Annotated in this window: 30 protein-coding genes, 1 tRNA gene and 4 pseudogenes; 18 read left to right on the plus strand and 17 right to left on the minus strand. The window is 72.3% G+C overall.

What is annotated here, in order from left to right; all coding sequences use genetic code 11:
- Together AC2W7E_RS15390 and dapD are read right to left on the minus strand one after the other, a co-directional pair.
- A partial coding sequence (locus AC2W7E_RS15390; RefSeq protein WP_485989455.1) for a DEAD/DEAH box helicase occupies nucleotides 1-1,310 on the minus strand: 1,310 nt, incomplete at its 3' end.
- A 237-nt stretch (nucleotides 1,311-1,547) separates the two neighbouring features.
- Nucleotides 1,548-2,501: a 2,3,4,5-tetrahydropyridine-2,6-dicarboxylate N-succinyltransferase gene (dapD, locus tag AC2W7E_RS15395; RefSeq protein WP_485989456.1), complete on the minus strand. Its 954-nt coding sequence runs from the start codon at nucleotides 2,499-2,501 to the stop codon at nucleotides 1,548-1,550.
- Nucleotides 2,502-2,567: 66 nt separating this feature from the next.
- On the opposite strand from dapD, the gene dapE reads away from it, so the two are divergent.
- From dapE to AC2W7E_RS15410, 3 genes are all read left to right on the plus strand, one after another.
- The gene (dapE, locus tag AC2W7E_RS15400; RefSeq protein WP_025102957.1) at nucleotides 2,568-3,641 is read left to right on the plus strand and encodes a succinyl-diaminopimelate desuccinylase; all 1,074 of its coding nucleotides are present in this window, start codon (nucleotides 2,568-2,570) and stop codon (nucleotides 3,639-3,641) included.
- A complete protein-coding gene (locus tag AC2W7E_RS15405) occupies nucleotides 3,623-4,840 on the plus strand; it encodes a hypothetical protein (protein ID WP_485989457.1) in 1,218 nt (405 codons plus the stop codon). The genes dapE and AC2W7E_RS15405 overlap by 19 nt, the downstream gene beginning before the upstream one ends.
- A 92-nt stretch (nucleotides 4,841-4,932) precedes the next feature.
- A complete protein-coding gene (locus tag AC2W7E_RS15410) occupies nucleotides 4,933-5,106 on the plus strand; it encodes a DUF3117 domain-containing protein (protein WP_071328210.1) in 174 nt (57 codons plus the stop codon).
- Nucleotides 5,107-5,188: 82 nt separating this feature from the next.
- On the opposite strand, the pseudogene AC2W7E_RS15415 reads toward AC2W7E_RS15410, so the two are convergent.
- Nucleotides 5,189-5,826, minus strand: a pseudogene (locus AC2W7E_RS15415) (O-methyltransferase).
- A 90-nt stretch (nucleotides 5,827-5,916) separates the two neighbouring features.
- On the opposite strand from AC2W7E_RS15415, the gene AC2W7E_RS15420 reads away from it, so the two are divergent.
- Nucleotides 5,917-6,291 (plus strand): twin-arginine translocase TatA/TatE family subunit, encoded by a 375-nt coding sequence (locus AC2W7E_RS15420; RefSeq protein WP_025102960.1) that lies wholly within the window; start codon nucleotides 5,917-5,919, stop codon nucleotides 6,289-6,291.
- A gap of 9 nt (nucleotides 6,292-6,300) precedes the next feature.
- On the opposite strand, the gene AC2W7E_RS15425 is transcribed toward AC2W7E_RS15420, so the two are convergent.
- From AC2W7E_RS15425 to AC2W7E_RS15440, 4 genes are read right to left on the minus strand one after another with little or no spacing between them, the layout of a single operon-like run.
- Nucleotides 6,301-6,795 carry a YcxB family protein gene (locus AC2W7E_RS15425; protein ID WP_025102961.1) on the minus strand — a complete coding sequence of 165 codons (495 nt, stop codon included), beginning with the start codon at nucleotides 6,793-6,795 and terminating at the stop codon, nucleotides 6,301-6,303.
- A 22-nt stretch (nucleotides 6,796-6,817) separates the two neighbouring features.
- Complete coding sequence (locus tag AC2W7E_RS15430) at nucleotides 6,818-7,939, minus strand: Mrp/NBP35 family ATP-binding protein (RefSeq protein WP_485989458.1); 1,122 nt, start codon at nucleotides 7,937-7,939, stop codon at nucleotides 6,818-6,820.
- On the minus strand, nucleotides 7,936-8,457 hold the full coding sequence (locus tag AC2W7E_RS15435) for a DUF1003 domain-containing protein (RefSeq protein WP_025102963.1): 522 nt from the start codon (nucleotides 8,455-8,457) through the stop codon (nucleotides 7,936-7,938). The genes AC2W7E_RS15430 and AC2W7E_RS15435 overlap by 4 nt, the downstream gene beginning before the upstream one ends.
- Nucleotides 8,457-9,725 carry a magnesium transporter MgtE N-terminal domain-containing protein gene (locus tag AC2W7E_RS15440; protein ID WP_025102964.1) on the minus strand — a complete coding sequence of 423 codons (1,269 nt, stop codon included), beginning with the start codon at nucleotides 9,723-9,725 and terminating at the stop codon, nucleotides 8,457-8,459. The genes AC2W7E_RS15435 and AC2W7E_RS15440 overlap by 1 nt, the downstream gene beginning before the upstream one ends.
- Before the next feature lie 87 nt (nucleotides 9,726-9,812).
- Between AC2W7E_RS15440 and AC2W7E_RS15445 the strand changes: the two genes are divergently transcribed.
- Nucleotides 9,813-10,505, plus strand: coding sequence for a YflT domain-containing protein (locus AC2W7E_RS15445; RefSeq protein ID WP_485989459.1), 693 nt, complete (start codon nucleotides 9,813-9,815; stop codon nucleotides 10,503-10,505).
- A 23-nt stretch (nucleotides 10,506-10,528) separates the two neighbouring features.
- A pseudogene (locus AC2W7E_RS15450) lies at nucleotides 10,529-11,178 on the plus strand (alpha/beta hydrolase family protein).
- A 33-nt stretch (nucleotides 11,179-11,211) separates the two neighbouring features.
- Here AC2W7E_RS15450 and AC2W7E_RS15455 read toward each other — a convergent pair.
- Nucleotides 11,212-12,633 (minus strand): aminopeptidase P family protein, encoded by a 1,422-nt coding sequence (locus AC2W7E_RS15455; protein WP_485989460.1) that lies wholly within the window; start codon nucleotides 12,631-12,633, stop codon nucleotides 11,212-11,214.
- A 35-nt stretch (nucleotides 12,634-12,668) separates the two neighbouring features.
- On the minus strand, nucleotides 12,669-13,691 hold the full coding sequence (locus tag AC2W7E_RS15460; RefSeq protein WP_485989461.1) for an endonuclease/exonuclease/phosphatase family protein: 1,023 nt from the start codon (nucleotides 13,689-13,691) through the stop codon (nucleotides 12,669-12,671).
- A 114-nt stretch (nucleotides 13,692-13,805) separates the two neighbouring features.
- Here AC2W7E_RS15460 and AC2W7E_RS15465 point away from each other — a divergent pair, with 114 nt between their 5' ends.
- Nucleotides 13,806-14,669, plus strand: a complete 864-nt coding sequence (locus AC2W7E_RS15465) for a PHP domain-containing protein (protein ID WP_315109681.1) — start codon at nucleotides 13,806-13,808, stop codon at nucleotides 14,667-14,669.
- Between the two features lie 62 nt (nucleotides 14,670-14,731).
- Nucleotides 14,732-15,640 carry a DUF817 domain-containing protein gene (locus AC2W7E_RS15470; RefSeq protein WP_485989462.1) on the plus strand — a complete coding sequence of 303 codons (909 nt, stop codon included), beginning with the start codon at nucleotides 14,732-14,734 and terminating at the stop codon, nucleotides 15,638-15,640.
- A 6-nt stretch (nucleotides 15,641-15,646) separates the two neighbouring features.
- On the opposite strand, the pseudogene AC2W7E_RS15475 reads toward AC2W7E_RS15470, so the two are convergent.
- A pseudogene (locus tag AC2W7E_RS15475) lies at nucleotides 15,647-17,165 on the minus strand (DEAD/DEAH box helicase).
- A gap of 193 nt (nucleotides 17,166-17,358) precedes the next feature.
- On the opposite strand from AC2W7E_RS15475, the gene AC2W7E_RS15480 reads away from it, so the two are divergent.
- Entirely contained in the window at nucleotides 17,359-18,072 is a 714-nt protein-coding gene (locus AC2W7E_RS15480) for a ferritin-like fold-containing protein (RefSeq protein WP_060923156.1), read from the plus strand.
- Nucleotide 18,073: 1 nt separating this feature from the next.
- Here the strand turns inward: AC2W7E_RS15480 and AC2W7E_RS15485 are convergent, their stop codons facing one another.
- On the minus strand, nucleotides 18,074-18,361 hold the full coding sequence (locus AC2W7E_RS15485) for a hypothetical protein (protein ID WP_025102973.1): 288 nt from the start codon (nucleotides 18,359-18,361) through the stop codon (nucleotides 18,074-18,076).
- Nucleotides 18,362-18,368: 7 nt separating this feature from the next.
- Nucleotides 18,369-18,593 carry a DUF3107 domain-containing protein gene (locus tag AC2W7E_RS15490; protein WP_025102974.1) on the minus strand — a complete coding sequence of 75 codons (225 nt, stop codon included), beginning with the start codon at nucleotides 18,591-18,593 and terminating at the stop codon, nucleotides 18,369-18,371.
- Between the two features lie 151 nt (nucleotides 18,594-18,744).
- Here AC2W7E_RS15490 and AC2W7E_RS15495 point away from each other — a divergent pair, with 151 nt between their 5' ends.
- Nucleotides 18,745-21,954 (plus strand): ATP-dependent helicase, encoded by a 3,210-nt coding sequence (locus tag AC2W7E_RS15495; protein WP_485989463.1) that lies wholly within the window; start codon nucleotides 18,745-18,747, stop codon nucleotides 21,952-21,954.
- Nucleotides 21,951-25,433 (plus strand): ATP-dependent helicase, encoded by a 3,483-nt coding sequence (locus tag AC2W7E_RS15500; protein ID WP_485989464.1) that lies wholly within the window; start codon nucleotides 21,951-21,953, stop codon nucleotides 25,431-25,433. The genes AC2W7E_RS15495 and AC2W7E_RS15500 overlap by 4 nt, the downstream gene beginning before the upstream one ends.
- Here AC2W7E_RS15500 and AC2W7E_RS15505 read toward each other — a convergent pair.
- The gene (locus tag AC2W7E_RS15505; RefSeq protein ID WP_025102977.1) at nucleotides 25,379-26,725 is read right to left on the minus strand and encodes a protein kinase family protein; all 1,347 of its coding nucleotides are present in this window, start codon (nucleotides 26,723-26,725) and stop codon (nucleotides 25,379-25,381) included. The two genes, AC2W7E_RS15500 and AC2W7E_RS15505, sit on opposite strands and share 55 nt — an antisense overlap.
- Before the next feature lie 64 nt (nucleotides 26,726-26,789).
- On the opposite strand from AC2W7E_RS15505, the gene nudC reads away from it, so the two are divergent.
- Both nudC and AC2W7E_RS15515 read left to right on the plus strand, forming a co-directional pair.
- Nucleotides 26,790-27,671, plus strand: coding sequence for an NAD(+) diphosphatase (gene nudC / locus AC2W7E_RS15510; RefSeq protein WP_485989465.1), 882 nt, complete (start codon nucleotides 26,790-26,792; stop codon nucleotides 27,669-27,671).
- Entirely contained in the window at nucleotides 27,668-29,389 is a 1,722-nt protein-coding gene (locus AC2W7E_RS15515; RefSeq protein ID WP_303708265.1) for an ATP-dependent helicase, read from the plus strand. Before nudC ends, AC2W7E_RS15515 begins: the two co-directional genes overlap by 4 nt.
- An 821-nt stretch (nucleotides 29,390-30,210) precedes the next feature.
- Here the strand turns inward: AC2W7E_RS15515 and AC2W7E_RS15520 are convergent.
- The gene (locus AC2W7E_RS15520) at nucleotides 30,211-31,608 is read right to left on the minus strand and encodes a zinc-dependent metalloprotease (RefSeq protein ID WP_085607054.1); all 1,398 of its coding nucleotides are present in this window, start codon (nucleotides 31,606-31,608) and stop codon (nucleotides 30,211-30,213) included.
- A gap of 118 nt (nucleotides 31,609-31,726) precedes the next feature.
- Here AC2W7E_RS15520 and AC2W7E_RS15525 point away from each other — a divergent pair, with 118 nt between their 5' ends.
- The 3 genes from AC2W7E_RS15525 (at nucleotide 31,727) to AC2W7E_RS15535 (ending at nucleotide 36,980) form a co-directional block, all read left to right on the plus strand.
- Nucleotides 31,727-32,818, plus strand: a complete 1,092-nt coding sequence (locus AC2W7E_RS15525) for a YlbL family protein (RefSeq protein ID WP_085607056.1) — start codon at nucleotides 31,727-31,729, stop codon at nucleotides 32,816-32,818.
- Nucleotides 32,819-32,892: 74 nt separating this feature from the next.
- A complete protein-coding gene (locus AC2W7E_RS15530) occupies nucleotides 32,893-35,799 on the plus strand; it encodes a UPF0182 family membrane protein (protein ID WP_025102983.1) in 2,907 nt (968 codons plus the stop codon).
- A gap of 338 nt (nucleotides 35,800-36,137) precedes the next feature.
- Nucleotides 36,138-36,980 (plus strand): universal stress protein, encoded by an 843-nt coding sequence (locus AC2W7E_RS15535; RefSeq protein ID WP_485989467.1) that lies wholly within the window; start codon nucleotides 36,138-36,140, stop codon nucleotides 36,978-36,980.
- Nucleotides 36,981-36,988: 8 nt separating this feature from the next.
- Here the strand turns inward: AC2W7E_RS15535 and AC2W7E_RS15540 are convergent, their stop codons facing one another.
- Nucleotides 36,989-37,864 carry an aminoglycoside phosphotransferase family protein gene (locus AC2W7E_RS15540; RefSeq protein ID WP_485989468.1) on the minus strand — a complete coding sequence of 292 codons (876 nt, stop codon included), beginning with the start codon at nucleotides 37,862-37,864 and terminating at the stop codon, nucleotides 36,989-36,991.
- 87 nt (nucleotides 37,865-37,951) lie between these two features.
- Nucleotides 37,952-38,025, minus strand: a tRNA-Met gene (locus AC2W7E_RS15545).
- A gap of 78 nt (nucleotides 38,026-38,103) precedes the next feature.
- Here AC2W7E_RS15545 and AC2W7E_RS15550 point away from each other — a divergent pair.
- Nucleotides 38,104-38,913, plus strand: coding sequence for a carbon-nitrogen hydrolase family protein (locus AC2W7E_RS15550; RefSeq protein ID WP_485989469.1), 810 nt, complete (start codon nucleotides 38,104-38,106; stop codon nucleotides 38,911-38,913).
- Between the two features lie 10 nt (nucleotides 38,914-38,923).
- Here AC2W7E_RS15550 and AC2W7E_RS15555 read toward each other — a convergent pair whose 3' ends face one another.
- Nucleotides 38,924-40,126 carry an aminotransferase class I/II-fold pyridoxal phosphate-dependent enzyme gene (locus AC2W7E_RS15555; RefSeq protein ID WP_485989470.1) on the minus strand — a complete coding sequence of 401 codons (1,203 nt, stop codon included), beginning with the start codon at nucleotides 40,124-40,126 and terminating at the stop codon, nucleotides 38,924-38,926.
- Nucleotides 40,127-40,221: 95 nt separating this feature from the next.
- Here AC2W7E_RS15555 and AC2W7E_RS15560 point away from each other — a divergent pair.
- Nucleotides 40,222-40,484, plus strand: a pseudogene (locus AC2W7E_RS15560) (serine protease); the annotation flags it as partial.

Here is a 40,484-nt window from a genome sequence, read left to right on the forward strand (position 1 = left end):
CCCGGCGCGCCCTGGCCGGCAGAGCGCGGACGGCGACGACGGCGGGAGGGCGGGGTGGTCGCGGTGCTCTTCTCGCCGCCCGCGGGCCGCTGCTTCGCAGAGCGCTGCTGCTGCGGCTGCGGGGGAGCGGGGCGCACGTGCGGAGCCCGCTCGGGGACGAGCTCGGTGACGGCGTCGGCGGTGAGGTTCTCCAGGGGTGCGGTGATGGCGGCCTTGCGCAGGAGATCCTTCACATCACGGCGCTGCTCGGGCAGGACCACGGTGACGACCGTGCCGGCGGCGCCGGCGCGAGCCGTGCGGCCCGAGCGGTGCAGGTAGGCCTTGTGCTCGACGGGCGGATCGACGTGGACGACGAGGTCGACGTTGTCCACGTGCACACCGCGGGCCGCGACATCGGTCGCGACGAGGACGCGCACGCCCCCGTCGGCCGGGTCGGTGGAGAAGGCGCCGAGGTTGCGCTCGCGTGCGTTCTGGGACAGGTTGCCGTGCAGGTCGACGGCGGGGATCCCGGCGGCGGTGAGCTGCTTGGCGAGCTTCTTCGCCTGGTGCTTGGTGCGCGTGAAGAGGATGCGACGGCCGGTGCCCGAGGCGAGATCGCGCACCAGCACGGTCTTGTTCTCGGGGGAGTCGACGACGAGCACCCGGTGGGTCATCTCGCCGACGGGCACGCTCGCCTCGTCGACCTCGTGGCTGACGGCGTTCGTGAGGAACCGGCGGGCGAGGGTGTCGATGCCGCGGTCCAGCGTGGCGCTGAAGAGCAGGCGCTGACCGTCGGCGGGCGTCGCCGACAGGATGCGGGTGACGCCGGGGAGGAAGCCCAGATCGGCCATGTGGTCCGCCTCGTCGAGCACGGTGACCTCGATCGCGCTGAGACGCACGACCTGCTGCTTCATGAGGTCTTCCAGGCGGCCGGGGCAGGCGACGACGATGTCGACGCCGCCCTGCAGCGCCTGCTCCTGGGGACGCTGGCTGACGCCGCCGAACACGGTGGTGACCCGAAGGCCGACGGCCTCCGCGAGCGGGGCGACGGTCGCGGCGATCTGGGTGGCGAGCTCGCGGGTGGGGGCGAGCACGAGGCCGCGGGGCAGGCCGGAACGGCGCTTGTGGCCGGAGGCCGCCAGGCGGGCGACGAGCGGGAGCGCGAAGGCGATGGTCTTGCCGCTGCCCGTGCGTCCGCGACCGAGGAGATCACGGCCGGCGAGCGAGTCGGGCAGGGTGTCGCGCTGGATCGCGAACGCCTCGGTCTTTCCGGAGGCGGCGAGAACGGTGGCGAGCTCGGCGGGAACGCCGAGATCGAGGAAGGAAGGCATGCAGAGAACTCCGTCAGCGCACGAGAACGGCGCGGGATAGTGGGGTGAGGTGGGCGAAGACGCAGCGAGTGCGCGTCCGTTCGCCGTGCGAATGGCCAGTTCGGGCTGGAGAGGGGAGCGCGCGCGCTCGCTTCGGTCCTCGGAGACCCCTAGACGACGACGATGCTGACCGGCCGGCGGCGCGGGCAACGGAGCCAGTCTACCAGCGGAGACCGGTCGAAGACTGCAGGCGGGCTGTCAGGCGTGGAGCGCCTCGTTGAGCGTGACGCCGACGCCGGCGCGGCGGACCGCCTCGACGGCACCCGTGAGGGAGTTGCGACGGAAGAGGAGGCCGTCCTGGCCCGAGAGGTCGGCGCCCTTGACGGTCTTCCGTCCGCCGTCGGCCGTCGCGGGACCGTCGGCGAGCACGATCTTCGTCCCGGCGGTGACATAGAGCCCAGCCTCCACGACGCAGTCGTCGCCGAGGGAGATGCCGATGCCGGCGTTTGCGCCGAGAAGCGTGCGGGCGCCGATCGACACGCGATGCGACCCGCCGCCGGAGAGGGTGCCCATGATCGAGGCGCCGCCGCCGATGTCGCTGCCGTCGCCGACCACCACGCCCTGCGAGATGCGCCCCTCGACCATCGAGGCGCCGAGGGTGCCGGCGTTGAAGTTGACGAAGCCCTCGTGCATGACCGTGGTGCCGGGGGCGAGGTGGGCGCCGAGCCGCACGCGCGAGGCGTCGGCGATGCGCACCCCGGCGGGCTGCACGTAGTCGGTGAGACGAGGGAACTTGTCCAGGCCCTGGATCTGGATCCCGGCGCGCTGGAGCTGCGGACGCAGGCGCGCGGCATCGGCGGGGAGCAGCGGGCCGGCATTGGTCCAGGCGACGTTCGGCAGGTGACCGAAGATGCCGTCGAGGTTGAGGGCGTTCGGCCGCACGAGCAGGTGCGACAGCGCGTGCAGACGCAGATAGGCGTCCGCGGTGGAGACCGGGGCGGCGTCCAGATCGATCGTGAGCTCGACCACCGCGAGGGTGACGTCGCGGCGCTCGTCCGGACCGGTCTGTGCGTCGAGCGCGGTGCGCGCGGCGGCGACCTCGGTCTCGGACGGCGCGGACGAGCGGACCTCCGGGTACCACGCGTCGAGGACCGTGCCGTCGCTCGCGGTGGTCGTCAGGCCGAGTCCCCAGACAGATCGTGCGTCGCTCATGCCTCCACGGTATCGCGCCGGCGACGGTGTCCCGTCCCGCATGACGGGCATCAGTAGGCTGGGGGCATGGTGCTCGATCTGACCGCGTCCTCCGCCGACATCACCCGCGCGATCTGCGACGTCCCGAGTGTCTCCGGCGACGAGAAGACACTGGCCGACCTGATCGAGGAGGCCGTGTCCGGTCTGCCGCACCTGGAGGTCATCCGGCACGGCAACACGGTCGTCGCCCGCACGGATCTCGGTCGGGCGCAGCGCGTCGCGATCGCCGGGCACATCGACACCGTGCCCCTCAACGACAATCTGCCCACGCGCGACATCGAGATCGACGGCGTGCCGTATCTGTGGGGTCGCGGCACCGTCGACATGAAAGCCGGGGTCGCGGTGCAGCTCAAGCTCGCCGCCGAGCTCACCGACCCCGCGATCGACGTGACCTGGATGTGGTATGACAACGAGGAGGTCGCGGCCTCCCTGAACGGCCTCGGGCTTCTCGCCGCAGCGCGTCCTGACCTGTTCCAGGCTGATTTCGCCATCCTCGGGGAGCCGTCGAACGGCCAGGTCGAAGGCGGGTGCAACGGCACGCTGCGGGCGATCGTGCGGACCACGGGCGTCCGCGCGCACAGCGCCAGGGCCTGGATCGGCGAGAACGCGATCCATCGCGCGGCGCCCATCCTCACCCGGCTGTCCGAGTACCGGGCCCGGGAGGTGCTGGTGGAGGGCCTGCTCTATCGGGAGGGGCTCAGCGCGGTCCGCATCGCGGGTGGGGTCGCCGGCAACGTCATCCCGGACGCCTGCGAGGTCGAGGTCAACTACCGCTTCGCGCCGAACAAGTCCGCGGCCGACGCCGAGGCCCACGTCCGGGCGGTCCTCGCCGGCTTCGACGTCGAGATCACGGATGCCGCCGAGGGCGCCCGCCCCGGTCTGGACGCCGACATCGCGCGCCGGTTCGTCGCGGCGGTCGGCGCGGAGCCGCAGCCGAAGTACGGATGGACCGACGTCGCGCGCTTCTCGGCCCTCGGCATCCCGGCCGTGAACTACGGGCCCGGTGACCCGCATCTCGCCCATCACGACGAGGAGCGTGTGCCGCTCGCCCAGATCGACGCCGTCGAGCGGGGTCTGCGCGCATGGCTCACGTCGCACTGACGCTCGCACGGCGCTGGGCGCGGATGCCGCTGGCTCTGCGCATCGGCATCATCTACGTCCTCGCACGGGTCGTGACGACCGGATTCCTCATCGCCGCGGCCTCTCTGTCCACGGTGTTCTCGCGCTTCGGCGGCGACGCCGGGCTCGTGGACTTCGTCCTCGGATGGGACGCCCAGTGGTACTGGCAGGTGGCGGTGCACGGCTATCCCGCCGACCTCCCGCTGACCGACGAGGGGGAGGTGGCCGAGAACGCGTGGGCCTTCATGCCCGTGTTCGCGTACGCCGCGAAGGCGTTGGGCTTCCTGTTCGGCTCCTGGGGCGCCGGAGCGCTCGTGCTCGCGCTCGTCGCCGGCTATCTGGCCTGTCTCGCCCTGCATCGTCTGCTCCGCGACCGCATCGGGAACGCGGCGGCGCTATGGGCCGTCGTCTTCTTCGCCGCCGGCCCCCTGGGCGCCCTGTTCCAGGTCGGCTACGCGGAGACGCTCTTCCTGCTGCTGCTCTTCCTCGCGCTGGACGCGACGATCCGCCGGAACTACGCCTGGCTGTACGTGCTGATCCCGGTGCTGGGATTCACCCGCCCCGGCGTGCTCGCCTTCGCCCTGTACCTCGGTCTGCACGGGATCCTCCGCTGGACGCACCGTCGCACGGATCCGCTCGGGGGCAGGGAGGTCGTGCACATCGTCGCCCTCGGCGCACTGGCGACGGCGACCGGGTTCGCGTGGCAGGTGATCGCCGGTGTCGTGACCGGGGACCCCGGCGCCTACCTCGCCACCGAGCTCGCCTGGCGCCGGCACTGGATCACCGGGGGCGTCGAGGGCTTCGTGCCCTTCGAGGGCTGGGTGCAGGCATCGCAGTTCTGGTTCGAGCTGTGGGGCCTGCCGGCCGGCTGGGGGCCGGTCGCGCTCATCGTGCTCGTGGTCGCGGCGGCCGCCGCGCTGCTGCTGTCCCCGCAGGTGCGGGCGCTCGGCCCCGACCTCCGTCTCTGGAGCGCGAGCTACCTGCTCTACCTGCTCGCGGTGTTCTTCCCGCAGTCGAGCACGTTCCGCCTGCTGCTGCCGCTCAGCCCGGTGTGGGGAGCGGTGGCGGTACCGCGCTCACGGGCGTGGCGGCTGGGGGTGCTGGCGCTCTGCCTGGTCGGCCAGTGGGTGTGGGATTATCACGTGTATGCCCTCGGCAGCACGTTCTGGCAGGTGCCCTGACGACGCCGGGGAGCGGATTGTGTCCCGTGACGTCCACGGCGCGGTCGCACCCGATAAACTCGTCCCATACCACCGGAGGAAAGGGAGCCACGATGGCAGCGATGAAGCCGAGGACCGGAGACGGACCCATGGAGGCCGTGAAAGAGGGACGACTCATCATCGTGCGTGTTCCGCTCGAAGGAGGAGGCCGCCTGGTCGTCTCCGTGAACGACGCCGAGGCCAAGGAGCTTCACGACGTGCTCGGTGCCGTCGTGGCCCCGGCCTGATCGTACCTGGTCCGCTGCAGCGCGACGCGAAGAGGGCGAGGGATCCGCGGATCCCTCGCCCTCTTCGCGTCGGCGGACCCGGTCAGGCCCGGTCGTCGAGGCGGATCAGCTGCAGCAGGCCCTCGCCCGCGGCGAGACCGTGGCCAGCACGGCCGATGATTCCTGCGTCTCCTGGACGAGCGATCGGTAGGCGGAGGTGACGTCGTCGCGCTGGACAGGGTCGGCGACCCGGCCCCCGGCGAGGATGCGCGGCACGAGCACCAGGCCGCCGGTGCGGGCGAGGCGGAGACCGTGCGAGACGTACTCGATGACGTTCTCGGGGTCGGCGTCGACGAGGACGATGTCGTACGACGCCTCGTTCATGCGGGGGAGCACGTCGATCGCGCGGCCGGCGATGAACCGCGCGCGGGTGGCGGGCACCTTCGCGTCCGCGAACGCCTGACGGGCGGCGGCGAGGTGCTCGGGCTCGTTGTCGATCGAGGTCAGCACCGCGTTCGGGGCCCCGCGCAGCAGCCAGAGTCCGGAGACGCCGGCGCCGGTGCCGATCTCGACGATGGAGCGCGCCGTTCCGGCGGCGGCGAGCACGGCGATCTGCGAGCCGACGACCGCGCTGATCGGGGCCGCTCCCAGCTCCACGGCGTGGGCGCGAGCGCGGGCGATGGTCTCCGGCTCGACGATGGACTCGCGAAGGAAGCGCGCGTTGGCGTCGTGCTCGCTCATGACCTGCCTCTCCCTGCGTGCATGGCTGATGTATCCAGGGTATTCGCTCACCGCGCGCAGAGCCCGCAGGCGCGGCGGTAGCCTGGTCACATGACGTTCGGCCTCACCTTCGAGAAGCTGCTGCTCATCGGCCTGATCGCGGTGCTGATCATCGGCCCCGAGCGTCTGCCGCGTGCCGCGGAGGCCTTCGCGAGCATCGTGCGCAGGGCCGGCGAGTACATCCGCGACACGAAGTCCCGTGTGCGCGAGGAGATGGGACCGGAACTCGACGACGTGGACTGGCGCAAGCTCGACCCGCGCCAGTACGACCCCCGGCGCATCATCCGCGACGCCCTCCTCGAGGAGCCGGAGCCCGCGACCCCCGCGCAGGCGACGGCGACGATCGCCGAGCCGGTGGCCCCGCGCACCGCGCCGCCGACCTTCAGCGCGGAGGACCGCCCGCCGTTCGACAGCGAGGCGACCTGAGCCGTCCGGTCAGGAGATCCGCGTCCGCAGGGTCGCCAGCTCCTCGTCGCTGAAGAGCGAGCGCGGGATGGCGGTGGCGACGGAGGCGTCGCGCACCTTGAAGATCACGGCGTCCCGTCCGACGCGGAGACTCTGGAACGTGGCGTAGGGGATCTCCGAACGACGACGATCGCTTCCCAGCTGCAGCCGATCCTCTTCGAGTGCGACCCATACGACGCTCTCCACCGGCATCGCGGCCCGCACGGCGCGCCGGGCGCTCGAGGTGGTCAGGAGCACCGCGTAGGCGCCCAGTCCCACCGTGACCACGGGCATCCAGGCGACGATCGCGCTGACCTCGGCTCCTGTGGAGAGGAGATCGTTGAGGGTGAAGACGGAGAGGACGAGTCCCGCCGCCAGCGCGACCCACATCACGATCGCGACGGGACGGGTGAGCGCGTAGACGGCCGCGTCGCGCGCCATCCTCCGCAGCAGTCCCTCATCCACGGTCACGGAGCGGTGCGGCATCCGTCCATCCTCCCACGCGTGCTCATCCGATCGACATGGGCAGCGAGCGGCCGGACAGGCCCCGGCCCCGTCGGGCGAGGGCGGCGGCCATCGTGCGGATCGCCTGCGCGGCGGCGTCGTCCGGCGCCGAGGTGACGACCGGGACGCCCTCGTCGCCGCCCTGGCGGAGCGCCGGGCTGAGCGGGATGGAGGCGAGCAGGGGGACCGGCGCGTCGGGCGCGGACAGGGCCTCCGCGACCGCCGCTCCGCCGCCCGCACCGAACAGGTCGACGACTGTGCCGTCGGGGAGGGTGTACGCGGACATGTTCTCGATCACGCCGATCACGCGCTGACCGGTCTGACGGGCGACGAGTCCGCTGCGGATGGCCACGTCGGAGGCCGCCGCCTGCGGCGTGGTGACCACGAGCACCTCGGCGTGGGGGAGGAGCTGTCCGATCGAGATGGCGATGTCCCCGGTGCCGGGTGGCATGTCGATGAGCAGGACGTCGAGATCGCCGAAGAAGACGTCGGTGAGGAACTGCGAGACCGTGCGGTGCAGCATCGGTCCGCGCCAGGCCACGACGGACTCCCCGTCGCGCAGGAACATCCCGATCGAGATGGTCTTCACCCCGTGGGCCACCGGCGGCAGCATGAGGTCGTCGATGCGCGTCGGCTGCGTGCCGGCCGGGATGCCGAGCAGACCGGGGATCGAGAAGCCGTGCACGTCCGCATCCACCAGGCCGACGGCGAGGCCCTGGTCGGCGAGGGCGACGGCGAGGTTCGCGGTGACGGTCGACTTGCCGACGCCGCCCTTGCCGCTGGAGACGAGGATCACGCGGGTGAGGGAGTCCGGCCCGAACGGCATGTGCCGCGCCGGACGACCCGCGCGGAGCCGTTCGGTGAGCGCCGTGCGCTCGGCCGGGGTCATCACGCCCACCTCGACCTCGACGCCCGTGACCCCGGGGACCGTGGCGGCGGCGTCGCGCACGTCGCGCTCGATGCGGTCGGCGGCGGGGCACCCCACGATCGTCAGCACGATGCCCACATGCGCCACGCCGTCTTCGACCGTGATGTCGCGCACCATGTCGAGGTCGCCGATCGGCCGCCGCAGCTCGGGGTCGGTCACCGCCGCCACTGCGGCTCTGACGCTCTCGGCCGCGGTCATGAGGCGGTGCCGCCTGCGGGCTTCTCCTCGGCGTCGCCCAGCTCGGCCAGCAGGGCACGGAGCTCCTGCCGCAGCACGTCGCGGGTGACCACCTGCGCGTTGCGCTCCTCCAGCGACATCCGCAGCGCGACGATCTCGCGGGCGAGGTACTCGGTGTCGGCGAGGTTGCGCTCGGCGCGCTGCCGGTCCTGCTCGATCTGCACGCGGTCGCGGTCGTCCTGGCGGTTCTGCGCGAGGAGGATCAGCGGTGCGGCGTACGAGGCCTGCAGCGACAGCATGAGGGTAAGCGCGGTGAAGCCCAGCGCGGCGTCGTCGAAGCGCACCTCGCGGGGCATCAGCGTGTTCCAGCCGATCCAGAGGATGCAGAAGAGGCTGAGGATGACGAGGAACGCCGGCGTGCCCATGGCACGGGCGACCCATTCCGTGAAGCGTCCGAAGCGGTCGCGCGAGGTCGACCGGGGGCGGGTGCTCGTCCGTCCCGGCGCGTCGAGGCGGGCGGCCCGCTCCTTGCGTGCCATCAGCGCGCCTCCGTCACGGGCGGGGCGACGTCGTCGCTGTCGTGGGTGCGCCAGTCGTCCGGCAGGAGGTAGTCGAGGACGTCGTCGATGCTGATCGCGCCGACGAGGCGGTGGGCCGCGTCGATCACGGGCAGGGAGACGAGGTCGTAGCTGGCGAGCATGCGGGCGACCTCGGCGGCGGAGGCGGTGACGGGCACCGGCTCGAGGCTGTCGTCGAGGATGGCGCCGAGCCGCTCGTGCGGCGGATAGCGCAGCATCCGCTGGAAGTGCACGAGGCCGAGCAGCCGCCCGGTCGGCGTCTCGAACGGCGGGAGCGTCACGAACACCGCTGCCGCCAGGGCCGGGTGCAGCTCGTGGCGGCGGATGAGCGCCAGGGCCTCGGCGACCGTGGCGTCGGCGGACAGGATGATCGGCTCCGGGGTCATCAGACCGCCGGCCGTGTCGGGACCGTAGCGCAGCAGCATCCGCACGTCTTCCGCCTTCTCCGGCTCCATCCGCTGGAGCAGCTCCTCCAGCTGGGTGGGCGGAAGCTGGGCGAGGAGGTCGGCGGCGTCGTCCGGCTCCATCTGGTCGAGGATGTCGGCCGCGCGCTCCTCGCCGAGGCGGTCGAGGATGTGCACCTGCTCGTCCTCCGGCATCTCCTCGAGGGCGTCGGCGAGGCGATCGTCGGAGAGCTCCTCCGCGACCTCGATCATCCGCTGCTGCGGGAGGTCGAGGAGCGTGTTGGCGAGATCGGCGGCGTGCAGCTCGGAGTACGAGGCGACGAGCTGCTCGGCGGACTGCGACTCGCCCGGTGCGTGCTCCTCGGTGACCTCGCTCCAGGCCGCGAACGTCGTCGGGCCCTTGGCGAACGGCGACGCGCCGGTCTTCGGGCGGCGCAGGAAGAGCTGACTGATCGCCCACTCGCCGAGACGGTTCGGCTCGATCGCCACGTCCTCGATCACCGCGGTGCCGCTGCCGTCGGTCAGGCTCACCCGCCGGCCCAGCATCTCGGCGAGGACGCGCACCTCGCCGGCGCGGGGAGAGAAGCGCCGCACGTTGATGAGGCCGGTGGTGATGACCTGCCCGGACCGGATCGACGTGACCCGGCCGATCGAGAGGAACACATGGCGCCGGCCGGGGATCTCCACGACCAGTCCGATCACGCGCGGGGCCGCGGTACTTCGATACACGACGACGACGTCCCGGACCTTGCCGAGCCGGTCGCCGACGGGATCGAAGACGGCGCACCCTGCCAGGCGCGCGGCGAAAACCCGTTGTGTGCTCACCCGACCAGCGTAGCCCGCGGCGTGCCGGGGCGGCTGTCGGGGCGGTCGCTCGGCCGGCCGCGAGGCACGACGTGGAAGAATAGCCGGATGAGCATGCTGAATCGCCCCGCGAGCGGCACGGACACCGGTGAGATCGTCGCCTCCATGCGCGACTACGAGAGCGCGCAGAAGGCGGTGTCGAAGCTGATCGCCGGAGAGGTCCCTGCGCGCGACATCGCGATCGTCGGGCAGAGCGTGCGGACGGTCGAGCGGGTGACCGGACGGCTCGGCTACGCCGCGGCCGCGCGCTCGGGCGCGATCAACGGGGTGCTCATCGGCCTCTTCCTGTCGGCGATCCTCGTCCTGGGCAACCCCGAGGTGCCGATCCAGCTGTTCGTCGGCTTCGTCCTCATCGGCGTCGCGGTGGGCATGCTGCTGAGCCTCATCACCTACGCCATCGTGCGTCGCCGCCGTGACTTCGCGAGTGTGACGCAGTTCGCCGCGGATCACTACGAGGTGACCGTGCAGCCCGGGTCGCTGGCGAAGGCGCGGCAGGTCCTCGGCGCGCAGCGGGTCGCCCCCGTGCGTCCTCCGGTGAACCTGGACGAGCCGCCGAAGTACGGCGAGCGGATCCCGCAGGGCGCTCCTGCTCCGGCCCCTGAGCCTGCTCCTGAGCCCGGCCCGGCCCCGGAGCCGGCTCCTGAGCCCGGCCCGGCTCCTGAGCCTGCTCCCGCTCCTGAGCCCGGTCTTCCGCCGCGGCCCGCCGACCCGGAGACCGGCACCCCCGGATCCGTGCGGTGACCCCGGAGCCCTCCGCCGTCCGGATCGAGGTCGCCCTGCCCGTCGGCGCGACCCCGGTGTCCGCCGACTGGACGCCGGGCACCCGCGATGACGTCGTGCTGATCGCCCACGGGGCCGGAGCGGGGAAGGACCACCCGTTCCTCGTCGGCTTCGACCGGGCCCTCGCCGCACTCGGCTACTCGACGCTGCGTTTCTCCTTCCCGTACGCCGAGCAGGGGCGCCGCATGCCCGGTCCCGCCGCCCACGCGGTCGCGACGTGGGAGGCCGCGGTCGCCGAAGCCCGTGCACGGGCGCGCATGCGGCCGTGTGGGCGACCGGGAAGTCCTACGGCGGGCGCATGGCGTCCCTGGCCGTCGCAGAGGGGCTCGTCGTGGACGGCCTCGTCTACCTCGGCTACCCGCTCCACCCGCCGGGGCGTCCGGACAAGCCGCGGATCGCCCATCTCCCCTCGATCACCGTCCCGCAGCTCTTCGTGGAGGGCACCGCGGACCCGTTCATCCAGCCGATCGCCCAGCTCGAGGAGGCCGTCGCGTCCTGTCACGACGCGCGGGTGCACTGGGTCGAGGGTGGCGGCCACTCCTTCGAGGTGAAGGGCCGGCGGCGGCCGCCGACGGACGTCGCCGCGGACCTGGCGCCCGTGGTCGACGCCTTCGTCAGCACGCTGCGGGGGTGAGGAGCGGGGCCGCGGCCCCACTCCCTCCCGTCGTCAGCCCTGCAGTCGCGCCATCCAGGCCTCGACCTCGTCGGCCGTGCGCGGGATGTCCGCGGAGAGGTTGACCGGGCCGTCCTCGGTCAACAGGATGTCGTCCTCGATCCGGACGCCGATGCCGCGCAGCTCGGCGGGTACCGTGAGGTCGTCGATCTGGAAGTACAGCCCCGGCTCGATGGTGAAGACCATGCCCGGCGTGAGGATGCCGTCGTAGTACATCTCGCGGCGCGCCTGCGCACAGTCGTGCACGTCGATGCCGAGGTGGTGCGACGTGCCGTGCACCATGTAGCGCCGGTGCTGGCCGCCCTTGTCCGCGTCCAGGGCCTCCTCGGCGGTGACCGGGAGCAGGCCCCACTCCGCGGTGCGCTCGGCGATCACGGCCATCGCCGCGGCGTGCACGTCACGGAAGCGGACACCGACCTTCGCCGCCGCGAAAGCCGCGTCGGCGGCCTCGCGCACGGTCTCGTAGACGCGGCGCTGCACGTCCGTGAACGTCCCCGACACCGGCAGCGTGCGGGTGATGTCGGCGGTGTAGAGGCTGTCCGCCTCCACGCCCGCGTCGACGAGGATGAGGTCTCCCGGCACGACCGTGCCGTCGTTGCGCGTCCAGTGCAGGTAGCACGCGTGCGGCCCGGACGCGGCGATCGTGTCGTAGCCCTCGCCGTTCCCGTCCTCGCGGGCGCGGCGGTGGAAGACGCCCTCGACGACGCGCTCGCCCCGGGCGTGCGCGACCGCGGCCGGGAGCTCACGGATGATGTCGTCGAAGCCCTGCGCCGTGATCGCCACGGCCCGGCGCATCTCGGCGATCTCGAAGTCGTCCTTGATGAGGCGCAGCTCGGAGACGAAACGCGTGAGGGCCTCGTCCTCGTCGAGGACGAGCTCGCCGTCGACCGGGGCGAACTCGTGCAGGTGCGCCGTGGCCACCTGCAGGTCGGCGGCGACGCCGGCCAGCGACGGGCGCGGGCCGATCCAGAACTCGCCGACGGTGGCGTCGGCGTAGAACTCGGTCGTGGTGCGGTCGGCGCGCTCGCGGAAGTACAGGGTGATGTCGTGTCCGTCGGACGTCGGCTCGAAGACGAGCACCGAGTCCGGCTCCGCGTCGGAGGCCCAGCCGGTGAGGTGCGCGAAGGCGGAGTGCGCGCGGAAGACGTAGTCGGTGTCGTTGCTGCGCTGCTTGAGCGAGCCGGCGGGGATCACGAGGCGCTTGCCGGGGAACGCGGCCGAGACGGCGGCGCGGCGGCGCTCGGCGTACGGAGCCTGGGCGCGCGGCGCGGGCAGCGTCTCCGGACGCTCGGCCCAGCCGGTGGAGATGGTGTCGAGGAAGCCCTGTGGGAAGGGCTGCTTGCGGTTGGTCGAGCTGTTCTCGACGGGGGCTTCGACGGTCTCGTCAGCGATCGTGTCGTTTTCTCCGGTGCTCATCCGTCCAGTCTCTCACCTGGAGGCCCCCGGCGTGATCAGCCGGCCGGCTCGAGCTGCACGATGAGGGCGCGATGGTCGCTGCCCCCGGCGTCGTCGAGCACGGCGGAGCCCGTGGGGAGCCAGTTGGCCGACGCCATCACGTGGTCGATGGGGGCGCCGGCGAGGGCGGGGAACGAGCTCGGCCAGGTGCCGGACATCCCGTTGCCGGTCCGGGAGGCGACATCGCGGCAGTACCCGATGTCGCCGCCGTCGATGCCGAGGGAGGCCATGTGATCCACGGTCGCGTTGAAGTCGCCGGCGAGGATGAAGTCACCTGCGGGGCACTGGTCGGCGATCCACTGCAGGTCGCTCTGCCACTGCTGCATCTCCTCCATGCGCGGCGCGACGGCATGCACGGCGACGATCGTGGGGCCATCGCCGTCGATGGGCATGAGCACGGCGCTGGGCACGGATCCGGTGTTGTTGCTCCCGTCCTTCGACGACTCGATGACGGAGTACTCGCCGAGCTCCGGAGCCACGAGCACGGTGGTCTGCCACGACTGCGGACCGTCCTCCACATCCGGGCGGAACTGCACGTGGTGCACCCACATGGGATGCCCCTGCTCGCGCAGCATGAGCGCGATCCGCTCGCCGACCTCCTCGGTGGTCTCGGGCAGCGCCACCACGTCGGCCTCCTGCTCCAGGATCTCCCGGGCGATCTGCTCGGCGGAGACGGCCTCACCCGCCGTGTTCCAGGTGAGCACCCGCAGGCTCGTGTCGGTCCGCTCGGGGAGGGCGGCCACGCCGAACCCCCGCGTCGCCCCGATCACGCCGGTCGCGGCGGCACCGAGCAGCGCGACGATCAGGATGGACGCCGCGAAGCCCCGCAAAGGCCGGGCGAGCAGGAGCAGCAGCGCCAGCACCGCGATGACCAGGAAGCCGCCGAGCACGAGGCCGCGGGCGGCGACGAGCTGAGCGAACGGGTAGGTCTGCTCGAGGCGGAAGAACTGCGGCCACACGACGACCGCCGTCGCGATCGCGAACAGGACGGTCAGCAGGATCCCCAGGAGTCGAAACATCCCGTCCAGCCTAGAAGCGCCGCCTGTGAAGTCCCTGCCTCAGGACCGGCTCGTCGCCGCGATCGGTGTCCGGGATTCCGCGCCACGCGCGTCGGCGCTCGGTACGCTCGGAGGATGCCCGTTCCGCCCGCCGGTCCCGCCGACCTGCACCTGCATTCCAACCACTCCGACGGCACCGAGGCGCCCGCCGAGGTCATGAGACAGGCGCATCGGCACGGGGTGCGGACCGCGGCGCTCACGGATCACGACCGCACCACCGGCTGGGCGGAGGCCGGCGACGCCGCCGTCGCCCTGGGCATGACCTTCCTCCCGGGCATGGAGCTCTCCGCCAAGCACGAATGGCGCAGCGTGCACGTGCTCGGCTACCTCTTCGATCCGGAGGATGCGGCGCTGCGGGCCGAGACCGACCGGATCCGGAACGACCGGATCGGGCGCGCGGAGCGCATCGTCCGCAACATCGGCCGCGACTACGACCTGCACTGGGACGACGTCCTCGCCCAGACCACGCTCGACGCGACGGTCGGCCGTCCCCACATCGCCGATGCCCTGGTGGCCCGCGGCATCGTGCGCGATCGGGGGGAGGCCTTCGACGGCATCCTGCACCCGAGGGAGGGCTACTACGAGCCCCACTACGCGCCGGACCCGCTGACCGCCGTGAGACTGCTCACCGAGGCGGGAGGCGTGGCGATCATCGCGCATCCCGTGACGGCGGGCCGTGATCGGATGATGCCGATGCCGTACATCGAGCGGCTGCTCGACGCGGGGCTGGCCGGGTTCGAGGTGGACCATCGAGAGAACACGGCCGCCGGCAAGCGGCTCCTTCGCGAGCTGGCGGAACGACACGACCTCATCGTCACCGGCTCCAGCGACTACCACGGCACGGGCAAGCCCAACGTGCCGGGGGAGAACACCACCGCGGAGGACATGGTGGCCCGCATCATCGACCGCGCCACGGGCACCCCGCCGCGGCGTCCCTGAGCCCGGCGGACTGTCGGCGGTCTCCCGGCGTTCTGTCGACCCCGACCGCTACGGTCCGAGGCATGCAACGTGCCACCTCCCTGGAGCGCCGCGTCGATGCGGCCGCCCGTCGTCTCCTCCGCGCGGTGCCGACGACGGGCTTCCGCGCCGGACTCGCCGAGTTCGTCGTGTTCGTGCTCAAGCAGGCGTGGGCGTGCGTGTTCGGCGCGGCGCTCCTGGTGGTGATCATCGCGGCCCGCCTCTGGTATCCCGACGACGCGGCGCTCGCCCGCAACGATGCCCTGACGATCGCGGCCGTCCTGATCCAGGTGGCGATGCTCGTGTTCCGGCTGGAGAGCGGACGGGAGCTCTGGGTGATCGTGCTCTTCCACATCACGGGAACGGCGATGGAGCTGTTCAAGACCGACGTCGGCTCCTGGGCGTACGCCGCGGACGGCATCCTGCGCATCGGCGGCGTCCCGCTGTTCAGCGGCTTCATTTATGCCGCGGTCGGCTCGTACATGGTGCGGGTGTACCGGCTGTTCGACCTCGGGTTCACCCGCTATCCGCGGCGGTGGATGACGGCCGTGCTGGCCGCGGCGATCTACGTCAACTTCTTCACCCACCACTGGTGGTGGGACGCGCGGTGGGTGCTCCTCGCCGCCGTGGTCGTGCTCTGGCTGCCCACGATCCTGCACGCGCGCGTGTGGCGTCGCACCATCCGCCTGCCGCTCCTGGTCGTGTTCGCCGGCGTCGCGGTGTTCATCTACCTCGCCGAGAACATCGGCACGTGGGCGGGCGCCTGGGCCTACCCGGACCAGGCGGAGGGATGGCAGCCGGTGTCGCCGAGCAAGCTCAGTTCCTGGTTCCTGCTGATGATCATCTCGGTCGTGCTCGTCGCCTGGGTCTACCCGCCGCAGGTGCCGGCCGCGCTCCTTCAGAACGAGGGGCGCCGCACGGAAGACCGTGCGGCGCCCCTCGGACGACGATGATGCGGATCAGGCGCCCGTGACGGGTGCCGCTCCGGTGCCGGAGCCGCCGCGACGACGGCGCCGGCGCGCGCGGAGCGGGCTTGCCGTCGTGGTGCTCCTTGCCGGCGCCGTCGTGCGTGCCGGCGCCCTCGGCGCCCCGGTCGGCGGCCTGCGCGGTCGAGCCCTCGGCGGACCCGCCCTCGGTCGCCCCTTCGACGAAGGTCGAGCCGACGGGCGTGGAACCCGTGCGGCGGCGGCGACGGCGGCGCGTGCCGCCCTCCCCGGTCCCTTCGGCGGCGGCGTCGGCAGCGCGCTCCGGGCGACGGGAGCGCTCGGTCTTGACCGCCTCCTTCTTCGGCGCGCTCACGAGCCGGCCCTTCGTCCCCTCGGGGATGTCGAGGTCGGTGTACAGGTGCTGGCTCGAGGAGTACGTCTCGATGGGCTCGGGCTGGCCGAACTCGAGGGCGCGGTTGATGAGGGCCCACTTGTGCAGGTCCTCCCAGTCGACGAACGTGACGGCGATGCCGGTCTTCCCCGCGCGGCCGGTGCGTCCCGCGCGGTGCAGGTAGGTCTTCTCCTCGTCGGGGATCGTGTGGTTGATGACGTGCGTGACGTCATCCACGTCGATACCGCGCGCGGCCACATCCGTCGCCACGAGCACGTCCTTCTTGCCGGCCTTGAACGCGGCCATGGAGCGCTCGCGCTGGTCCTGGCCCATGTCACCGTGCACGCCGCCCACGTTGAAGCCGCGGTCGGTGAGCTCGTCGACGAGGCGCTGGGCCGCGCGCTTGGTCCGCGTGAAGATCACGGTCTTGCCGCGCCCCTCGGCCTGCAGGATGCGCGCGATGACCTCGTCCTTATCGAGCGAGTGCGCGCGGTAGACGAGGTGCTTGATGTTCGCCTGCGTCAGACCCTCGTCCGGGTCGTTCGCGCGGATGTGGATGGGGTTGGTCATGAACCGCCGCGCGAGCGCGACGATCGGGCCGGGCATGGTCGCGGAGAACAGCTGGGTGTGCCGCACCGCCGGCACCTTCTGGAAGATCTTCTCGATGTCGGCGAGGAAGCCGAGGTCGAGCATCTTGTCGGCCTCGTCGAGCACGACCTCGGTCGCGTTCGAGAGATCGAGCAGGCGCTGGCCGGCGAGGTCGATGAGACGCCCCGGCGTGCCGACGACGATCTGCGCGCCGGCCTTGAGCTGGTCGATCTGCCCCTCGTAGGCCTTGCCGCCGTAGATGGCGACGACGCTCGTGGAGCGGTTGCTCGTGAGGAGGTCGATGTCCTCGTAGACCTGCACCGCGAGCTCGCGGGTGGGGACGACGATGAGGGCCTTGACGCCCGGCTCCGGGTCCTTCCCGAGTCGCTGCACGACCGGGATGCCGAAGCCGAAGGTCTTGCCGGTACCGGTCTTGGCCTGCCCGATGATGTCCTGGCCGGGGAGGCCGAGGGGGATGGTCTGCTCCTGGATGGGGAAGGCATCGACGATGCCCTTCGCTGCCAGTGCGTCGACGATGTCCTGGTCGATGCCGAGTTCGGCGAAACTTGTCACTGTGTTCAGATGCCTGTCCGGCGACCTCGCGATCGCCTCGTAAACGGAGCCACGCCGTCTCGTGTGCCACAGGCGCGGGGCCCCGCTCCGACGGCGGGGACACGCCCAGCCTACCGGAGGGGCGGCTCCGGACAGGGAGGACGCCGTCGCCCGAGTATTGTGAACGACGTGGCCGACTCGGGAGGAACACCTCGTGGTTAAGTGGTTCTGGCAGCGCGATGCCGCGCCGCGACGCACCCTGGCGCTGCGCAGCCGCGGCGAGCAGAGCGATGCGACGCGTGTCGACTTCGCGGAGCTGGCGCCCGAGCTCGACCGGTTCCTCGGCCAGGCGGCCTACCTCCAGCTCGGGTACTTCGAGACGCTGACGCGGCTCATCCGCGCGACTCCCGAGCTGGCCGAGAAGGAGTCGCTGTCCCGGGCCGCCGGTGCCGCGCTCACCAAGCACCGCGGCATCGTCGACATCATCGCGGCACGCGGCCAGGACCCGACGCAGCTCATGCTCCCGTTCCGCGAGCACCTGGATGCGTTCCGGCGCAAGACCATCGGGGCGCGCCCGCGCGAGACCCTGCTCGCGGTCTACATCACGGCGGGCATGCTCGACGACTTCTACCTCGCGCTCGCCTCGAGCTACGGCGAGACGGGGCGGCGGGTCGCCGAGATCCTGCGCGAGGACGATGCGCGCCACGAGATCGTCGCGATCATCCAGGAGACGATCGAGAGCGACGAGGAGTGGCGCTCGCTGCTGTCCATGTGGGCACGGCGCCTCGTGGGGGACACGATCCTCGTCTGCCGTGCGGCCCTGCGGCCGGAGCTCCTCGCCGTGGAGGAGGCCCGTATCGAGCCGGTGTACACCGAGCTCATGGGAGCGCACGCCCGCCGCATGGATGCGATGGGACTCGCGTCGTAGCTCAGATCCCGAGCGCGGCTCGCCTCTGCTCATCGCCGCGTCGACGCCCTGCGGTGAGAGCCGCGGTCGCCAGCGCCGCGACGACCACCGCGCCGAGGATGCTCGCGAGCCACAGCCAGACACTGTCCTCGCCCACGCCGGCCCATTGCAGGCTCGTGTAGACGATCGCCGAGACGGCCGTCGCGATCGCCGGGGCGAGGGCGACGCCCCGCAGCTCGCGACCGCCGATCAGGAAGTGCGCGGCGATCCCCAGCACGCAGGCGCCGACGAGGGCGAGGAGGATGTACATGCGCGGGTCAGGCGACGAAGCCCACGCGACGCGACTCCTCGGTGCCCAGCTCGATGTAGGCGAGGTTCGCGGTCGGCACGATGTAGGAGTTGCCCTTCACATCGGCGAAGCTCAGGTGCGAGGCGCTCTGCTCGAGTGCCGCGGAGACCTGGGTGCGGACCTCGTCCGCCGTGGCAGCGGTGTCGAAGCTCAGCTCGCGGCCGGTGTTGATGATGCCGATGCGGATTTCCACGGGTGCTCCTTGCAGGTCGTCGGACTCGCCCAACTCTATCGCGCAGCCGGCGGCGGAGACCGGTGACGGGGGCCGTTTCGCCCTGAGCGCACAACCCGCGAGCAGCCCCGCCCTCGACGCCGATGTCCGCGCCTCCCGATAGCGTGGAGGGATGATGTCGGATGCCGCGCAGCGAGCTGTGATCACGGCGCCGCCGACCGCGTCCGGCGTCGTGATCGGCGCCCCCGGCACGGGCAAGACGCGCACGCTCGTCGACCGGGTCGTGCAGCTCCTCGAGGTCGAGGGGCTGCGTCCGGAGGAGGTGCTGGCGCTCACCCCGAGCCGGCAGGCGGCCACCGCGCTGCGCGACCGGATCGGCGTGCGCATCGGCCAGGCGACGCCAGGGCCACTGGCACGCTCGCTCGGGTCGTTCGCGTTCCAGCTGGTCCGCGGGGCGATGGTCCGCGAAGGGGCCGAGCCGCCGGCGCTGCTCACCGGCGCCGACCAGGATCGCATCATCGCCGAACTGCTGGCCGGAGATGCCGAGGACACCCGCATCTCCTGGCCTCCGGCGCTCAGCGAGCCCGTCCGCGCCTCGAAGGGCTTCCGCTCCGAGCTGCGCGCCTTCCTCGCGGAGTGCACGGAGCTGGGGGCGAGCCCGGCGGAGCTGCGCGCCACGGGCGACGCGGTGTGGACGGCGGCCGCCGACTTCGTGGAGGAGTACCGCGCGGTGCTCGACGCCCTGCGGGCCGCGCACCGTGACACCGCCGACCTCCTCAGCGAGGCGGCGGGGATCCTCCGCACCGCCGACGGCGCCACCCTCGGGCCGCTCGCACCCCTGCGGTTGGTGCTCATCGACGACGCCCAGGAGCTCACGCGCGGCGGGATCGGCGTGGTGCGCGCGCTCCGGGAGCGGGGCGTCGCGGTGCAGGCGTTCGGCGATCCCGACATCTCCTCCGGTGCCTTCCGCGGTGCCAGTCCCGAGCTGTTCGCACAGCTCACCGGCGCGCTCGGCACCGTGCACGTGCTCGACGGCGCGCACCGGCAGCGCCCCCTGCTGACCGCGCTGACGCGCACGGTGACGCAGGCGATCGGGGCGTCAGGACGGGTCGAGCACCGGCGGGCGCCGGCGCCCGCGGCGGAGGACGACGAAGCCGAGGTGTCGACCTTCCTCGCCCCGTCGCCCTACGAGGAGTTCGACCGCATCGCCGGGGTCATGCGCGACTGGCATCTCCGCGCCGGGATCCCGTGGGAGCGGATGGCGGTCATCGCCCATGACACCCGTCAGGTCACAGCCCTCGAGACCGAGCTCGCCGCGCGCGAGATCCCGACGAGGGCCGCGGGTGTGCAGCGCCCGCTCGGCAGCGAGGGGATCGTGCGCGACATCGTCGGCATCGTCCGGCTCGCGCTGACCCCGGACGACGAGCGCACGGTCCAGGCCTGGGAGGAGGCGCTGCGCACACCGTTCGGCGGCATGGATGCGATCGCGCTGCGGCGGCTGCGCGCGCGGCTCCGCCACCTCGAGCTCGGGCAGGGCGGGTCGACCCCGGCGCGCGAGCTGCTGCGCGCGGCGATGTCGGCGCCGGCCACCCTCACGCTCATCGATGCGCCGGAGTCGCGGACCGCGGAGCGCTTCGCCGAGACGGTCGCCGGCGTCGCCCGTGCAGCGGCGGAGGGCGAGACGATCCACGACCTCCTGTGGCGCATCTGGGAGCAGGCCAGGGCCGTCGACGGGCGGCGGCTGCACGTCGCGTGGCGGGAGATCTCGCTGCTGCCCACCGGCGCCGAGACGGCGCGGTCGCTCGACGCCCTCGTGGCCCTCTTCGACGCGGCCAAGCGCTTCGTCGAGCGCACCCCGAACGAGCGTCCCGAGGTCTTCGTGCGCGACATCCTCGACAGCGAGGTGCCGGAGGACACGCTGTCGTCGCCCGAGCGGCCGGGCACGGTGACGCTGCTCACGCCGGCCACAGCGCTCGGCACGGAGTTCGACGCCGTGGTCGTCGCCGGGGTGCAGGACGGCGTGTGGCCCAACGTGCGGCTGCGGGGCGGGCTGCTCCAGACCTGGCGGCTCGCCGAGGCGCTGATCGCGGCGCGCTCTGGCCTGCCGGCGGAGGTGCCCGGCGTGCTCGACCGGCGTCGCGCCGCTCTGCACGACGAGCTGCGCCTGTTCGTGCGGGCGCTCTCCCGGGCGCGCCATCGACTGCTCATCACCGCCGTGGACGACGACGACCTGTCGCCCAGCGCGTTCTTCGGATTCCTGCCGCCGCCGGAGCCGCCGGAGCGCCATGCCTCGGCGGAACACCCCCTCACGCTGCGCGGGCTCGTCGCGCGGCACCGTCGCGTGCTCACCACGGCTCCCGCCGAGCCGGCGCGGCGCGAGGCCGCCGCCCAGCTCGCCGTCCTGGCCAGGGAGGGGGTGCCCGGTGCGCATCCGCACGACTGGTACGGAGTGACGGCGCCGTCGACCGCGGCACCGCTCCGCGATCTCGCCGCGAACGGCGCACGGGTGTCGCCCTCGGCCGTGGAGTCGTATGAGGAGTGCGGGCTCAACTGGGTCGTCTCGGCCCTCGGGGGCGATACGGTCATGCCGCCGACGGCCGGTATCGGCACGATCGTCCACGAGGCGATGGAGCGCGTACCGGACGGCGATATCGCGCGCATGCGGGAGATCGTCGAGGAGCACTGGCCGGAACTCGACTTCGAGACGGCGTGGATCGGACGCAAGGAGCGCCGCCGCGCCGACCTGTTCGTCGACCGGCTGCACAGCTACCTCGGCGAGGTGAGGAGAGACGGCGGGCGCGTCCTCGGCAGCGAGGTGGAGTTCCGGTTCGCCGTCGACGTGTCCGGTGCGACCGCCGAGCCCACGGTGCACCCGGTGGGAGAGGACCGTGGGCACCGTGCCATCGTGCACGGCTACATCGACCGGGTCGAGGCGTACCCGCCCGGTGCCGGCGAACACGGCCCGGCGCGCGGCCGCGGCTGGCAGACGATGGCCGGCGGGCCGGAGGGGACCACGGTGGTCGTCGACCTCAAGACCGGGAAGACCGATCCGGAGTCGGACGGCGGCGTCGTCGAGCACGCCCAGCTCGCGGCGTATCAGATCGCGGTGCAGGAGGGTCTCGTGCCCGGTGCCGCGCCGGGCTCGCTCGGGGGCGCGCGGCTCGTCATCGTCTCGAAGACGCTGGCCAAGAGCGACTACCGCGTCGCGCATCAGCATGCTCTGGACGCCGAGGCCCGATCGCAGTTCCTGCGCCGGGTCGCGGAGGTCGCCCGCGGCATGTCGGCGGCGAGCTTCACGGCTCAGGTCGAGGCGCACTGCGCCGACACCCAGCGCCGGGTGCATCCGTGCCGCATCCACACCGTGCCGGCGGTGAGCGCATGACCGCAGGACCCGCGGACGCCGTGCTCTCGGCGACCGATATCGCCGCCGCGCTCGGACTCCCGACCCCGACGCCCGCCCAGCAGCAGGTGATCGAGGCCCCGCTCGAGCCCGCCCTCGTCGTCGCCGGAGCCGGCAGCGGCAAGACGGAGACCATGTCGGCCCGGGTCGTCTGGCTCGTCGCGAACGGGCTCGTCCGCCGGGACGAGGTCCTCGGACTCACGTTCACGCGCAAGGCGGCGGGGGAGCTGGCGGAGCGCATCGGCGCCCGCCTCGCCGTCGTCGACGAGTACGGGCGGCGGGGTCTGCTCCCGCACCTCCCGGAGATCGTCGCCGGAGGAGCGCTGCGCCGGGTGGCGGACGCCGCGCCGGGGCGCCAGCGGGAGCTCGTGCGCGCGCAGGTCCTCGACGACCTCGCCCGGCAGCACGGCACGGGCGGAGAGCCGGCGGTCCGCACCGCCGACGACCTCCTCATCCGCCCGCGCGTGTCGACCTACAACGCCTTCGCGGACGGCATCGTCCGCGAGCACGCCGCCCGCATCGGCCGGGATCCGGATGTGGCGATGCTGAGCCAAGCGGCCTCCTGGATGCTGGCGCGGGAGGTCGTGCTCCGCAGCGACCTGCCGGAACTGGAGGAGGTCGACTACGCCCTGGGGACGGTCATCGACGCCGTGCAGCGGCTCGCCGGCGAGGCCCTCGACCACCGCGTCGACCTCGCGGAGGCGGAGCGCCTCGCCGCGGCGCAGGCCGCGGCGTTCGAGCCCTACCGCTCCCACGCCGACGTCGAGAAGGCGGCGGTCAACCTGCGTACCCTCCCGACCCTGACCCGCCTCGTGCGGGACTACATCGCCGAGAAGGATCGCCGCGGCGTGCTCGACTTCGCCGACCAGGTCTCCGGCGCGTACGACATCGTCGAGTCCGCGCCGGACGTCCGCGCCGAGCTGCGCGAGCAGCACCGTGTGGTGCTGCTCGACGAGTATCAGGACACCTCCGTGATCCAGACGCGCTTCCTCGCGGAGCTGTTCCGCGACACGGCCGTCATGGCCGTCGGCGATCCGCATCAGTCGATCTACGGCTGGCGCGGGGCCAGCGCCGACAACCTCTACGCGTTCCCCCGGTCGTTCTCGAGTGCAGGCGGCGTGCGCACCTACAGCCTCATGACGAGCTGGCGCAACGATCGGAGGATCCTCGACGTCGCCAACCGGGTGCTCGAACCTCTGCAGCGCCCCGGACTCGATGTGCCGCCGCTGGAGCCGCGGCCGGGCGCGGGGGAGGGCACGGTCGCCGTGCGCTACCCCTTCACCGTCGACGACGAGGCCGCCGAGGTCGCGGCCTGGTTCGCCGAACGCCGCGCCGCCCACGACGCGACCTCGGCCTCCCCGCACACCGGCGCCATCCTGTTCCGGTCCAAGCGCCACATGCAGACCTTCGCCGGCGCGCTCGCCGCGCGGGGCATCCCGCACCGCATCCTCGGTCTGGGCGGCCTGCTCGCCACGCCCGAGGTCGTCGACGTCGTATCGACCCTGCGGGTGGTGCACGATCCGACGGCGGGCTCGGCGCTGATCCGGCTCCTCACCGGCCCGCGCTTCGGCGTCGGGGTGGCGGACATGGCGGCGCTCTACGAGCTGGGGCGCGCACTCGCGGAGCGCGACACCGCCCTCATGCCCCTGCCCGAGGAGGTCAGGGTGCGGCTCCGCTCCTCCCGCGGTGCCGACGAGGCCGTCTCCATCGTGGACGCGGTCGACATCGTGCGCGCGGTCCGGGACGACTACCGCCTGCTGGAGGGGATCACGCCGGAGGGCCGCGCCCGGATCCGCGCGGCGGGGGAGATGCTGGAGCGTCTGCGTCGCGCGTCGTCCCAGCCCATCCCGGAGCTCATCCGGCTCATCGAGCTGGAGCTGCGGCTGGACATCGAGCTCGCCGCCAACGAGACCCGAGGCCCCGCGCGCGTGGCAGCGACCCAGCTGCGGGCGTTCGCCGACGAGGTGCGCGCGTTCCTCGCCGCCGACGAGCGCGGCACGATCGGCAGTCTGCTGGCCTGGCTCGACAAGGCCGAGAGCACCGACGAGCTGATGCCGCGTCCGGAGCCGCCGGAGCCCGGCGTCGTGCAACTGCTCACGATCCACGGGTCGAAGGGCTTGGAGTGGGACGCGGTCGCCGTCGTGCGCCTCGTCGTCGACGAGCTGCCGGGACGCGTGTCCGACACCTCCGGCTGGTTCGGCTTCGGCGTCGTTCCCTTCGCGCTGCGCGGAGACCGCGATGCGCTCCCGCGCTTCGTCTGGGATCCGGAGGAGGCGATGGAGGGGGAGACCGACCCCGGCATGCGGCAGAAGCGCGCCCAGGCGTCGCTGTCGGGCGGTGTGACGAAGGCGAATCCGCACGGTGGCGCGCTCAAGCGCTTCAAGGACGCCTACCGGGAGTATCAGCGCCAGGAGGAGCGTCGCCTCGCCTACGTGGCGATCACCCGCGCCAAGAGCGATCTTCTGCTCAGCGGAGCCCACTGGGCGGGCCAGAAGGCGCCGCGCACACCGAGCCCGTACCTCCTCGAGGCCATCGACGTCCTCGGCCTCGACGAGGTCCCGCCGGTCGATCCCGACGAGAACCCGTACGACGGTCCCGGGGCCACGCTCCACTGGCCGCTCGATCCCCTCGGCGGGAGGCGTGCCGTGGTGACCGCCGCGGCCGCGCTCGTCGAGGAGGCCCTGCACGACGACGCCGCCGTTCCGACGGAGGAGCTGCGCCGGCTCCTCGATGAGCGGGCGGCCCGCCAGCGCGGAACGGACGCCGAGGCTCCCACCCGCGTTCCCGCCTCCCGGTTCAAGGACTACGTCACGGATTACACCGGCACCCTGTCCTCGCTCGTGCGTCCGATGCCGGAGCGTCCGTACCGCCAGACCCGTCTGGGGACCCTGTTCCACGCGTGGGTGGAGCAGCGCTCCGAGCTCGTCGGCGTCGGGACCCGGGTCGATGAGGCGCTCTGGGAGATCGACGAGGACGAGCCGGAGGGCGATAGCGTACCGGGCGCTCCGGGGTCAGGGGCAGCGGCGGATGCCGCCGACCTCGCGGCGCTGCAGGAGACCTTCGAGCGGAGCGAGTGGGGGCCGCTGCAGCCTCTCGCCGTGGAGATCGAGATCGACTTCGCGCTGGGCGCCGGCCTTCCGGGGACGGGTGCCGGCGCCGCGGACGCGCACATCGTGATCTGCAAGCTCGATGCGGTGTACCGACGCGCCGACCGCGGCGGACGGATCGAGATCGTGGACTGGAAGACCGGGCGCGCGCCGCGGACGCCGCAGGAGCGCGAGGAGCGCATGCTGCAGCTCGCCCTCTATCGGCTCGCGTACCACCGACGGTTCGGTGTCCCGCTGGAGGAGATCGACGTGGCGCTGTACTACGTGGCCGACGACCTCGTCATCCGCGGGGATCGCGTCTACTCGGAGGAGGAGCTCTTCCAGCGCTGGAGCGCTGCCCGCGCCGCGCGCTGAGCCTCCTCGGAGTCGTCGTCGGCTGCGGGGGAGGACGAGGGGGCGGAGTGCTCAGCTCGTCCGCTCCCGCGCGTCTCGGCGAACGCCTGGGCGACGCCGGAGAGGTCTTCGGTCTCGATGCTCGCCACCGCGGCGCGGCGTTCCGCGTCCGGCTGCGACGGTGCATCCGCGGGCTTCTCCGCGTCCGTCGACGCCGCCGCCGGGGCGTCGCGGTCGGCGTCGTCCGCCTCCGCCGCCCAGAGTTCTTCGGGGTTGTAGGCGTCGGTCTGCATCGAGGTGTCCACCTCGGGGGCGGCCGCCACCGGCACGCGGTCGAGCGCGTCCATGGCGGAGTCCACGTCCGAGCGTCGGTCGCCGGGCACGCCGAGGTCGTCATGGCGGAGGCCGTCGGCGAGAGCCTCGAGCAGCGCCGCAGCGTCCTCCACGATGTCCTCGCGCCGCAGCGCGTCGCCGTGGACGAGCCAGCGCGCGAACTCCAGCTCGGCGAGCAGACGCGCGCGGACCTCGAGCCCGGCATCGGGAGTGCGGTCCATGGCACGGGCGTAGGCGCCGTGCACGTCGGCCGCCGCGTCGGGAGCCGCGGACAGCCAGGAGAGATCGAGTGCCGGATCGCCGACCGCGAGACCGTGCCAGCCGATCACGCCGGTGACCTCGGGGCCGCGCTCGGGGTGGTCGTCGAAGAGGAAGGACGTCGCCTGCACGCCGCCGAGCACGACGGTCGACTCGAAGCGCCAGAGGTCGTCGTCGGCGACGGCGTCCCGCCACCGCACGGTGAGGCGGGCAGGGACGTGTCCGGTGGCGGCCGCGGTGTCGACGAGGCGCTCCAGCTCGGCGCGGCTCTCCTCGGCGCTGCGCATCACGAGCCCGGCGCCGCGGACGACCGACGTCGGCAGCCCGTGCACGGCGGCGATCGCGGCTCCCATGGATTCCGCCGCGCCGCGTCCGGCGGGCACCATCGACGCCTCGATCTGGAAGCCGGGGAGCAGCTCGGTCACGAGCGCACGCCCTTCGCCCACCCTGGTCTCGCCGATGTAGCCGGGGGCGCGGAACGGCAGCATGGCACGCGCACCGTCGGTGAGGGCGCGCAGCGCCAGGGCCTCCGCCGCCAGCTCCCGCGCCGCGTCATCGTCGTCAGCCACGCGGATCGCGAGTTCCCGGCCGTCGGCGAGCGAGGCGACGGCGGAGTCGAAGCGCCCGTCGCCGTCCGCGGTGAGCGCCCGGGTGCCCGTGACCTCCGCGCCGGGAAGTGCGGCCGTCACCGCCGCGGCTAGAGTGAATGGAGAGCGTCCCATGCCCCCAGGGTAGGTCGGCTCAGGGGCGGTCCCGCCTCCGCCACGCCCGTGAAAGGGGGAGTCGATGAGCATTCCGCGCCCGTTCTTCGACCGCGCCGCCGAACTCCGCGAGGAGGAGGGCGTGCTCGAGCGTCTGCGCGACGACGCGGGCTCGCGCGTCGTCGTCGTCCGGGAGGGACGTGTGCGCGTGGCGGCCTCCGCGCTGCTGCGCGTCTCGCCGGACGAGGTCGCGGACGGGACATGGGCGCTGCTCGGCCGGGATGCCGACGGCGCGGCGCTCCTGCTCGCCGCGCTGCCGCCGGAGACCGATGCCCTCGACACCGCGCCCGACGAGATCTGGCTCGGGCTCCGCGACCTCGGCGGGCGCCTGGACGCGGGGGAGTCCGAGGTCCTGGTCGCCGCCGTCGCCCTGGCCGGCTGGCTCCGCGACGCCCCGTTCTGCCCCACCTGCGGCGGAGGGACGGAGCTGCGCAACGCGGGCTGGTCTCGACGGTGCCTGGTGTGCGGGCGCGAGCACTTCCCGCGGACCGATCCCGCCGTGATCGTCGCCGTCGAGAGCGGGGACGGCGAGCGGCTGCTGCTCGGCGCCAACGCCAACTGGGGCGGACGCATGTACTCCTGCTTCGCGGGTTTCACCGAGGCGGGCGAGTCCCTCGAAGCCACCGTGCACCGGGAGATCGAGGAGGAGTCCGGCGTGCGGCTGTCGGCCCTCCGCTACGTCTCGTCGCAGCCGTGGCCGTTCCCGCGGTCGCTCATGGTCGGCTTCCGGGCGGTCGTCGAGGACAACGCGGCGGCGCGCCCGGACGGCGAGGAGATCATCGACGTCCGGTGGTTCACGCGGACGGAGATCGGCTCCGCGCTCGCGGGGAACGGTCCGGTCGGACTCCCGGGGCCGGCCTCGATCGCGCGGGCCCTCATCGTCAACTGGTTCGAGGAGCGCCCGTGAGCGCACTCGATGCCCTCGACGAGCGGCAGCGAGCGGCGGCCTCGGTCCTGCGGGGCCCGGTGGCGGTGCTCGCGGGGGCCGGGACGGGCAAGACCAGGGTCATCACGCATCGCATCGCGCACGGGGTGGACACGGGTGCCTACTCGCCGTCGCGCGTGATGGCGGTCACGTTCACCGCGAAGGCCGCCGGTGAGCTCCGCGGCCGCCTCCGTGCGCTCGGGGTCGAGGGCGTCGCCGCCCGCACCTTCCACGCGGCGGCCCTCGCACAGCTCAACTTCTTCTGGCCCACCCTGGCCGGTGCGCCCGCGCCGTCGATCATCGACAACAAGGTGCGCCTGCTGGGCCAGGCCGCCGATGCCATCCGCCTGCGTCCGAGCACGGCGACCCTGCGCGACATCGCCGCGGAGATCGAGTGGCGGAAGGTCTCGATGGTCTCGATCGACCGGTACGCCGAGCTCGGTCGGCCGATCAGCGGGATCGACCCCACGCAGCTCGTGGAGCTGATGCGCGGCTATGAGGCGCTCAAGGACGAGCGTCATCAACTCGACTTCGAGGACGTGCTGCTCGCCTGCGCGGGGATGCTGGAGACCGAGCCCCGGGTCGCGGCCGCCGTCCACGAGCAGTACCGGCACTTCACCGTCGACGAGTTCCAGGACGTGTCGCCGCTCCAGAACCGGCTCCTGGAGCTCTGGCTGGGCGATCGGCACGACATCTGCGTGGTCGGCGACGCCAGCCAGACGATCTACTCGTTCGCCGGGGCGGAGCAGCGCTTCCTGCTCGAGTTCGAGCGGCGGCACCCCGACGCGACCGTCATCCGTCTCGAGACGAACTACCGGTCCCAGGCCCCCATCCTGACGGCGGCGAACGCCTTGATGCACGGCAGGCCCGGCGCGCTGGAGCTGGTCCCGGCCCGGGAGCAGTTCACGGCGGAGCCGCCGACGGTCACCGCGTACGACACGGAGGCCGAGGAGGCCGCGGGCATCGCCGCCGGCGTCGCGGCACGGATCGCCGGGGGCGCGTCCCCGGCGGAGATCGCCGTGCTGTATCGCGCCCATGCGCAGTCCGCGGTGCTCCAGCAGGCGCTCGCCGCCGAGGGCATCGCCACCTCGGTGCTCGGCGGCACGCGGTTCTTCGCCATGCCGGAGGTGCGCCAGGCGATCCTCGCGCTCCGTGCGGCGGCGGTGGCGCCGACCGAGCACGGATTCCTGCCCGGGGTGCGACGGGTGCTGCGCGAGCTGGGACTCACCGAGGAGCCTCCGGCGGCCGGGGGAGCCCAGCGCGACGGGTGGGAGGCGCGGCGTGCCATCCTCCGTCTCGCGGAGGAGGCGGGGCCGGAGACGACTCTGCGGTCCTTCAGCGACGAGCTCATGGCCCGCGCGAAGGATCAGCACGAGCCGACGATGCGGACGGTGACGCTGTCGACGCTGCATGCCGCGAAGGGCCTGGAGTGGCCGCACGTGTACCTGGCCGGATGGGCGGAGGGGTCTCTGCCCATCTCCTACGCCACGACGTTCGAGGCCGTCGATGAGGAACGGCGTCTGGCCTACGTCGGGGTCACGCGGGCTGCGCGCACGCTGGAGCTGTCGTGGGCACGGACGGCGGGGCGCGGCGAGCGGGCGCCGTCGCGGTTCCTGGCGGAGATGGGCACGACGGCGCGCGGCACAGGCATTCTGCGCGAAACCGCACCGAACGCCACGCGATCCCGCCGTCCGCGCTGACCCTGGCGATGCGCGCCGGATCGGCCGCGCGCAGGAGATGCGCGGCGACGGCCCCGGCGGCGGCCACCCTGGCGAGCGTGAGGCGTCCGGGGTCGCGGCCGACGAGCTGACCGTGCAGGAGCGGCCAGGCCGGATCGCGAGCGGTGTCCTCGGCGTCCCGGCAGCTCAGACACGGCGTGACCCCGGGGATCACGAGCGGCCCCACGGTGATGCGCGCGGGCTCGACCGCGACGGGCAGGTGCGGGTGGTCGGCGCGCAGCATCGGGGCGAACTGCACGGCGGCCGCCGCGCCGGGGACGAGGACGACGGCGACCGCCGTCGACCCCCGCTCCTCGGCCGTCGCGAGCGGCACGCCCTCGTCCTCGAGCGTCTCGCACAGCCGCCCCTCCGCGCGCGTGTCGGTGAGGCCGAGCGCGGAGACGCGGGCGGCGCGCGGCGGAGCGGGCTCATCCTGCAGCGCGGGTTCGACGACGGCCAGCAGCCGTCGCGCCTCGGACCACGGTGCACCCGCGCGGTGCGCGATGACGTCGAACGCGCTGCGCCGGAATCCTCGGCGCATGCGGCTGAGGACCCGTTCGACCCACGGTGCGGAGGCCGGGACCCGGATGCCGGGGTCGTCGCCGATCTGGAGGGTCGTCCCATCGCGCCAGAGCAGCGGGAACGCGGGATCGAGACGGGTCAGGGTCGTCGGGGTGAGCGGCACCCCTCGATTCTGCGGAGCCGCGCGACGCCGCAGGCCGGTTCGAGGGATCGGTGGAGAGATCGGCGGGCTCTGCCCGGTCGGGGAGGGAGAGTGCTCAGTCGTCCTCGATGACCCGGGCTCAGACCGGGCGTTCGCCCTCCGGAGCGTCGTCGTCGTCCTCGCCTCTGCCCTCGGCCGGCGTCTCCCCGGAGAAGTCGTCGCCGTCCAGCAGGCGCGCGAGCGCCTCGTCGAACTCGTCCGCCTCGGGCTGCTCCCCGCGCTCGGCGGCCTGCAGACGTGCGATCAGCGCCGTCGGGTCGTCGATGTCCTCAGCGGTGGGCATGAGGTCGGGGTAGTCCCACAGGGAATCCCGCGCGGCGACGCCGACGGCATCCGTGACCGCGCGCCACATGGCGGACGCCTCGCGGATGCGCCGCGGGCGGAGCTTGAGCCCGACGAGCGCGCCGAGGGCGTCCTCCGCCGGGCCGCCGACCGCGCGACGGCGGCGGGCCGCCTCGGCGATCCTGCCGCCGTCGGGCAGCCGGGTGGTGGCCTCCGCCGTGACCACGTCGACCCAGCCGTCGATGGTCGCGATGAGGTTCTCCAGGCGGGCGAGGGCCTCGCGCTGCGCCTCGGTCTGCGTGGGCAGGAGGGCGCCGCCCTCGATCGCCGCGCGCAGCTCCTCGGGGTTCGAGGGATCGAGGCGGCTCGCCACGTCCTCCAGGGCGTCGACGTCCACCGTCACGCCGCGGGCGAAATCGGTGATCTGCGCCATCACGTGCAGATGCAGCCACTTGGCGTGACGGTACAGGCGGGCGTAGGCGAGCTCGCGGGTGGCGATGTAGAGCGCGATCTGGTCCTCGGGGATCTCGAGCCCCTCACCGAAAGCCGTGAGGTTCTGCGGGATCACGGCGGCCGTGCCCGCCGGCAGCACGGGGATGCCCACGTCGCCGCCGGAGACGACCTCGAGCGAGAGGTTGCCGAGCACCTGCCCGAACTGGGCGGCGAAGACAGAGCCGCCCAGGCCCCGCATCAGGCGTCCCGCACCCTGCACGACACCGCGCATCTCCTCGGGGACCTGGGTGTCGAGCGCGGCCGTCAGGGCGTCGGCGATGCTCGTCGAGACGGGGCCGGCGATCTCCTTCCACACCGGCAGCGTCTTCTCGACCCACTCGCCGCGGGTCATCGCCACCGGGGGAGCGGCGAGTTCGGAGATGGTGGTCACCTCGCCCAGCCACAGGTTCGCGAGAGCGAAGGAGTCGGCGAGGGAGGATCGTGAGCCGTCGGCGATGCCCTGGCCCTCGCGGTTGGCGATGTGGAGGGCCTGCCGGAGCGAGTTCTCCCACGGATCGCCGCCGAAGGCACCCTGGAGCTGCGCCATGATCGTCTGCATCATCGCCGGGTCGAACGTGAAGCCGTCCATCCCCTGGAAGGCGCCGCGCAGCGCCTCGGGGTCGATGTCGCCGCCGCCCTGGTTCGAGAGCATCCGTCGCAGGAACTCCTGGAAGTCCTCCGGGTTCGGTTCGTTGTCTGCCATGTCGCTCGCCCTCTCAGCACGTCTGAAGCCGTGGCATCTACGCTAGTCACAGGTTTCAGTGCGCGACCCCGAAGCGGGCAGATCGCTGTACGCCGCTCGCGAACGACGGAGGATTGCTGTGGAACGACCGCGCGCAGGGAAGCTCGGACTCGGGGTCTGGGCGCTGGTGGTCGCGCTCGCGGCGCTCGCCGTCCTCACGTTCCTGCCCTCGCCGTACGTCATCCAGCGCCCTGGTCCCGTGTACGACACCCTCGGCACCGCGAAGAACGCGGACGGCGAGCAGGTCCCGCTCATCAGCGTGGAGGGGACGGAGACCTACGAGACGGGCGGAACGCTCGACCTCACCACCGTCCAGGTCGTCGGCAACCGGGAGCGCACGCCGAGCTGGTTCGAGCTCGCCCTCGCCTGGATGGACGCGTCGCGGGCCGTCGTGCCGCTGGACGCGGTCTTCCCCGAGGGCGTCACCACCGAGCAGCGGGACGAGCGCAACGCGATGCTCATGGTCGACTCGCAGCACGAGGCGACGGCCGCCGCGCTGAACGAGCTCGGCTACGACACGGGAGCCGAGGTCGTCGTGGTCGATGCGGTCGAAGGGTCGCCGGCCGACGGTCTGCTCCAGGCGGACGACGTGATCACCGCGATCGACGGCACGCCCGTGACCTCGGCCACCGCGCTGCGCGAGGCCATCCAGGAGGCGGGCGGCGATCCGGTCGCGCTCACGGTGCGCCGCGACGGCGACGAGCAGACCGTGGAGATCACGCCAGAGGAGCAGACCCAGGACGGCACGACGACGTGGCTGATCGGCATCACGCTGCGCACGGACTACGACTTCGAGGTCGACGTCACGATCCAGCTCGACAACGTCGGCGGCCCCAGCGCGGGGATGATGTTCGCTCTCGGGATCATCGACACCCTGACGCCGGGCGAGCTGAACGGCGGCAAGGAGGTCGCGGGTACGGGGACGATCGACGCCGAGGGGACCGTCGGGCCGATCGGAGGCATCCGCCAGAAGCTCTACGGCGCCCGCGACGCCGGTGCGGACTACTTCCTCGCCCCGGAGGCGAACTGCGACGAGGTCGTGGGGCACGTTCCGGACGGCCTGCAGGTCATCCGCACCGCGACCCTCGACGAATCGCTCGCGGCGCTGGAGGTCATCGCCGAGGACGGCGACGTCGACGCGCTGCCGACCTGCGACGTCCCGGCCACCTGAACCGGCGCGGGTCGTGACCCCGCCGTGACCGGTGTGACAGCCCGCCCACAGCGAGCGGTGCCTAGGATGGAGGGGTGACCTCGACCCCAGCCCAGCCCCCGGCCACGCCTCGAACCTCCCGACGCATCCTCGGAATCTCCCTGGTGATCATCGCCGCGCTCATCGCGGCGTTCTTCGTCTTCGCGTCGCTCTACACCGAATTCCTCTGGTTCGACCAGGTCGGGTTCACCGGCGTGCTCACCACGCAGTGGATCGCGACGGCGGTGATGTTCGTCGTCGGCTTCCTCGGCATGGCCGTGCCGCTGTTCGTCGTCATCCAGCTCGCGTACCGGCTCCGCCCGGTCTACGTCCGGCTGAGCTCGCAGCTCGACCGCTACCAGGAGGTCATCGAGCCGCTGCGGCGCCTGGCGATGTGGGGCATGCCCATCTTCTTCGGCCTCTTCGCGGGGTTCGCGGCAGCGGGCAACTGGAAGACCGTGTGGCTGTGGGCCAACGGCGTCGCCACCGGTGAGGTCGACCCGCAGTTCAAGGTCGACACCGGCTTCTACATGTTCGCGATGCCGTTCTACTCGATCCTCCTCGCGTTCGTCTCGGCGGTCCTGCTGCTCAGCCTCCTCGTCACCGCACTCGTGTCCTACCTCTACGGCTCGGTGCGCGTCGGCCAGGGCGAGCTGCGCATCTCCAAGCCGGCCCGCATCCAGCTCGCGGTCATCGCGGGTCTCTACCTGCTCGTGCAGGCGGCGAGCCTGTGGCTGGACCGCTACAAGACCCTCGTCGAGCCGGACGACCGCATCACGGGTGCCGCCTACACCGGCGCCAACGCGACCATCCCCGGCCTCGGCATCCTCGCGATCATCGCCGCCGTCGTCGCCATCCTCTTCTTCGTCACGGCCGTCATCGGCCGCTGGCGCTTCCCGCTCGCGGCGACCGCGCTGCTGATCGTGGCCTCGCTCGTCATCGGCATCGGCTACCCGTGGGTGGTCACCACCTTCCAGGTCAAGCCGAACCAGAACGCCTACCAGGCCGAGTACTACCAGCGGAACATCGACGGCACGAAGGAGGCCTACGGCGTCGCCGACCTGGAGACCACGGCCTTCGAGGCCGAGACCGACGCCGAGGCGGGGCAGCTCCGCGCCGACGCCGAGACCACCGCGTCGATCCGCATCATGGACCCGAAGGTCATCCCGCCGACGGTCCGTCAGCTCGAGCAGTACCGCGGCTACTACCAGTTCCAGACGACCATGGACGTCGACCGCTACGAGATCGACGGCGTGAAGCAGGACACCGTCGTCTCCGTCCGTGACCTCGACATGTCGGGCCTCGGCGACGGCGACAACTGGAACAACCGCGTCGCGGTCTACACGCACGGCTACGGCCTCGTCGCCGCGGCGGGCAACCAGCGCACGACCGACGGCGAGCCCGTCTTCCTCGAGCGCGGCATCCCGACCTCGGGCTTCCTGTCCGAGCAGGGCGACTTCGAGCCGCGGGTCTACTTCGGCGAGAACTCCCCGGAGTACTCCATCGTGGGCGCCCCCGAGGGGGCCGACCCGGTCGAGATCGACTACCCGCGGGGCAAGGACGGCTCGAGCGAGACGAAGACGACGTTCTCCGGGAACGGCGGGCCGAAGATCGGCGACAGCTTCACCAAGCTGCTCTACGCGCTCAAGTTCCAGTCGGAGCAGATCCTGTTCTCGAACCTCGTCAACGAGGACTCCCAGATCCTCTACGACCGCGACCCGAAGACCCGCGTGCAGAAGGTCGCGCCGTACCTCGAGCTCGACAGCGACCCGTACCCGAGCGTCGTGGACGGCAGGATCGTCTGGATCGTGGACGGCTACACGACGAGCTCGACCTACCCGTACTCGACGAGCGTGAGCCTGTCCGACGCGATCGCCGACTCGAACGTGCCGACGCCGTCGCTCGCGATCGACGACATCAACTACATCCGCAACTCGGTCAAGGCCACGGTCGACGCCTACGACGGCTCGGTCACGCTGTACGCCTGGGACGAGGAGGACCCGGTCCTGAAGACCTGGCAGAAGGTCTACCCGTCCACCCTCAAGCCGATCAGCGAGATGTCCGGCGAGCTCATGAGCCACGTCCGGTACCCGACCGATCTGTTCAAGGTGCAGCGCGACATCCTCGGCATCTACCACGTCGACAAGGCCGGCTCGTTCGCCCAGCAGGACAACCGCTGGCAGACGCCGAACGACCCGCGCAGCGACGCGATGCTGCAGCCGCCGTACTACCTGACCATGCAGATGCCGGGTCAGGACGAACCGCGGTTCTCGATGTTCTCCACGTTCATCCCGGCCTCCCAGGGCGCGGGTGGAAGCCGTGACGTGCTGATGGGCTACCTCGCCGTCGACTCCGATGCCGGCGCCGAGAAGGGCGTGAAGGCCGAGGGGTACGGGCAGCTGCGCATGCTCGAGATCGACACCGACACCACGGTGCCCGGTCCCGGTCAGGTGCAGAACACCTACAACTCCGACACGGCCGTGGTCCCGCAGCTCAACCTGCTCCAGCAGGGGGAGTCCGAGGTCATCTACGGCAACCTGCTGACCCTGCCCGTCGGTGGCGGTCTGCTCTACGTCCAGCCGGTCTACGTGCAGTCGTCCGAGGGGACGCAGCTGCCGCGTCTGCAGAAGGTGCTCGTCGCCTTCGGTGACCGGGTGGCCTTCGAGAACACGCTCACCGAGGCGCTGGACACGCTGTTCGGCGGCGACTCCGGAGCGACCGGTGGTGACGACGAGGTCGAACCCACCGATCCGGGCACGACCGATCCCGACACCGGCGAGACGCCGACCACGCCGACGCCGACGGACGAGCAGGCCGATGCCCTGGCGAAGGCGCAGCAGGCGCTGCTCGACCGCCAGGCGGCTCTCGCCGAGGGCGACCTGGAGAAGTTCGGCGAGGCGGACAAGCGCCTCACCGCGGCCGTCGAGAAGCTCCTGGAGCTGGAGGCCGCCGCGGGAGAGTGATGCTCCCACGCACACGAAAGGGCACCCCCCGCGGGGTGCCCTTTCGCGTTCCCGGAACTCGCGGTGCACCGGAAGCCGGTCCGCCGCACCAGGCGCTCGCGCGAGATCAGGCGCCACCCTGCACGCGAGCCTGATTCCGCGCGGGTGCCTGGTTGCGCGGGCGGCGCGGCGGGACAGGCGTTCTCGCGGCAGCAGGCGGGCGCGCGAGGTCAGGCGCCCTCTGGGCAGGAAGCCTGAACGGGCGCGAGTGCCTGAGCCGGCGGAGGGTTTTGTCCGGGACGGACCGTCGCGCGGGGAGGGGGTGGCATGGGAGGGTGGAGGGGAACAGGGAGGGTGCCGTGGCTGAGCGCATCGTTGTGGGAGTGGTGGACACGTCGGCGGGACGACGAGCACTGGAGTGGGCCGCGCACCGCGCCCGGTCGCGGAAGGCCACGCTGCTCCTCGCGAGCGTCGTCGGGGGAGCGGTCGGCGCCGTCGGGGAGGGCCCCGTGGTGGACGCCGCGATCGCGGCGGCGCGGAGTCTGCTGGAGGAGCACGCGAAGACGCTGAAGGATCAGGGCCTGGACGTCGACCTCGTCGTGCTCCGCGGCGACCCTGTCCGTCAGCTCGTCTCGACCACCGCGGGCGCGAACCTCCTCGTGATCGGCAGCGACTTCCGTCCCGATGACGCGGACAGTCCCCGGCGCGGGGCACACGGGCTGCGCATCGTCGCCGACTCCTCCTGCCCTGTCGTGGTGATCCCCGACATCGAGACGAGCGACCGTCGCGGTGTGGTCGTCGGGGTGGACGGGTCTCCGATCTCGGAAGCCGCCGTCGCGTTTGCCGCTGCCGAAGCCGACCGTCTCGGCGAGCCCCTCGTCGCGGTGACGGTATGGACTCCCGTCCCCCTCCCGCGCGGAGCGAGGGCGTATCCCGAGCAGTACCTCTCCTCCATGCAGGAGCTGTCCGAGGAGACCCTCGCCGTCGCTCTCGGCGGATTGCGCTCGACCTATCCGGATCTCGAGATCCAGCCCCGAGTCGAACGCGGATATCCGTCCGAGGTCATCAACCGCGCCGCCGCCACCGCGAGCCTCGCCGTGGTCGGCTCGCACGGGCGGGGCGCGGTCGCCCGCTTCCTGCTCGGCTCCATCAGCCACGAGGTGCTCGCCGCGCTCGTGGCGCCCACCGCCGTCGTCCGCTGACCGGAGGCCTAGAGCGGGCTGGTCAGCACCTCGTGGAGCACGCGTCGGCTGTCGTCGCCGCCCGGCCCTGACCCGTCGGAGAGAGTCACTAGGGCCTTCCAGAGTGCCCAGCCGCGAGCCCGTCGCCAGGTCGCGGCATCCAGGTCGACGGCGTCGCGGAACGCATCCCGCGCGTCCCCGTCGAAGTACGTCCATGCCATGACGAGGTCGCAGGCCGGATCGCCGACGCCGCAGGTGCCGAAGTCGATCATCGCCGACAGGCGGCCGTCGCTGACGAGCAGGTTGCCGACGGCGACGTCGCCGTGGAACCAGACCGGCGAGGACTCCCACGCGCTGCTCGTCGCGTCGAGCCAGACGCTCCGGCAGAGTTCCGCGTCCAGGGTGCCGTCCAGCCGCTGGAGTGCGGTGTGGACCTCATCGCTGTAGACGCTCGGATGCGAACCGCGGAAGAACGAGTGCCGACCGGCGGCCCGCCCCGCGTGCACGCGGAGAGACCTCAGGACGCGGAGGAGGCCCCCGAGATCCGCGGCGAGGCGAGCGCGATCGATCCCCGTGGCGTGGTCGACGGTGTCGCCGTCGAGCCACCGGCGGATCGACCACGGCAACGGATAACCTCGACCGGGTTCCCCCAGCGCCACGACGGAGGGAACCGCGACGGGGAGCCTTCCGTCGAGGAACTCGAGCGCCCTGCTCTCCTTCTGCACGGCCGGGGCGTAGGCCTCGGCACGAGGAAGTCGCACGGACAACTCGTCGCCGAGACGGAGCGTCCTGTTGTCCCATCCCTGACGCGCCACGGCGCGGACGGGCAGGTGCGCCCAGCGGGGGAACTGCTCCGCGATGAGGTCGGCGACGAGCCGCTCATCGATGTCGACCGGTCGGTTCACCCCTCGATACTCGCAGAGCTCGGCTCCCGCCACATGCGAAAGGCCCTCCGGCCTGGGATTTCTCCCGACCAGAGGGCCTTTCATTTGTTGCGGGGACAGGATTTGAACCTGCGACCTCCGGGTTATGAGCCCGGCGAGCTACCGAACTGCTCCACCCCGCGGCACAAGAGATAACTTATCACGGATCCGGGGAGCCGTCGAATCGAGCGCGGCGGCAGCGGGTGCGAGAGGATGGCGTCATGTCTGAGAACACCGCCGTGCCCGTCGCCGTGTGCCAGTTCGCCCCCACCGATTCGCGCGAGCACAACAGGGAACGGATCGCGGAGCTGGCGACGGAGGCCGCACGGCTCGGGGCGAAGCTGATCGTGTTCCCCGAGTACTCGAGCTACTTCGTCGACCCGATGGACGAACGCCTCGCGGCGAATGCGGAGGGTCTCGACGGCGAGTTCGTGACCGGGCTGATCGGTCTGGCCGCGGAGCTCGCCGTCGTGATCGTCGCCGGCGTCACGGAGAGGGCCTCGGACGAGGGGCGCGTGCGCAACAGCGTCGTCGCCGTGCGCGGCGACGGCATCCTCGCGGTCTACCGGAAGCAGCACCTCTACGACGCGTTCGGGCAGACCGAGTCGGACTGGGTGGAGCCGGGGGAGATCGGCGAGCCCGCGGTGTTCGAGGTCGGCGGACTGCGCTTCGGGCTGATGACCTGCTACGACCTGCGGTTCCCCGAGCTGTCGCGGCTTCTCGCGGTCGCCGGCGCCGATGCGCTCGTGGTGCCCGCGGAGTGGGTGCGCGGACCGCTCAAGGAGCAGCACTGGACCACCCTGCTCGCCGCGCGGGCCATCGAGAACACGGTGTTCGTGATCGCCGCCGACCACCCGGCGCCGATCGGCGTGGGCCACTCGCGCATCGTCGACCCGCAGGGCGTCGTCCGCGCCGGCATCGGCTCCGAGCCCGGAGTGGCCCTCGGCGTGGTCGACGGCGCGGCGATCGCGCGCGTCCGTGCGACCAATCCCTCGCTGCGGGCCCGCCGCTACGCTGTGGTGCCGCGCTGACCGGACCCGCTCACGGGTTCAGGCCGGCGAGGCGCGCCGCCGCCTCCTCGAGGACATCGATGCGCTTGCACGCCGCGAAACGCACGAGCCCCGCGTACGCCGAGCGCTGCGCGGAGGACACGAAGGCGGTGAGCGGGATCGCGACGACGCCTGCACGGTCAGGAAGCGTGCGGCAGAAGGCCGCTGCATCGGCGCCGCCGAGCGCCGTCGCATCGGCCACCGTGAAGTAGCCGCCCTGCGGTGCGTGGACCGTGAAGCCGGCGGCGCGGAGACCGTCGCCGAGGATCGCGTGCTTGCGGGCGAGCACGGCGGCCGCGTCGGTGAAGAACGCGTCGTCGAGGCGGAGCCCGACGGCGACGGCGGGCTGGAACGGGGCGCCGTTGACGTAGGTGAGGTACTGCTTGACGGTCAGGACGGCCGTGATGAGTGCGGCGGGGCCGTGCACCCAGCCGATCTTCCACCCCGTGGTCGAGAAGGTCTTCCCCGCAGACGAGATGGTGAGCGTCCGATCCGCGGCACCGGGGAGGGTGGCGATCGGGACGTGCGGGGCGTCGAAGGTGAGGTGCTCGTATACCTCGTCGGTGACGATCACGGCGTCGTGCCGCGCGGCCAGGCGCACCACCTCGCGGCGCACTTCCTCGTCGAAGACGGCTCCGGTGGGATTGTGCGGGTCGTTGACGAGGATGATCCTTGTCCGGTCAGTGACGGCCTCCGCCAGCTGATCCAGGTCCGGCTGGAACTCGGGCGCCCGCAGGGGCACCGTCCGGAGCCGGGCACCGGCGAGCGCGACGGCGGCGGCGTACGAGTCGTAGTAGGGCTCGAAGACGACGACCTCGTCCTCCGGCCCGTCGATCAGGGCGAGCAGGGTCGCGGTGAGGGCCTCGGTGGCGCCGGCGGTCACGATGACCTCGGTACCCGGGTCCACCTCGAGTCCGTAGAACCGCCGCTGGTGCTCCGCGATGGCCGTCAGGAGGTCGGGGAACCCGCGTCCCGGCGGGTACTGGTTGACCCCGTCGGCGATCGCGGCGCGTGCGGCGTCGAGCACCGCCTCCGGGCCGTCCTCGTCCGGGAAGCCCTGCCCCAGATTGATGGCTCCGGTTCTGACCGCCGCGGCGGACATCTCTGCGAAGATGGTGGGCGCGACGGTTCCGTCCGCGTCGAGCAGACCGGCACCGGCCGCCGTGCGACGCCATGCGCCGGGGATGACACTCATGAAGAACAGGCTAAGGCCATAGCGGAAACTCACGCTGGGCATAAGGAACGCACAGGGATGCGGGGCATCCTGGAGGGGCGTTGAAGGAGCACACCATGAACCAGGACAACCCGCAGGACCGCCCGGCACCGGCGTCGGACGACGCCGTGTCGGCCGGACTCACCCCCCAGACCCCTCAGACCCCCGAGGCCGCGCCGAGCACGCCGTCTCCGGCCGCCGACGGCACCCCTGTGACGGGCGCTCCGGCCGCTTCCGCCCCGGTCGCCCCGCAGGGCCACCACATGCCGCCGACGTTCGCGTCGCACGCCGCCGGCGCCCCGACCGTGGCACCCGTGCCGCACGGGCTGGCCGCGCCCCG

It is taken from the genome of Microbacterium sp. CFSPD4_SD4, assembly GCF_057364585.1.

Coding starts and splice junctions, on each gene's coding strand:
- dapD (WP_485989456.1), bottom strand. CDS start 2,501: ATGAGCGACGCACGATCTGTCTGGGGACTCGGCCTGACGACCACCGCG.
- dapE (WP_025102957.1), top strand. CDS start 2,568: ATGGTGCTCGATCTGACCGCGTCCTCCGCCGACATCACCCGCGCGATC.
- AC2W7E_RS15405 (WP_485989457.1), top strand. CDS start 3,623: ATGGCTCACGTCGCACTGACGCTCGCACGGCGCTGGGCGCGGATGCCG.
- AC2W7E_RS15410 (WP_071328210.1), top strand. CDS start 4,933: ATGGCAGCGATGAAGCCGAGGACCGGAGACGGACCCATGGAGGCCGTG.
- AC2W7E_RS15420 (WP_025102960.1), top strand. CDS start 5,917: ATGACGTTCGGCCTCACCTTCGAGAAGCTGCTGCTCATCGGCCTGATC.
- AC2W7E_RS15425 (WP_025102961.1), bottom strand. CDS start 6,795: ATGCCGCACCGCTCCGTGACCGTGGATGAGGGACTGCTGCGGAGGATG.
- AC2W7E_RS15430 (WP_485989458.1), bottom strand. CDS start 7,939: ATGACCGCGGCCGAGAGCGTCAGAGCCGCAGTGGCGGCGGTGACCGAC.
- AC2W7E_RS15435 (WP_025102963.1), bottom strand. CDS start 8,457: ATGGCACGCAAGGAGCGGGCCGCCCGCCTCGACGCGCCGGGACGGACG.
- AC2W7E_RS15445 (WP_485989459.1), top strand. CDS start 9,813: ATGAGCATGCTGAATCGCCCCGCGAGCGGCACGGACACCGGTGAGATC.
- AC2W7E_RS15455 (WP_485989460.1), bottom strand. CDS start 12,633: ATGAGCACCGGAGAAAACGACACGATCGCTGACGAGACCGTCGAAGCC.
- AC2W7E_RS15460 (WP_485989461.1), bottom strand. CDS start 13,691: ATGTTTCGACTCCTGGGGATCCTGCTGACCGTCCTGTTCGCGATCGCG.
- AC2W7E_RS15465 (WP_315109681.1), top strand. CDS start 13,806: ATGCCCGTTCCGCCCGCCGGTCCCGCCGACCTGCACCTGCATTCCAAC.
- AC2W7E_RS15470 (WP_485989462.1), top strand. CDS start 14,732: ATGCAACGTGCCACCTCCCTGGAGCGCCGCGTCGATGCGGCCGCCCGT.
- AC2W7E_RS15485 (WP_025102973.1), bottom strand. CDS start 18,361: ATGTACATCCTCCTCGCCCTCGTCGGCGCCTGCGTGCTGGGGATCGCC.
- AC2W7E_RS15495 (WP_485989463.1), top strand. CDS start 18,745: ATGATGTCGGATGCCGCGCAGCGAGCTGTGATCACGGCGCCGCCGACC.
- AC2W7E_RS15500 (WP_485989464.1), top strand. CDS start 21,951: ATGACCGCAGGACCCGCGGACGCCGTGCTCTCGGCGACCGATATCGCC.
- AC2W7E_RS15505 (WP_025102977.1), bottom strand. CDS start 26,725: ATGGGACGCTCTCCATTCACTCTAGCCGCGGCGGTGACGGCCGCACTT.
- nudC (WP_485989465.1), top strand. CDS start 26,790: ATGAGCATTCCGCGCCCGTTCTTCGACCGCGCCGCCGAACTCCGCGAG.
- AC2W7E_RS15520 (WP_085607054.1), bottom strand. CDS start 31,608: ATGGCAGACAACGAACCGAACCCGGAGGACTTCCAGGAGTTCCTGCGA.
- AC2W7E_RS15550 (WP_485989469.1), top strand. CDS start 38,104: ATGTCTGAGAACACCGCCGTGCCCGTCGCCGTGTGCCAGTTCGCCCCC.
- AC2W7E_RS15555 (WP_485989470.1), bottom strand. CDS start 40,126: ATGAGTGTCATCCCCGGCGCATGGCGTCGCACGGCGGCCGGTGCCGGT.